The organism is Chromobacterium paludis, from assembly GCF_008275125.1.
GTDB classification, from domain to species: Bacteria; Pseudomonadota; Gammaproteobacteria; order Burkholderiales; family Chromobacteriaceae; genus Chromobacterium; species Chromobacterium paludis.
The window spans coordinates 3,953,295-4,009,797 of sequence record NZ_CP043473.1 but is presented as its reverse complement, the minus strand read 5'-3'; the positions used below and the strand labels follow the sequence as shown (position 1 = coordinate 4,009,797).

50 protein-coding genes (1 of these 50 running past the window's edge) are annotated in these 56,503 nt (G+C 65.2%); 30 read left to right on the top strand and 20 right to left on the bottom strand.

The annotated features are described in order from the left end of the window. Positions 1–107: the end of an acyl-CoA thioesterase gene (locus tag FYK34_RS18975; protein ID WP_149299240.1), read on the top strand. Its footprint begins 307 nt before the window's first position; only the last 107 of its 414 coding nucleotides appear in the window; its start codon lies beyond the left edge, outside the window; its stop codon occupies positions 105–107. 20 nt (positions 108–127) lie between these two features. Beyond that, entirely contained in the window at positions 128–613 is a 486-nt protein-coding gene (locus FYK34_RS18970) for a TlpA family protein disulfide reductase (RefSeq protein ID WP_149299237.1), read from the top strand. A 130-nt stretch (positions 614–743) separates the two neighbouring features. On the opposite strand, the gene FYK34_RS18965 is transcribed toward FYK34_RS18970, so the two are convergent. The 8 genes from FYK34_RS18965 to def all read right to left on the bottom strand — a co-directional run bounded on the left by FYK34_RS18965 (position 744) and on the right by def (position 9,285). Further along, positions 744–1,505, bottom strand: coding sequence for a HesA/MoeB/ThiF family protein (locus FYK34_RS18965; RefSeq protein ID WP_149299235.1), 762 nt, complete (start codon positions 1,503–1,505; stop codon positions 744–746). A 130-nt stretch (positions 1,506–1,635) separates the two neighbouring features. Continuing rightward, on the bottom strand, positions 1,636–2,904 hold the full coding sequence (locus FYK34_RS18960) for a sigma-54-dependent transcriptional regulator (RefSeq protein ID WP_114061344.1): 1,269 nt from the start codon (positions 2,902–2,904) through the stop codon (positions 1,636–1,638). Then, a complete protein-coding gene (locus FYK34_RS18955; protein WP_149299232.1) occupies positions 2,904–5,006 on the bottom strand; it encodes a sensor histidine kinase in 2,103 nt (700 codons plus the stop codon). Before FYK34_RS18955 ends, FYK34_RS18960 begins: the two co-directional genes overlap by 1 nt. Further along, entirely contained in the window at positions 5,006–5,602 is a 597-nt protein-coding gene (locus FYK34_RS18950; protein WP_231137315.1) for a DUF4390 domain-containing protein, read from the bottom strand. Before FYK34_RS18950 ends, FYK34_RS18955 begins: the two co-directional genes overlap by 1 nt. Then, entirely contained in the window at positions 5,565–6,809 is a 1,245-nt protein-coding gene (gene rsmB / locus FYK34_RS18945; protein ID WP_149299230.1) for a 16S rRNA (cytosine(967)-C(5))-methyltransferase RsmB, read from the bottom strand. Before rsmB ends, FYK34_RS18950 begins: the two co-directional genes overlap by 38 nt. Before the next feature lie 71 nt (positions 6,810–6,880). Next, positions 6,881–7,738, bottom strand: a complete 858-nt coding sequence (gene htpX, locus FYK34_RS18940) for a zinc metalloprotease HtpX (RefSeq protein WP_149299227.1) — start codon at positions 7,736–7,738, stop codon at positions 6,881–6,883. A gap of 48 nt (positions 7,739–7,786) precedes the next feature. Further along, positions 7,787–8,710: a methionyl-tRNA formyltransferase gene (gene fmt / locus FYK34_RS18935; RefSeq protein ID WP_149299225.1), complete on the bottom strand. Its 924-nt coding sequence runs from the start codon at positions 8,708–8,710 to the stop codon at positions 7,787–7,789. Positions 8,711–8,781: 71 nt separating this feature from the next. Then, positions 8,782–9,285, bottom strand: coding sequence for a peptide deformylase (def, locus tag FYK34_RS18930; protein ID WP_103321703.1), 504 nt, complete (start codon positions 9,283–9,285; stop codon positions 8,782–8,784). A gap of 125 nt (positions 9,286–9,410) precedes the next feature. Here def and FYK34_RS18925 point away from each other — a divergent pair, with 125 nt between their 5' ends. The 5 genes from FYK34_RS18925 (at position 9,411) to FYK34_RS18905 (ending at position 15,123) form a co-directional block, all read left to right on the top strand. Then, positions 9,411–10,448, top strand: coding sequence for a LysM peptidoglycan-binding domain-containing protein (locus FYK34_RS18925; protein ID WP_149299223.1), 1,038 nt, complete (start codon positions 9,411–9,413; stop codon positions 10,446–10,448). Further along, the gene (dprA, locus tag FYK34_RS18920; protein ID WP_149299220.1) at positions 10,445–11,527 is read left to right on the top strand and encodes a DNA-processing protein DprA; all 1,083 of its coding nucleotides are present in this window, start codon (positions 10,445–10,447) and stop codon (positions 11,525–11,527) included. The genes FYK34_RS18925 and dprA overlap by 4 nt, the downstream gene beginning before the upstream one ends. Positions 11,528–11,558: 31 nt before the next feature. Beyond that, on the top strand, positions 11,559–12,017 hold the full coding sequence (locus FYK34_RS18915) for a DUF494 family protein (RefSeq protein WP_149299218.1): 459 nt from the start codon (positions 11,559–11,561) through the stop codon (positions 12,015–12,017). Between the two features lie 156 nt (positions 12,018–12,173). Continuing rightward, the gene (gene topA, locus FYK34_RS18910) at positions 12,174–14,483 is read left to right on the top strand and encodes a type I DNA topoisomerase (RefSeq protein ID WP_149299216.1); all 2,310 of its coding nucleotides are present in this window, start codon (positions 12,174–12,176) and stop codon (positions 14,481–14,483) included. Positions 14,484–14,745: 262 nt separating this feature from the next. Further along, complete coding sequence (locus FYK34_RS18905) at positions 14,746–15,123, top strand: hypothetical protein (RefSeq protein WP_149299213.1); 378 nt, start codon at positions 14,746–14,748, stop codon at positions 15,121–15,123. A 1-nt stretch (position 15,124) separates the two neighbouring features. On the opposite strand, the gene FYK34_RS18900 is transcribed toward FYK34_RS18905, so the two are convergent. From FYK34_RS18900 to FYK34_RS18880, 5 genes are all read right to left on the bottom strand, one after another. After that, complete coding sequence (locus FYK34_RS18900) at positions 15,125–15,493, bottom strand: DUF1622 domain-containing protein (RefSeq protein ID WP_149299211.1); 369 nt, start codon at positions 15,491–15,493, stop codon at positions 15,125–15,127. Between the two features lie 86 nt (positions 15,494–15,579). Further along, a complete protein-coding gene (locus tag FYK34_RS18895; RefSeq protein WP_149299209.1) occupies positions 15,580–15,960 on the bottom strand; it encodes a diacylglycerol kinase in 381 nt (126 codons plus the stop codon). 79 nt (positions 15,961–16,039) lie between these two features. After that, entirely contained in the window at positions 16,040–16,984 is a 945-nt protein-coding gene (gene gshB / locus FYK34_RS18890) for a glutathione synthase (RefSeq protein WP_149299207.1), read from the bottom strand. 18 nt (positions 16,985–17,002) lie between these two features. Further along, entirely contained in the window at positions 17,003–18,289 is a 1,287-nt protein-coding gene (gshA, locus tag FYK34_RS18885; RefSeq protein WP_149299205.1) for a glutamate--cysteine ligase, read from the bottom strand. 126 nt (positions 18,290–18,415) lie between these two features. Continuing rightward, complete coding sequence (locus tag FYK34_RS18880; RefSeq protein ID WP_149299203.1) at positions 18,416–19,360, bottom strand: carbohydrate kinase family protein; 945 nt, start codon at positions 19,358–19,360, stop codon at positions 18,416–18,418. A gap of 120 nt (positions 19,361–19,480) precedes the next feature. Between FYK34_RS18880 and FYK34_RS18875 the strand changes: the two genes are divergently transcribed. After that, entirely contained in the window at positions 19,481–19,960 is a 480-nt protein-coding gene (locus tag FYK34_RS18875; protein WP_149299201.1) for a TlpA family protein disulfide reductase, read from the top strand. Between the two features lie 218 nt (positions 19,961–20,178). On the opposite strand, the gene FYK34_RS18870 is transcribed toward FYK34_RS18875, so the two are convergent. Beyond that, positions 20,179–20,751, bottom strand: coding sequence for a DUF2087 domain-containing protein (locus FYK34_RS18870; RefSeq protein ID WP_149299199.1), 573 nt, complete (start codon positions 20,749–20,751; stop codon positions 20,179–20,181). Positions 20,752–21,013: 262 nt separating this feature from the next. Further along, positions 21,014–23,725 (bottom strand): preprotein translocase subunit SecA, encoded by a 2,712-nt coding sequence (gene secA / locus FYK34_RS18865; protein ID WP_149299197.1) that lies wholly within the window; start codon positions 23,723–23,725, stop codon positions 21,014–21,016. A gap of 257 nt (positions 23,726–23,982) precedes the next feature. Here secA and FYK34_RS18860 point away from each other — a divergent pair, with 257 nt between their 5' ends. The 11 genes from FYK34_RS18860 to FYK34_RS18810 all read left to right on the top strand — a co-directional run bounded on the left by FYK34_RS18860 (position 23,983) and on the right by FYK34_RS18810 (position 37,215). Next, the gene (locus FYK34_RS18860) at positions 23,983–26,022 is read left to right on the top strand and encodes an alkaline phosphatase D family protein (protein ID WP_149299194.1); all 2,040 of its coding nucleotides are present in this window, start codon (positions 23,983–23,985) and stop codon (positions 26,020–26,022) included. 335 nt (positions 26,023–26,357) lie between these two features. Further along, a complete protein-coding gene (locus FYK34_RS18855; protein WP_149299192.1) occupies positions 26,358–28,097 on the top strand; it encodes an ABC transporter permease in 1,740 nt (579 codons plus the stop codon). Positions 28,098–28,110: 13 nt separating this feature from the next. Then, positions 28,111–29,424, top strand: a complete 1,314-nt coding sequence (locus FYK34_RS18850) for an ABC transporter ATP-binding protein (RefSeq protein WP_149299190.1) — start codon at positions 28,111–28,113, stop codon at positions 29,422–29,424. Between the two features lie 102 nt (positions 29,425–29,526). Beyond that, positions 29,527–29,955, top strand: coding sequence for a DUF721 domain-containing protein (locus FYK34_RS18845; protein ID WP_149299188.1), 429 nt, complete (start codon positions 29,527–29,529; stop codon positions 29,953–29,955). A gap of 99 nt (positions 29,956–30,054) precedes the next feature. Next, on the top strand, positions 30,055–31,701 hold the full coding sequence (locus FYK34_RS18840) for an acid phosphatase (protein ID WP_149299186.1): 1,647 nt from the start codon (positions 30,055–30,057) through the stop codon (positions 31,699–31,701). A gap of 73 nt (positions 31,702–31,774) precedes the next feature. Next, the gene (locus tag FYK34_RS18835) at positions 31,775–32,179 is read left to right on the top strand and encodes a lysozyme inhibitor LprI family protein (RefSeq protein ID WP_149299184.1); all 405 of its coding nucleotides are present in this window, start codon (positions 31,775–31,777) and stop codon (positions 32,177–32,179) included. A gap of 58 nt (positions 32,180–32,237) precedes the next feature. Next, positions 32,238–32,735 carry a MarR family winged helix-turn-helix transcriptional regulator gene (locus FYK34_RS18830; protein WP_149299182.1) on the top strand — a complete coding sequence of 166 codons (498 nt, stop codon included), beginning with the start codon at positions 32,238–32,240 and terminating at the stop codon, positions 32,733–32,735. A gap of 88 nt (positions 32,736–32,823) precedes the next feature. Beyond that, a complete protein-coding gene (locus tag FYK34_RS18825; protein ID WP_149299180.1) occupies positions 32,824–33,624 on the top strand; it encodes an alpha/beta fold hydrolase in 801 nt (266 codons plus the stop codon). A gap of 13 nt (positions 33,625–33,637) precedes the next feature. After that, positions 33,638–34,822, top strand: coding sequence for a cyanate transporter (locus tag FYK34_RS18820; RefSeq protein ID WP_149299177.1), 1,185 nt, complete (start codon positions 33,638–33,640; stop codon positions 34,820–34,822). A 121-nt stretch (positions 34,823–34,943) separates the two neighbouring features. Continuing rightward, positions 34,944–36,203 (top strand): glutamate-5-semialdehyde dehydrogenase, encoded by a 1,260-nt coding sequence (locus FYK34_RS18815; protein WP_149299175.1) that lies wholly within the window; start codon positions 34,944–34,946, stop codon positions 36,201–36,203. Positions 36,204–36,294: 91 nt separating this feature from the next. Continuing rightward, positions 36,295–37,215 carry a LysR family transcriptional regulator gene (locus FYK34_RS18810; RefSeq protein ID WP_149299173.1) on the top strand — a complete coding sequence of 307 codons (921 nt, stop codon included), beginning with the start codon at positions 36,295–36,297 and terminating at the stop codon, positions 37,213–37,215. On the opposite strand, the gene pcaF is transcribed toward FYK34_RS18810, so the two are convergent. From pcaF to FYK34_RS18795, 3 genes are all read right to left on the bottom strand, one after another. Beyond that, positions 37,212–38,414 (bottom strand): 3-oxoadipyl-CoA thiolase, encoded by a 1,203-nt coding sequence (pcaF, locus tag FYK34_RS18805; RefSeq protein ID WP_149299171.1) that lies wholly within the window; start codon positions 38,412–38,414, stop codon positions 37,212–37,214. The two genes, FYK34_RS18810 and pcaF, sit on opposite strands and share 4 nt — an antisense overlap. A gap of 13 nt (positions 38,415–38,427) precedes the next feature. After that, entirely contained in the window at positions 38,428–39,594 is a 1,167-nt protein-coding gene (locus FYK34_RS18800; protein ID WP_149299169.1) for an MFS transporter, read from the bottom strand. A 69-nt stretch (positions 39,595–39,663) separates the two neighbouring features. Further along, positions 39,664–40,842, bottom strand: a complete 1,179-nt coding sequence (locus tag FYK34_RS18795) for a thioester reductase domain-containing protein (RefSeq protein ID WP_231137314.1) — start codon at positions 40,840–40,842, stop codon at positions 39,664–39,666. A gap of 196 nt (positions 40,843–41,038) precedes the next feature. Here FYK34_RS18795 and FYK34_RS18790 point away from each other — a divergent pair, with 196 nt between their 5' ends. From FYK34_RS18790 to FYK34_RS18765, 6 genes are all read left to right on the top strand, one after another. After that, positions 41,039–41,515: a WbuC family cupin fold metalloprotein gene (locus tag FYK34_RS18790; protein ID WP_149299165.1), complete on the top strand. Its 477-nt coding sequence runs from the start codon at positions 41,039–41,041 to the stop codon at positions 41,513–41,515. A 64-nt stretch (positions 41,516–41,579) separates the two neighbouring features. After that, the gene (locus FYK34_RS18785; RefSeq protein ID WP_149299163.1) at positions 41,580–41,966 is read left to right on the top strand and encodes a hypothetical protein; all 387 of its coding nucleotides are present in this window, start codon (positions 41,580–41,582) and stop codon (positions 41,964–41,966) included. Positions 41,967–42,191: 225 nt separating this feature from the next. After that, positions 42,192–43,592 (top strand): DUF2252 domain-containing protein, encoded by a 1,401-nt coding sequence (locus tag FYK34_RS18780; RefSeq protein ID WP_149299161.1) that lies wholly within the window; start codon positions 42,192–42,194, stop codon positions 43,590–43,592. 149 nt (positions 43,593–43,741) lie between these two features. Further along, a complete protein-coding gene (locus FYK34_RS18775) occupies positions 43,742–45,349 on the top strand; it encodes a methyl-accepting chemotaxis protein (RefSeq protein ID WP_149299159.1) in 1,608 nt (535 codons plus the stop codon). A 124-nt stretch (positions 45,350–45,473) separates the two neighbouring features. Then, positions 45,474–46,823, top strand: coding sequence for a glutamine synthetase family protein (locus tag FYK34_RS18770; RefSeq protein WP_149299157.1), 1,350 nt, complete (start codon positions 45,474–45,476; stop codon positions 46,821–46,823). A 318-nt stretch (positions 46,824–47,141) separates the two neighbouring features. Continuing rightward, entirely contained in the window at positions 47,142–47,618 is a 477-nt protein-coding gene (locus FYK34_RS18765) for a universal stress protein (protein ID WP_149299155.1), read from the top strand. 53 nt (positions 47,619–47,671) lie between these two features. Here the strand turns inward: FYK34_RS18765 and FYK34_RS18760 are convergent, their stop codons facing one another. Beyond that, positions 47,672–48,418 (bottom strand): TlyA family RNA methyltransferase, encoded by a 747-nt coding sequence (locus tag FYK34_RS18760; protein ID WP_149299152.1) that lies wholly within the window; start codon positions 48,416–48,418, stop codon positions 47,672–47,674. Positions 48,419–48,826: 408 nt separating this feature from the next. On the opposite strand from FYK34_RS18760, the gene FYK34_RS18755 reads away from it, so the two are divergent. The 3 genes from FYK34_RS18755 (at position 48,827) to FYK34_RS18745 (ending at position 51,728) form a co-directional block, all read left to right on the top strand. Beyond that, positions 48,827–50,359 carry a glycine betaine uptake BCCT transporter gene (locus FYK34_RS18755; protein WP_149299150.1) on the top strand — a complete coding sequence of 511 codons (1,533 nt, stop codon included), beginning with the start codon at positions 48,827–48,829 and terminating at the stop codon, positions 50,357–50,359. Between the two features lie 66 nt (positions 50,360–50,425). Next, a complete protein-coding gene (locus FYK34_RS18750; RefSeq protein WP_168209807.1) occupies positions 50,426–51,061 on the top strand; it encodes a YceH family protein in 636 nt (211 codons plus the stop codon). Positions 51,062–51,197: 136 nt separating this feature from the next. Further along, a complete protein-coding gene (locus FYK34_RS18745) occupies positions 51,198–51,728 on the top strand; it encodes a YfaZ family outer membrane protein (protein WP_168209806.1) in 531 nt (176 codons plus the stop codon). Between the two features lie 58 nt (positions 51,729–51,786). On the opposite strand, the gene FYK34_RS18740 is transcribed toward FYK34_RS18745, so the two are convergent. Further along, positions 51,787–53,814 (bottom strand): M13 family metallopeptidase, encoded by a 2,028-nt coding sequence (locus FYK34_RS18740; RefSeq protein WP_149299143.1) that lies wholly within the window; start codon positions 53,812–53,814, stop codon positions 51,787–51,789. 162 nt (positions 53,815–53,976) lie between these two features. On the opposite strand from FYK34_RS18740, the gene FYK34_RS18735 reads away from it, so the two are divergent. Both FYK34_RS18735 and FYK34_RS18730 read left to right on the top strand, forming a co-directional pair. Beyond that, a complete protein-coding gene (locus FYK34_RS18735) occupies positions 53,977–56,025 on the top strand; it encodes a S46 family peptidase (protein ID WP_149299141.1) in 2,049 nt (682 codons plus the stop codon). A gap of 251 nt (positions 56,026–56,276) precedes the next feature. Further along, entirely contained in the window at positions 56,277–56,474 is a 198-nt protein-coding gene (locus FYK34_RS18730) for a hypothetical protein (protein WP_149299139.1), read from the top strand. The last annotated feature ends 29 nt before the right edge of the window (positions 56,475–56,503 follow it).

Sequence of the window (56,503 nt, the reverse complement as noted above, 5' to 3'; positions counted from 1 at the left end):
AGGCCGACGTCACCTTCGTGGTGTTCGACCCGCGCGCCAACAAGGCCGTGGTGCTGGAAGGCCCGCTGCGCGACGCGCTGGAACTGATACAGGCCAAGTCGGCCTGAGCCGCAATTAGGAAGACGAGATGAAGAAAGGTTTGCTGATTCTGGTGGCCCTGCTGGTGGTGGCCGGCATCGCTTATTCGCTGCTGTTCGCGCGCCAGCCGGCGCCTGAGGTCAAGCTGACGTCGATAAGCGGCGTCAGCACCAGCACTTCGGCGCTGAAGGGCAAGGTGGTGCTGGTCAACTTTTGGGCCACCAGCTGCCCCGGCTGCGTGGAGGAAATGCCGGAGATCAAGAAACTGCACCAGGACTACGCCGGCCGCGGCCTCAACGTAGTGGCGGTGGCGATGAGCTACGACCCGCCCAACTACGTGCAGAGCTTCGTCGCCAAGTATCAGCTGCCCTTCTTCGTCGCGCTGGACACCCAGGGCGACGTGGCCAAGGCCTTCGGCGACATCCAGCTCGCGCCCACCACCTTCCTGATCGACAAGCAGGGCAACATCATCAAGCGCTACGTCGGCGTGATGAACTTCCCCGAAGTGCGCAAGCTGATCGAGCAGCAGCTGTAATCCCCCCGTAGGGCGGAAGCCCCTGACCGAGCGCGGCAAGCGTAGCGGCGCGAGGGAATCAGGGGCGTTCCGCCACTACCCGCCGTCCACGCTCCACAGGCGGAACGCCCGGCAAGGCCGGGCTTCCGCCCTACGCTCCGCACACGGCGCAAGCCGGATCGCGCGGCACGCGTATCTGCTTGAAGCCGCCATTCAACGCGTCATACAGGGTCAGCCGCCCCAAGACCGGCGGCACGCCGGCCAGCAGCTTGACCGCCTCCACCGCCTGCAGGCTGCCGATCACCCCCACCAGCGGCGACAGCACGCCAAACGTCGCGCACGGGCCGTCATTCGCCTCGCCCTCATCCGGAAACAGGCAGTGATAGCACGGCGAGGCGGCGTCGCGGCTGTCGAATACCGCCAGTTGGCCGGAGAAGCGCACCGCCGCGCCGGATACCAGCGGCACGCGCGCCGCCACGCAGGCGCGATTGACCGCGTGGCGGGTGGCGAAGTTGTCCGAGCAGTCCAGCACCAGATCGTGCGCCGCCACTTCCTCGACCAAACGCGCCCCCGACAAACGCTCTGCCAGCGGACGGACTTCGATGGACGGATTCAGGGCCAGCATACGCCGCGCGGCGGATTCGGCCTTACCCTGCTTCAGGCTGGCCGTATCGTGGGCGATCTGGCGCTGCAAATTGGACAATTCCACCATGTCGTCATCGACGATGGTCAGATGGCCGACGCCGGCGCTGGCCAGGTACAGGGCTGCCGGCGAACCCAGACCGCCGGCGCCGACGATCAGCGCGCGCGCCGCCAGCAGCCGGCGCTGGCCATCAATGTCTATCTCCGGCAGCAGAATGTGCCGGCTGTAACGCAGCAGCGCCGCGTCGTCGAGATCACGCTCGAATGCCATGTGGTGCTCCAAATGCGAAACGCCAGCCCTGGGGCTGGCGTCGATAAGCGATTGCGGCCAAACAAAACGCCTGAGACAAGGCGCGCCACTCTGACAGCTCACAGCCGCAACGCAGTCCCAGATGGTGGCTTTACTCCTCCGCCACCTTGCGCGCGAACTTGATGCCCAGCTGCTTCAGCTTGCGGTACAAGTGGGTGCGCTCCAGGCCCACCTTCTGCGCCACCCGGCTCATATTGCCGTTCTCCAGCGAGATGTGGTACTCGAAGTAGCGCCGTTCCAGCTGTTCGCGCAGCTCGCGCAGCGGAATGTTGAAGTCGAAGCCCGACTCCTCCACCGGCTTTTCATGGCGGAACTGCGCCAGCACCTTGTTGACCTCGGCGGCGTCGATCTCGTCGGATTCGGCCGTCAGCGCCAGGCTCTTGATGATGCTGCGCAGCTGCTCCAGATTGCCCGGCCAGTCGTACTGGCGCATGGCGTTCAGCGCGGCGGTAGTCAACTTGCGCGCCGGCACCTGCTTGGACTCCACCAGCTCCACCAGGATTTGCTCGGCGATGAAGGTGATGTCCTCGGAATGCTCGCGCAGCGGCGGGATCGGCACGATCACGCTGGACAGCGCGGTCAGCAGGCGGTTGTCGCACTCCGGGTCCACCAACAGCTCCTGCAGCGGACGGCTGCAGGAACAGATCAGGCGCACATTGAAGCGGTCCAGCTTGGACAGCAGGAACAGCAGGCCCTGCTGCACGCGGCGGCTGTATTGGCCGATCTCCGGCAGGTAGAGCACGCCGTTATTGGCCTTTTGCAGCAGCTCCAGCGGCGCGTCGGCCAGCTGCTCCAGCTTGGCCGGCGTCACCCACGGCGTGTTGCCTTGGTGAAAGAAGCGCGCCACCAGTTCGAAGCCGGAGCCGGATTCGCCGGTCAACAGCACCGGCGACTTGACCTTGGCCACGCGTTCCAGCTGGCGCTTCAACTCCTGTATCGGCTCGCTGCGGCCCAGCTTGTCCAGGTTCAGCGAGGTATTGGCCTGCATGTCGCCATACTTCAGCGCGCGCTGCACCGTCGTCAGCAGCTTTTGCAGCGCGATGGGCTTTTCCAGGAAATCGAAAGCGCCGATGCGGGTAGCCTCCACCGCGGTGTCTATGCTGGCGTGACCGGACATCATCACCACCGGCATATTGAGCAAGCCGGACTTGGCCCACTCCTTCAGCAGGGTCACGCCGTCGCAATCGGGCATCCAGATGTCCAGCAGCACCAGCGCGGGACGCGTCTGGTTGCGCAACTGCCGCGCCACCTCGGCATTTTCCGCCAGGGCCACGGTATAACCTTCGTCCTGCAGGATCTCGGAGAGCAGTTCTCGGATACCGATCTCGTCGTCCACAATCAAAATATCGCTGCTACGCATTAGGCCTCCAGCAATGGCAGGGAGAGAAGGACGCGCGCGCCTTGCCGTTCGGCGTTCCCCAAGATGACCTGACCATGGTGCTCTTCCATAATCTTCTTGACCACGGCCAGTCCCAGACCGGTGCCCTTGGCTTTGCTGGTCACATAAGGCTCGAACGCGCGCCGGAGGATGTCCGGGCCGAAGCCCGCCCCATTGTCCTCGACGCAGACGAGCGCGTTTCCTTCTTCTTGTCGGCTGCTAATTTGAATCATCGGGATGCCAACGTCAAGGACTGCGTCCTGCGCGTTCTGCAGCAGGTTGTGCAGCACCTGGCGCAGCAGGGCGGCATCGCCCATGATCATCAGCGGCATGTCGTCCAGCGCAATCTTAACAGCAGGATTGGATTCGTAAAGAGTCATGACTTCTCGAATCACCTGATTGAGATCAAGTTTGACCAGTTTGATCTTGGGCGCGCGGGCGTAATCGCGGAACGCCTCCACCATGCTCTTCAGCGCGCCGACCTGCTTGATGATGGTGTCGGTGGAGCGTTTCAGCATGTCGGCGTCAGGACCTTCCAGCTTGTCGGCCAGCTTCATCGCCAAGCGTTCGGCCGATAGCTGGATGGGGGTCAGCGGGTTGCGGATTTCGTGCGCCAGCCGCTTGGCCACCTCGCCCCAGGCCGCGTCGCGCTGGGCGCGGGCCAGCTCGGTGATGTCGTTGAACACCAGCACGTAGCCATCGTCGGAGTGCTCCGGCAGGCGCGCGCCGCGCACCAGCAGCGCGCGCTCGCCGTGGCTAGTCTCATAGTTCAGCTGGGTCTGCCAATCGGTTTCCACATCGCTGTCGGCGTGCTGCATGACCGTTTCCACCAGCGGCGTCACCGCGGGGATTTCCCGCCCCCACTCAGGGAAACGGAGTTCGGCCAAACGGCCGAATTCCACGCCCAGGATGCGCGAGGCGCTGCTGTTGGCGGCGCGGATCTGCCAATCGCCGCCGAAGGCGATGACGCCGGCCGACAGGTTGGCCAATATGCTTTCCAGATAAAGCTTGCCGCCTTCCAGCTCGCCGCGGCTCTTTTCCGCCTGTTGCCGCGCCTCGTCCAATTGCTGCGTCATACGATTGAACAAGGTAGTCAACATGCCCAATTCATCGCGCCGGTACACCGGATGGCGCTTGGAGAAGTCGCCCTGCGCCACCGCGCGCGTGCCGGCGGCCAGCTCGGACAAGGGCGCGGACAGGCGCTCGGACAGGAACAGGGCGAAGGCCAGCGCGGCAGTCAGCGCCAGCAGCACCGCCAGCGCCAGCGTCAGCATGTAGAAGGTGCGCAGGCCATGGCGCGCCAGCAGCAGCTGGCGGTATTCAGAGCGAGCGCTCTCGATCTGCTCGGCGTCGCGGCTGATGTCGGCCGGCGCGGCCTGGCTCAGCTGCAGCACGCGCGTTTCCTCGCCCGCCGTGCGGTAGGCCATCAGCACGCGCAGCGTCAGACCGCTGTTGCCGTCGTTTTCTATGCTTTGCTGCGGGTGCTGCAGGCGCACGCCGCGCAGCGCCTCGCGCGAGAGCGGCATGACGCGGCCATCGCCGACGTGCGCCAGCATCTGGCCGCCGCTCCGGTTATAAATGGCGATTTCCTTCAGCCCGAGCTGGTCGCGCAGCCTATCCAGGCGGCCCGGCAATCTGGCGTCGTCCAGGGGCTGCACCTCGTCCAGCACCAGCCTGCCCTTGCGGCCGACATCATCCAGCACGTAGTTCAGCGCGCTGCGCCCCAGCACCAGGCCGCGGTCCAGCGCCGCCTCCACCTTGACGTCGAACCAGCTCTCGATGCTGCGCGTCAGGAATTGCGCCGACACGGTGAATACCAAGAGGCCCGGCACCAGCGCGACGCCGGCGAACATCAGCGCCAGCTTCTGCGTCAGCTTGGCGCCGAACACCCGGTTGCGCACGCGCTGGCGCAGGCGCAGCAGCTGCCGCGCCACCACGCTGAGCAGGGCCAACAACAGCAGGCTGTTCAGGCCGAACACCCACCAGTAGTAATCGTTGAGCTTGGACGCGTTGCCCGTGGCCACCGCCAGCAGATAGAGCAGGATCGCTCCTATCGTCGCCATCGCAATGGAGGCGTAGCGCATCAGCCGGCGTCCTTCATGTCGAGCTTGACCCAGTCGGACTCCAAGGTCCAGTCGTCGGAACCCAGCGCGTTCATCTGAAAGGGCTTGGGCAGTTCGCCGATATCGAGCAGCAGCCGCACCTGGCCGGCCACGTCGCCCGCCTTCCTTGGGTCCAGCGTGCCGGGGTTGAGCACGCGCCAGCCCTGGATGGCGCCTATGGTGGCCAGCGCCTCGCGCAGGGTCGGGTAATAGTTGGACAGGCTGCCGATGCTGACGCGGTAACGGCCGGTCAGCGGCTGGTAGGATAGTTTGAAGCCGATCTGCGCGTGCGGGTCAAACCACTCGCGCAGGCTCAGGTAATAGGCCGTGGTGCGCGGCCGGGTGAGCTGGAACTCCAACCGGAAACCGAGCACCACGCCCTGTTGCAGGGCCTCGTTCAGGCTGGGCGTCAGCCGCGTCAGGAAACGCGTGCTGACCGCCAGCGTGCCATCAGACATCACCTCCGCCTCTGCCCGGCGCACGGCTATGGTGTCGGCCCAGGCCGCGGTGGCCAGACAGCACAGCAGCAGCCCGATCAGGCTAATGTTTTTGAAGCAGCGCGTAATAAAAGCCGTCATGACGCTCACAGGGCAACAGTTGCTCCTCTCTCAGGCTCACCGCGTCCGGGTGGCGCCGCAGGAAGCTCTCCAATTGCTGGCAGTTCTCTTCCGGAAAAATCGAGCAGGTAGCGTATAGCATTTTGCCGCCGCTGGCGAGCAAGGGCCACAAGGCGTCGGCCATGGCCGCCTGCTGCCGTCCCAGGGCCGCGAAATCGCCGGGGCGGCGCAGCCATTTGATGTCGGGATGACGGCGCGCCACGCCGGAGGCGGAGCACGGCACGTCGGCCAGAATGCGGTCGAACGGCCGGCCATCCCACCAGCTGTCCGGCTTGGCCGCGTCGGCCTCGCGCAGCTCGGCGGTCAGCCCCAGTCGCTCCAGATTGTCGCCCACCCGGCCAAGCCTGGCCGCGTCGATGTCCAGCGCCATCAGTTCGATGTCGGCCCGCTCCAGCATATGGCCGGTCTTGCCGCCGGGCGCGGCGCAGGCGTCCAGCACGCGCAGGCCCGGCTGCAGGTCCAGCCAGTGCGCGGCGCGCTGCGCGCCCTCGTCCTGCACCGACACCTCGCCTTCGGCGAAGCCCGGCAAGTCGCGCACGCCCACCGGCTTGGCCAGCTGCACGGCGTCGTCGCCCAGAGCGGTCGCCGCCATGCCGGCCGCCTCCAGCCGCGCCAGATAATCCGCCACCGAGCCCTCGCGGCGGTTGACGCGCAGAGTCAGCGGCGGGTGGCTGTTGCTGGCGGCCAGCACGGCCTGCCACTGATCGGGATAGGCCTGGCGCAATTTCGCCACCCACCAGTCCGGATGATTGGCGGCGGCCGCTTCGTCCACGGCGGCGAGGATTTCCTCGCGCCGGCGCAGGAAGTTGCGCAGGGCGCCGTTGACCAGGCCCTTGAACTTGCCGCCGGCAATGCCGGTGGCCGAGGTGACGGCCTCGTTCACCACCGCGTACGGCGCGGCGCGCGTATGCTGCAGCTGGTACAAGGCCACCAGCAACAGACGCTCCAGCAGCGGCTCCGGCAACGGCCGCGGCACCAGCTGGCGCAGGCAGTGGCGCAGGACGCCCAGATGGCGCAGGCCGCCATAGCTCAGGTCTTGCAGCGCGCCGCGCTCCGCCGGGTTCAGCTGCGGATGCTGGCGATGGGCTTCTGCCAGCGCGTCGGTCAGGGTGGTGCCGGCCTCAATGCGGCCCAGAATGTCGGCGGCCAGCCGCTGGATGTGATGCATGGGGAGTCTTTCGATGAAGCAAGGCCAGTCCACGCTGGACTGGCCTGAGTCGGATAGTCAATATTAAACGTTTAGTACACGCCGCGCGCCATGTCGTTGAGCCGCGCGATGCGCTCCTCGGTGTGCGGGTGGGTGCGGAACAGGTCGCCGACGCCGCCCGAGCCGGACAGGGGATTGATGATCATCATCTGCGCGGTTTCCGGATGCGCCTCGGCCGTCGGCATGGCGATGCCCTGGGCGTAGTATTCGATCTTCTGCAAGGCGGAGGCCAGCGCCAGCGGATCGCCGGAAATCTCCGCGCCGCCGCGGTCGGCCTCGAACTCGCGCGCGCGCGAAATCGCCATCTGGATCAGGCTGGCCGCCACCGGCGCCAGAAAAGCGACGGCCAGGCGCGGCAGCAGGCCCACCGGCTGGCCGTTTTCGTCGCGCCCGCCGAAGAACATGGCGAAGTTGGCCAGGGCGGAAATCGCGCCGGCCATGGTTGCGGAGATCGTGGAAATCAGCGTGTCGCGATGCTTGACGTGCGCCAGCTCATGCGCCATCACGCCGCGCAGTTCGCGGTAGTCCAGCATGCGCATGATGCCGGTGGTGGCGGCCACCGCCGCGTGTTCCGGGTCGCGTCCGGTGGCGAAGGCGTTGGGCTGCTCCTCGTGGATCACGTAGACGCGCGGCATGGGCAGGCCGGCGCGCTGCGCCAGCTCCGCCACCATGCCGTAGAATTCCGGCGCGCTGTGGGCGTCCACTTCCTGCGCGTTGTACATGGACAGCACCATGCGGTCTGAATTCCACCAGGCAAACACGTTCAGGCCGCCGCCGAACAGCAGCGCCAGCAACATGCCGCCCTTGCCACCCAGCATGCCGCCGATCAGCGCGAACAGCGCCAGGATCGCGGCCATCAGCACCGTGGTCTTCAACCAGTTGTCGTTCATGCTCTCCCTCTCGAAGCCTGCCGATTGATCAAACAGAGGCTTGGAGCCTTATTCCCCCAGCCGGGTTCCCACCAGGCTGGCGCGGCCGGCGACGAAGTCGCGCGCGGCCAGACGCTTGCCGCCGGCGGCCTGCAGCACGCTCAGCCGCACCAGGCCCGCGCCGGCGCCCACCAGCACGCCGTCGGCGTCGGCCGACACCACAAGGCCGGGTTCGGCCTGGCCGGCTTCGGCGCTGGCCATCCACAGTTTCAGCGGCTCGCCATTAAGCTGGGTGAAGGCGCCGGGCGCCGGGTTGTAGGCGCGGATGGCGCGCGCCACATCCTCCGCGGGCAGCGTCCAGTCCACCTCCGCCTCGGCCTTGCTCAGCTTCTGCGCGTAAGTGACGCCGGCTTCCGGCTGCTTCACCGGCGCGATGGTTTCCAGCCGGCCCAGCGTCTCCACGATGGCTTGCGCGCCGCAGGCCGCCAGCTTGTCGTGCAAGGTGGCGGCGGTTTCGTCGGCGGCAATGGCGACAGGATGGACGCTCAGCATGTCGCCGGTGTCCAGGCCCACGTCCATCTGCATGATGGTGATGCCGGTTTCGGCGTCGCCGGCCAGGATGGCGCGCTGAATGGGCGCCGCGCCGCGCCAGCGCGGCAACAGGGAGGCGTGGATGTTGAGGCAGCCGCGTGCCGGAATCTCCAGCACATCCTGCGGCAGAATCAGGCCGTAGGCGGCCACCACCATCACCTCCGCGCCCATGTCGCGCAGCATCTGCTGCGCCTCCGCGTTGCCGCGCAGTTTTTCCGGCTGTTCCACGCGCAGGCCATGGGCCAACGCCACTTCCTTGACCGGGCTCGGCTTCAGCTTCATGCCGCGGCCGGCGGGGCGGTCCGGCTGGGTCAGCACCAGCGGTATCTCATGGCCCGCGTCTATCAGCGCGCGCAAGGCGGCGGCGGCGAATTCCGGCGTGCCGGCGAATATCAGTTTCATCGTGCTTGTTTCCCGCTAATGACAACGGCGCTGCCCTGCAGCGCCGTTGATCACCGGCTTGTAGGCCGGTCTTACATATTTTGTTTTTCGCGTTTCTTCAGCTTGCTGCGGATGCGGTTCTGCTTCAGCTGTGACAGCCGCTCCACAAACACCACGCCGTTCAGGTGGTCGATCTCATGCTGGATGCAGATCGCCAGCAGGCCATCGGCCTCCAGCTCGAACGGCTTGCCGTCGCGATCCTGCGCCTTCACCTTGACGTGCTCGGCGCGGGTCACCTTGTCGTAGATGCCGGGCACCGACAGGCAGCCCTCTTCGTAGACGGTTTCGCCGTCCTTCTCGACGATTTCCGGGTTGATGAACACCCGGCGCTCATCGCGCTCCTCCGAGATGTCCATCACCACCAGCCGGTAGTGGTAGTCCACCTGGGTGGCGGCCAGGCCGATGCCCTTGGCCTCGTACATGGTCTCGAACATGTCGTCGATCTGCTGCTGCAGAGCGGCGTCAAAGACTTCTACCGGCTTGGCCACGGTGTGCAGCCTGTCGTCCGGGTAATGCAAAATGTTCAACAGCGCCATCGCTATCATTCACTCCAAGTTGTCGTATCGCCGCGCCCGCGTGGATAATAGAGCGGTTCGGCGCAGCTTCGTTCAGCCCCCGGCCGCGGCGTCTGTCGGCCGGCATCAAGAATTGGAATCCATTCATGCTTAAGCGCATTATATCGCTAGCCCTGGCCTTGGCGCTGTCCCTTCCCGCATGGGCCGACGAATTGACCGTCAAATCGGACGCCCCGTCGCGCTATACCGTGAGCAGCGGCGACACGCTGTGGAGCATCGCCGGCCGCTATCTGAACAACCCCTGGCAATGGCCGCAGCTGTGGCGCATGAACCGCGAGCAGGTGCGCAATCCGCACTGGATCTATCCCGGCGACGTGCTGGTGCTGGACTACGTCAACGGCCAGCCCAGGCTGTCGCTGGACACCAGCCAGCCGCGCGAGGTCAAGCTGTCACCCCAAGTGCGGCCCGAGAAGCTGGACCAGGCCATCGCCAGCATTCCGGCGGACGCCATCGAGCCTTTCCTGGCGCGGCCGCTGATCGTCGATCCCGTCCGTTTCGCCTCCGGCCCGCGCCTGATCGCCGGCCCGGACGAACACCTGAGCCTCAGCACCGGTGACCGCGTCTACGCCAGCGGCGTCGATGAAGCCGGCAGCTGGCAGGCTTACCGGCTGGGCAAGACGCTGCTGGATCCGGACACCCAGCAGGTGCTGGGCGTCGAGGCGGTATATGGGGGCGATCTGGTGGTAGACAAGCTGCGCCCTGACATCCAGACCCTGCGCATCCGCAGCGTGGCCGGCGAGGTGCTGGTGGGCGACCGCCTGGTGCGCGCGCCCAAACAGTCCTTCGTCAACTACGTGCCGCGCCCGGCCGAGGAAGACCTGCACGGCAAGATCGTATCCGCCTATCAGGGCGTCGCCGGCGCCGCGCAGTTCTCCACCGTATCCATCAACCTGGGCAGCGCCGCCGGCGTGGAGCCGGGCATGGTATTCGGCATTTTCAAAAAGGGCGGCATGATCGAGGTCGGCAACGCCGACGGCAAGAAACGCCTGGCCCACCTGCCCACCGAACAAGCCGGCGAACTGTTCGTCTACCGCGTGTTCGACAAAGTGGCTTACGGCCTGGTGCTGAACAGCGACGGAGCGGTCTACGTCGGCGATAGCGTCGCCGCGCCGCAGAGCGAATGAGCGACGCCGCGCGCGACTGGCTGCGGCTGGCGCTGACGCCCGGCATCGGCCCGGTGGGTTTCTTGAAGCTGATCGACGCCTTCGGCTCCGCCGGGTCCGCCGTGGCCGCCCGCGCCGCGCAGACCGAAAAGCTGGTGGGCCGCGAAGCCGCCGAAGCGCTGCAGAACGGCGCGGCGGCCGAAGCCGTGGATGCCGCCCTGGCCTGGGCCGAGGGCGACGGCTGCCATCTGCTGACCCTGCTCGACGACGACTACCCTCCGCAGCTGGCCGAAGCGGCCTCGCCGCCGCCGCTGTTGTTCGCGCGCGGCCGGCGCGAGCTGTTGGCGCGCCCCATGCTGGCCGTGGTCGGCAGCCGCGCCGCCACGCCGCAGGGCAAGCGCAATGCCGAGGACTTCGCCGCCGCCCTGGCCGCCCACGGCTACACCATCGTCAGCGGCCTGGCCAGCGGCATCGACGCCGCCGCCCATCAGGGCGCGCTGGCGCACCCGGCCTCCACCGTCGCCGTCATCGGCACCGGCATCGACCGCGTCTACCCGGCGTCCAACCGTCAACTCGCGCACCGCATCGCGGCCGAGGGCCTGATCCTGTCTGAATTTCCATTGGGTTTCGGCCCGCTCTCCGGCAATTTTCCGCGCCGCAACCGCATCATCGCCGGCCTGGCGCGCGGCTGCCTGGTGGTGGAGGCCGGCACCGCCTCCGGCTCGCTGATCAGCGCGCGGCTGGCGATGGAGAGCAACCGCGAAGTGATGGCGATACCGGGCAGCATTCACAACGCCCAGGCCCGCGGCTGCCACCGGCTGATCAAAGACGGCGCGCGCCTGGTGGAAACGCCGGAGGAAGTGCTGGACGAGGTGGGCAGGCTGGGCGCCAGCGCCCCGGCGACGCCCCCGCCGCGCCAAGCCGGGCCAGCCAGCCCATTGCTGGAGGCGATGGGCTGGGAACCGGTGCTGGCGGACGCCCTGGCCGACGCCGTCGGGTTGACTGGGGCAGAGGTTTACGCGATGCTGCTCGAACTGGAGCTGGACGGCCAGGTGGCCAGCGTGGCCGGCGGCCGTTTCCAGCGCCTGGCACAAAACTGAACGCGCGGCGTTCCCTCGCAGAAATCAAGCCATGTTTGACGTACTCACCTATTTATTCGAGCAATACAGCGACCCGAACGCCTTTGGCGACCGCGGCGCTTTGACGCGCCAGCTGAACGCAGCCGGTTTCGAGGAAGACGAAATCGGCGAAGCGCTAGACTGGCTGGACAGCGTCAGCGAAGCCAGCGTCGAACCCTATCTGGGCGCCGACGAGGGCAGCGGCCTGCGCTTCTATGCCGACAGCGAACAGGAACACCTGCCGCCCGACGTGCGCGGCCTGATCCAGTTCCTGGAGGATAACGGTGCCTTGTCGCCGGCCCAGCGCGAAATGGTGATAGACCGGCTGCTGGAGCTGGACAGCGAGGACCTGGACGTGGACAACACCAAGCTGCTGGTGCTGATGGTGCTGTGGGCGCAGCAGGCTGAGCTGCCCATCCTGCTGGGCGAGGCATTGCTGGAGGCTGTGCATGGCGAACCAACCATGCAATAGCTTGTCAGCCCCAGTGCGGCGGGCTTAACATGCCGCCGATTGATCGTGACCCCATTTAGTATTCAAGAGCGCCCTTGCGCTCTTGTTTTGTTTGACGGATATAACAAGAAGTGTCGGCCGGGCGCGTCCGGCCTTGAATATCGCTGAAAAGATAATATGCCCACCAGCCTCCTGATCGTTGAATCGCCGTCCAAGGCGAAAACGCTGAAAAAATACCTGGGCCCGGACTTCGAGGTCCTGGCCTCCTACGGCCACGTGCGCGATCTGGTGCCGAAGAACGGCGCCGTCGATCCGGAAAAAGACTTCGCCATGAAGTACCAGCTGATCGCGCGCAACAGCAAACACGTCGACGCCATTGTCAGCGCGGTGCGCGAAGCCGACCACGTCTACCTGGCGACTGACCCGGACCGCGAAGGCGAGGCCATTTCCTGGCACCTGGTGCAAATCCTCAACAGCAAGAAGCTGCTGAAGGACAAGACCGCCCAGCGCGTGGTGTTCCACGAAATCACCAAGAACGCGGTGCTGGACGCCATCCAGAACCCGCGCGACATCGCCCAGGACCTGGTGGACGCCCAGCAGGCGCGCCGCGCCCTGGACTACCTGGTGGGTTTCAACCTGTCGCCGCTGCTGTGGAAGAAAATCCGCCGCGGCCTGTCCGCCGGCCGCGTGCAAAGCCCGGCGCTGCGCCTGATCTGCGAACGCGAGAACGAGATCAAGGCCTTCGTGCAGCAGGAATACTGGTCGGTGCACCTGGACAGCCACAAGAGCCGCACCAAGTTCAGCGCCAAGCTGACGCAGCTGGCCGGCAAGAAGCTCGATCAGTTCGACATTCCCAACGAGGCCGAGCAGGCTGCCGTGCTGGCGCGCCTGCAAGGCCTGCCGGCCACCGTGGGCAGCATCGAGAAGAAAAAGAAATCGCGCAGCCCCGCCGCGCCGTTCACCACCTCCACCTTGCAGCAGGAAGCCGTGCGCAAGCTGGGCATGACCACCGACCGCGCCATGCGCACCGCGCAGCAGCTGTACGAGGGCATGGACATCGGCCAGGGCACCGTCGGCCTGATCACCTATATGCGTACCGACTCGGTGGCGCTGGCCAATGAGGCGGTGGAGGAAATCCGCGGCTACATCGGCCTGAAATGGGATGCCGACTTCTTGCCCAAGAACCCCGCGGTCTACAAGAGCAAGGCCAAGAACGCCCAGGAAGCGCACGAAGCCATCCGCCCCACCTCCATCCTGCGCACGCCGGAAATGGTCAAGCCCTTCCTGACCACCGACCAGTTCAAGCTGTACGACATGATCTGGAAGCGGACGCTGGCCTGCCAGATGGCGCCGGCCAAGTTCGATACCACCAGCGTGGACATCCTGGTGGGCGAGGGCGTGTTCCGCGCCAGCGGCCAGGTGCAAACCTTCGCCGGCTTCCTCGCCGTGTACGAGGAGGACGTGGATGACGCCGAGGACGAAGACAACGCCAAGCTGCCGCTGCTGACCGAGGGCGAAGACCTGCCGGTGGACAAGCTCTACGGCGACCAGCACTTCACCCAGCCGCCCCCGCGCTTCTCCGAAGCGTCCCTGGTGAAGGCGCTGGAAGAGTTCGGCATCGGCCGGCCGTCCACCTACGCCAGCATCATCTCGACGCTGAAGGACCGCGAATACGTGATCCTGGACAAGAAGCGCTTCCTGCCCACGGACACCGGCGACATCGTCAACAAATTCCTGACCGAGCACTTCGCCCAGTACGTCGACTACAACTTCACCGCCAAGCTGGAAAACCAGCTGGACGAGATCGCCAACGGCGGCCGCCAGTGGGTGCCGGTGATGGACAGCTTCTGGAAGGGCTTCAAGAAGCAGATCGACGAAAAAGAAAGCATTTCCCGCGCCGAAGTCACCACCGAAAGCCTGGACGAAGCCTGCCCGAAGTGCGGCAAGCCGCTGTCGATCAAGTTCGGCAAGCGCGGCCGTTTCATCGCCTGCACCGGCTACCCGGAATGCGATTACACACGCAATATGGGCGAAACGGCCGAACAGGCGGCGGAAGAGGCCGAAGCGCCGACGGTGATCGAAGGCCGCTCCTGCCCCGATTGCGGCGGCGAGCTGCACATCAAGAAGGGCCGCTACGGCAAGTTCATCGGCTGCGCCAACTACCCCAAGTGCAAGCACATCGAGCCCTTGGAAAAGCCGCGCGAGACCGGCGTCACCTGCCCGGAATGCAAGACCGGCCAGCTGATCGAGCGCAAGAGCCGCTACGGCAAGCTGTTCTACAGCTGCAACACCTATCCCAAGTGCAAGTACGCGACCTGGAACCCGCCGATCGCCGAAGCGTGCCCGAAGTGCAACTGGCCTATCCTGACGATCAAGACCACCAAGCGCCGCGGCACCGAGAAAGTCTGCCCGCAGAAGGAATGCGGCTACGCCGAGCAGATCGCTCCGCCGGAAGGCAAGGAAGCCGCTCCCGCCGAAGAAGCGTGAGCGCCATGAAGAAACCGCCCTCCGGGGCGGTTTTTTTGCGCCCGCCGTTGCGTTTTTGGTCCGCGCGGCCAAGCCGCGCCTGCGCAGCGCCCAAGCCAACAGCATCCGCAAGCGCTTGATTCTATTGCGATCCGGCGCCGGCCATGCGCTATCATCCGCTTGTACCTGCCGCCGACCCTTCGGCGGCGCGCGCCGCCCAGGCACGCCGGACACGATGACCTTGTTCCGGCTGGCGGCGTTTTATTTTTGAGACCGCCGCATCATGAAAGTCAGCAGTCGCTTCCTGTTCACCGGAGCCACCATCCTCACCCTGCTCGGCCTGGCCGGACATCAATACCTGATTCTGCCCGTCGCCTTCCTGATCGCCTTCCTCGGCCTGTCCGCGGCCGACCGCGAGCAGATCGCCGAGATGGCGGCGCACACCACCGCGATGCTGATTCCGGCCTCGCAGCGGCCCTTGCTGCCCTTGGACGCCTTCCGCGGCCAGGACCTGATGTTCTACCGCGCCGGCAGCCCGGTCTACCGCACGCTGATCGCGCGCGATTCGCGCTGGCAGCTGTTGGGCGAACAGGGCCAGGTGCCGGAAGAGCCCGGCTGCATCCGCGTCTACCCCGGCTATCTGTATCGTCGCCAGCCGTGAATCAAGCCGCCGCGCGGCTGCCCTCCGCCTCGCGGATCTCGCGCGCCAGGAAGTAGTTCAGCGCCGTGCGCAGCACGGCGATGGCGCCGAGCTTGCCGATCTGGTCCCAGCTGGGCGCCACCGCGGTGGACAGGATATCCGCCGCCAATTGCAGCTCCAGCGCCAAGGCCAGGAAGCGCGCGAAAGTCAGCCGCAACTGGTTGTAGTCGCTCCTCTGGCCGGCCAGGCGCTGCCGCAGGCAGCGGCCGGCCGCCAGCAACACGCCGGCGCCTATGATCAGCGCGCCGCAGGCCTCCACGCCCAGCTTCAGCCACAGCGCCAGATTCTGCACCCATTCCTCCACGCCCGCCTGCTGCGGCGACATCCACATAGCGCTCTCCCGTTCCGACATGAAAAAAGGCCCCGCGGCATGGCGGAGCCTGATAGTCAGAGCCGGATGGCCGCGAGCGGGTTCCCTCAGCCGAACAAAACGATGCCCCACACCGTGGCCAGATTGATCAGGCCCAAGAGCTGGGCCGCGCTGCCCATGTCCTTGGCGCGCTTGGCCAGCGGATGGCGCTCCAGCGAAGTGTGGTCCACGGCCGCCTCGATCGCGGAATTGAGCAATTCGATGATCAGCGTGGCCAGGCTGCTGGCCACCAGCAAGGCGCGCGCCAGCGGCGTGGCGTGGACGACGAAGGCCATGGGAATCAGGATGAGCGCCAGGATGCTCAGCTGGCGGAAGGCGTCCTCATGGCGCAGCGCCGCCTTCAAGCCGTCCAGCGAATAGCCGAAGGCGTTGATCAGCCGGGTGATTCCCGTCTTGCCCTTGAACGGGCTTTCCTGCAATTTTCCCATCTTCGCTCCACGATCTTGCCGGCCGCGCCGACGGCAACAGACCGGCATGGTAGCGGCTCGCGCCGTCTCGGCCAAGCGCTCAGTGCTGGCAGCGCCGCTCCAGCGCGTCGAGGTACAAGCCGGCGACGTTGATGCCGCTCTGGTCCATGATCTCGCGGAAGCAGGTGGGGCTGGTGACGTTGACTTCGGTGAGATAGTTGCCTATCACGTCCAGGCCCGCCAGCAGGATGCCGCGCTTCTTCAGCTCCGGCCCGACTGTCTCGGCGATTTCGCGGTCGCGCGCCGTCAACGGCCGCGCCTCGCCGCGGCCGCCGGCCGCCAGGTTGCCGCGGGTTTCCCCCGCCGCCGGGATGCGCGCCAGGCAATAGTCGACCGGCACGCCGTCTATCACCAGGATGCGCTTGTCGCCGTCGCGGATTTCCGGGATGTAGCGTTGCGCCATGATGGTGCGCTGTCCGCGCTGGGTGATGGTTTCGATGATCACAGACAGGTTGGCGTCATCCGGCCGCACCCGGAAGATGCTGTCGCCGCCCATGCTGTCCAGCGGCTTGAAGATGGCGTCCTGGTGCTGGTTGACGAAGGCGCGCAGGCGGTGCGCCTCGCCCGTGATCAAGGTCGGCGCGGTCAGGTCCGGGAACTGCAGAATAGCCAGCTTCTCGTTGAAGTCCCGCAGCGCCTGGCCGCTGGTGAACACCTTGACGCCCTGTTGTTCGGCCAGGCTGAACAGCTGCGACGCGTACAGGTATTCCATGTCGAACGGCGGGTCCTTGCGCATGACGACCGCGCTGAAGGACTGCAAGGGCTGGCGCAGCTTCTGTCCCAGCTTGTACCACTGCGGGCGCTCGTCGATCACGGTCAGGTCCACCGCGTCCACCAGGATGCGGCCGCCCTCCACCGACAGCTGATGCGCCTCGGCGAAGCTGACGGCGTGGCCGCGGCGATGCGCCTCCTCCATCATGGCGAAGGTGGTGTCCTTGTAGATTTTGAAGTGTTCCAGCGGATCGGCGATGAACAGGATGCGCATGTCGGTGCTCCAGCGGGGTTATTCGGCGTCCGGATCGGTGGCTTCCAGCTCCAGCGAGGCGGCCAGCAGCGCCAGCCGCGAGATCACGCCGTAAGCGTAGAAGCGGTTGGGCGCGCAATCGGGCAGGCCCTTGCGGTCCGGCAGGCAGGCGGTTTCAAACGACAGCGGCACAAAGTGCATGCCCGGCGCGTTGAGGTTTTCGTCGATGCCGCGGCCGGTGTGCACGCGGTAGAAGCCGCCGGTGACGTAGCGGTCCATCATGTAGACCACGGGCTCGGCCACCGCCTCGTTGACGGTCTCGAAAGTGTACACGCCTTCCTGGACGATCACTTCGGACACTTCCAGGCCTTCCTTGACCACCGACATCTTGTTGCGCGCCTTGCGGTTGAGGCCTATCACTTCGTCCGGACTCTTCACGCTCATCACGCCCATGCCGTAGGTGCCGGCGTCAGCCTTGACGATGACGAAGGGGTCATTGTCGATGCCGTATTCGCGGTATTTGACGCGGATCTTGTCCAGCATCTGCGACACGGTCTCCGCCAGCTGCTCCTCGCCGGTGCGGGCGTGGAAGTCCAGGCCGCCGCAGCTGGAGAAATAGGGATTGATGGTCCACGGGTCGATGGAGATCAGCTTGGCGAACTCGTTGCTGACCTTGTCGTAAGCCTCGAAATGGTGGGTCTTGCGACGCACCGCCCAGCCGGCGTGCAGCGGCGGCAGCAGGGTCTGCTCCAGATTCTTCAACAGATCCGGAATGCCGCCGGACAGGTCATTATTCAACAACACCACGCAGGGATTGAAGCCGTCGGCCAGCGCCAGGCGGTTGCCGCGGCGCTCGATAGGCTCCAGCGTCAGCTTGTCGCCATTGGCCGTGGCCAGCTCGGTCGGCTCGGTGATTTCCGGATTCAGCGAACCCAGGCGCACCTTGAGGCCGGCCTGCTCGAAAATGTGCACCAGGGTGGCGACATTCTGCAGATAGAAGGTGTTGCGGGTATGGTTTTCCGGAATCAGCAGGATGCTGCGCGCCTCGGGACAGACCTTGTCCACCGCGCTCTGCGCCGCCTGCACCGCCAGCGGCAGGAATTCCGGATTCAGATTGTTGTGTCCGCCCGGAAACAGATTCATGTCGACCGGCGCCAGCTTGAAACCGCTGTTGCGCAGGTCCACCGAGCCGTAGAACGGCGCGGCGTGGGCATGCCATTGGCTGCGGAACCAGTGCTCGATCTGCGGCTGAGCGGCCAGGATGCGGCTCTCCAGCTCGTACAGCGGGCCGGTGAGGGCGGTGGCCAGGTGCGGAACGGGGGACATGATCTTCCCTTGGGCTTGTTGGAATCTACTTATGGTGGGGGTTGCGGCGCGCTTATTCAAGGGACGGGACGCGTTAAAACAAAAGGCACCGCGCGGGCGGTGCCTTCCTCATGCGAACCGCGCGGCCTACAGCGGCCACTCTTCGCCATAGGCCTGAAAGTAGATGTCCTTCAGCGTGTCCCAGTCGAAGTAATGGTTCTGGCAGCCTGGCGACGTGACCTTGATCGCGCCGATGACATTGGCCAGCCGGCCGGTGACCTTCCAGTCCACGCCGCGGCTGATGCCCCACAGCAGGCCGGCGCGGAACGCGTCGCCGCAGCCCATGGGCTCCACCGGCTTGATCGGCATCTGCACGCGCGGGATCAGGTGCACGGTGTCGTCGACATAGATCTCCGCGCCCTTGGAGCCGCGGGTGACGATCAGCGCCTTCACCTTCTTGCGCAGCTCGTCCACGCTCAGGCCGGCGCGCTCCTGCATCAGCTCGCTCTCGTAGTCGTTGATCGCCACATAGCTGGCCAGCTCGACGATCTCGTGGATCTCGTCGCGCGACAACAGCGGCAGCTCCTGGCCCGGATCGAAGATGAACGGTATGCCGGCCTCGGCCAGTTCGCGCGAGTGCTGGATGAAGGCGGTGTAGCCTCCAGGCGACAGAATGGCCAGCTCGATCGGGTCCGGGATGTCCGACACATGATTTTCGGTGGCGAAATCCATGGCCCCCGGATGGAAGGCCATCAGCTGATTGCCGTCCTTGTCGGCAATGCCGAAGCATTGCGGGGTATACTGCTTGCGGATCAGGCGGATGAAGCGATCATCCACGCCCACCCGTTTCAGGTGCTGGCGATAGGGTTCGAAGTCCTCGCCCACCACGCCCATCACGATGGGCGTCTCGCCCAGCAGGCACAGGCTGTAGGCGATATTGCCGGCCATGCCGCCAAACTCGCGGCGCATTGTCGGCGCGAGGAAGGTGGTCGAAATCTTATGCAGCTGATCCGGCAGGATCTGGCTGTCGAAGCGGCCTTGAAACGAGAACAGGGTATCGTATGCGAGCGCCCCGCAGACGAGGATAGACATGCCCACTCCGCAAAGTAATCAATCGAACATTTTAACATAAAGTTAATTATTCGATCACCCCCGCAAGCACGCAAGTTGCGGAAATCCAAGACAATTCCAATGACATCACAGGAAAAGCCGATGAAATCCAAACGCCTGTTCGCCTCCCTGCTGCTGGCCGCCCTGCCGCTGGCCGTCCAAGCCGCGCCGACGCTGGAGCAAAGCCGCTTCGCCGGACTCGACGCCAAGCCGGTGGCAATGTCCGCCTACAAGGGCAAGGTGACGGTGCTGAACTTCTGGGCCACCTGGTGCGGCCCCTGCCGCGAGGAAATGCCCATGCTGAACGGCCTGCGCAAGAAGCTGGCGCCCAAGGGCGTGGAAGTGGTCGGCGTGGCGCTGGACAACAAGGAGCAGGTGGAACCCTTCGTCAAGCAACTGAAAATCGGCTATCCCATCCTCTTGGGCAACGACGACACGCTGGACCTGATGCGCAGCCTGGGCAACAAAACCGGCGGCCTGCCCTATACCCTGGTGCTGGACCGCAGCGGCAAAGTGGCGGCCACGCTGACCGGCAAGCTGGACGAGAAAAAGCTGGAAGCGGCGGTGAAGCCGTATTTGTAATCCCCCCTCTCCCCCGGCCCCTCTCCCACGAGGGGAGAGGGGAGATGCGCCGCCTATGTTTCAAGCCCCGAATCGCCCGTGACGCATTGCGCAACGTGTCCCGCCTGGCCATGCCCGCGATCTCAACACCCGTCATGGGCTATCCCACTCGCCGACATCGCCTTATTTTTAATCACCGCGTCTACTGCGTTCCCAGACAATGCCTTGGCGATAAGACGTCAGCGGTTCGGCCAGCCCCTCTCCCCTCGCGGGAGAGGGGTTGGGGAGAGGGGGCGGCGCAAGCTCACTTGCTCGATCAGCTCGGCCATTTCCGCCGGCACCGCAGGCTCCAGCAGCCAATAGCGCCGGCAATCGTCGGTGCGGCCTAGCCAGCCTCCCTCCACCAGCTCGCGCCGGATCAAGACATGGTCGCCGAAGGCTTCCAACGCGCGGATGGCCAGGTTGACCGCCGGCTCATCCCATTCCTCGCCGCGCGGCAAACCTGACCATAAGGCCCACAGGCAGGCGCGCTGCTCGCTGAATTTCTTCGGCCAGCGCATCAGCCGGCCTTCGGCGTCGAAGTGGCGCAGCAGCCGTTGAGTAGACGCCGATACGGCTTGAGGCTCGGCGACGATCGGCCTATCGTGCTCGGCGCGCAGATGCTGGAAATTTTGAAAACCGGCGCCGCGCGCCAGCATATTGAGGATTTGCAGATGGCCGGGCGGTTCGGCCTGATCCGCCCATTGCTGCTTCAAGGAACGGGCAAGGGAAGAGATATCGCTGCTGTAAAACGGATAAACGGTGCGAGACATGGTTCGAATCCTGTCTGCGTGCCAAAGTCGGGAAGGACTGCCGCGGTCGCCGTTGCGGCCTGGCACGGGGTTCGAGCCAAGCTTTATGTGGGTGATGCTGCCAAGACAGGTTTAGCGTGGCGAAATCGCCGGCGACGCCTGGGTGAACTGTTGACCCGCCGCCATGCTATCACCCTGGCATGGCCTTGCAAAGACTGGCCATCGCCGGGCGCAAAAAAAGCCGACGCGAGCGTCGGCTTTTTCCGGGGCAACAATCAGCGCGTCAGGCCAGCTTGCCGTGGCACTGCTTGTACTTCATGCCGCTGCCGCAGGGGCAGGGGTCGTTGCGGTTGATGCGCAGGCCTTGAGCGGCCAGCGCCTCCGGCGACAGCGGATTGTCCTCGTCTTCGCCCAGCGCGGAGCCCGGCTCGGCATGCTGCATTTCGAAGGCCGGCAATTCGTGCGGCTCCACGGCATCCAGATCGTCCTGGCCGCGGATCTGCACCGTCATCAACACCTGCACCACGCTGCGCTTGATGCGTTCCAGCATGTCGGCGAACAGTTCGAAGGCTTCGCGCTTGTACTCCTGCTTCGGGTTTTTCTGGGCATAGCCGCGCAGATGGATGCCCTGGCGCAGGTGGTCCATGGCGGCGAGGTGCTCGCGCCAGTGGTTGTCCAGCATTTGCAGCACCAGGCTGCGCTCGAACTGGCGCATCACGCCCTCGCCGGCCTGTTCCACCTTGGCCTGGTAGGCGGCGGCGGCCAGATCGACGATGCGCTGGCGGATCTGTTCGATGTCCAGATTCGGTTCGGCCTTCAACCATTCCGCCACCGGCGCCTGCAGCAGGAAGTCGGCTTCCAGCGTTTTCTCCAGGCCGGCCAGGTCCCACTGCTCTTCCATGGATTCCGGCGGCAGGTGCAGGTCGATCAGGTCGGAGATCACGCCTTCGCGCATGTTCTGCACCACGTCGGACACATCGTCTTCCACCAGGATTTCATGGCGCTGCTGGTAGATCACCTTGCGCTGGTCGTTGGCGACGTCGTCGTATTCCAGCAATTGCTTGCGGATGTCGAAGTTGCGGCCTTCCACCTTGCGCTGGGCGTTTTCGATGGAGCGGCTCACCCACGGGTGCTCGATGGCCTCGCCTTCCGGCATCTTCAGGCGGTCCATGATGGCGGCGACGCGGTCGGAGGCGAAGATGCGCAGCAACGGGTCTTCCAGGCACAGGTAGAAGCGGGAGGAGCCCGGGTCGCCCTGACGGCCGGAGCGGCCGCGCAGCTGGTTGTCGATGCGGCGCGATTCGTGGCGCTCGGTGCCCACGATATGCAGGCCGCCGGCTTCCAGCACCGCGGCGTGGCGCTGCTTCCACTCGGCGCGGATCGCTTCGATCTTGGCCTGTTTTTCGGCATCGGACAGGCTTTCGTCCGCTTCCACCGCCTTGATTTCCGGGGCCGGGTTGCCGCCCAGCACGATGTCGGTGCCGCGGCCGGCCATATTGGTGGCCACCGTGATCATGCCGGGACGGCCGGCCTGCACCACGATGTCGGCTTCGCGGGCGTGTTCCTTGGCGTTCAGCACATTATGCGGCAGCTTGGCCTGCGCCAGCAGATTGGCCACCAGCTCGGAGTTTTCGATGCTGGTGGTGCCCACCAGCACCGGCTGGCCGCGCTCGTGGCAATCCTTGATGTCGGCCAGGATGGCGTCGTACTTTTCCTTGGCGGAGCGATAGACCTTGTCCTGCGAGTCCTTGCGGATCATCGGCTTGTTGGTCGGGATCACCACGGTTTCCAGGTTGTAAATGCTCTGGAATTCGTAGGCTTCGGTGTCGGCGGTGCCGGTCATGCCGGACAGCTTGCCGTACAGGCGGAAGTAGTTCTGGAAGGTGATGGAGGCCAGGGTCTGGTTCTCGCGGTTGATCTCCACGCCTTCCTTGGCTTCCACCGCCTGGTGCAGGCCGTCGGACCAGCGGCGGCCGGCCATCAGGCGGCCGGTGAATTCGTCGACGATCACCACTTCGCCGTCCTGCACCACGTAGTGCTGGTCCAGATGGAACAACGCGTGGGCGCGCAGCGCGGCCATCAGGTGGTGCATCAAGGTGATGTTGGTGGCCGAGTACAGGCTGTCGCCTTCCTTCAGCAGGCCCATCTGGGTCAGGATCTCTTCGCTGTGCTCGTGGCCGGCCTCGGACAAGAGCACGGTATGGGCCTTTTCGTCCACCCAGTAGTCGCCCTCGCCTTCTTCGGTTTCCTGGCGCTTCAGCATCGGCGGCACCGCGTTCATGCGCTGGTACATCTCGATATTGTCTTCGGCCGGGCCGGAGATGATCAGCGGCGTGCGCGCCTCGTCGATCAGGATGGAGTCCACCTCGTCCACCACGGCGTAGGCCAGCTTGCGCTGCACCTTTTCGCCCACGCTGAACACCATGTTGTCGCGCAGGTAGTCGAATCCGAACTCGTTGTTGGTGCCGTAGGTGATGTCGCAGGCGTAGGCGGCCTGCTTGTCGTCATGCGCCATCTGCGACAGGTTCACGCCGACGGACAGGCCCAGGAAGTTGTACAGCGGCGCCATGATGCCGGCGTCGCGGCTGACGAGGTAGTCGTTGACGGTCACTACGTGGACGCCGTCGCCGGTCAGCGCGTTCAGATACACCGCCAGCGTGGCGACCAGGGTCTTGCCCTCGCCGGTCTTCATTTCCGGGATCTTGCCCTGATGCAGCACCATGCCGCCTATCAGCTGCACGTCGAAGTGGCGCATGCCCATCACGCGGCGCGAGGCTTCGCGGCAGACCGCGAAGGCTTCTTCCAGCAGATCGTCGAGCGTGGCGCCCTTGGACAGGCGGTCGCGGAACTCCTGGGTCTTGGCGGCCAGCGCCTCATCGGACAGCGCCTGCATCGCCGGCTCCAGCGCGTTGATGCGCGCCACGGTTTGGCGATATTGCTTCAGCAGACGATCGTTGCGGCTGCCGAACACCTTCTTGAGTAGCGAAGAAATCATGTAGTCGAATCCAGAAACCAGCGGGCCGGAAAACGTGTCCGCAAAAAAATGCTGAAAAGTGTAGCACATTCCCAGCCATGGTTATGGGGGCGAGGGTGCGCCAGATCAAGACTAGGGTAACAGACTACTGTTGGATTTAGACTACGCATGATAGAGCAAACGCTCGATTTAATTGACCGAACCATTCACGATATTTAAATATTCAATTGCAATAATCAGCAGTTTACATACCGACAACATAAGCACTTGGAGAAGCGATGGATAGGCGGCAATTCCTCAAATGGGGCAGTTTTCTGACGGTCTCCGTAGCCAGCAGCGGCCTGACAGCCTGCGGCGGCGGTGGCGACAGCAGCGCGACGCCCAGCCAAAGCCAGCTGGCGGCAGGCAAGGCTTTCAATCTGGGCGTGGCCTCCGGCGATCCTCGCCCGGACAGCGTCATCCTGTGGACCCGCGTCGACGGCGGCGACGGCGTCAATGCCCTCGCCGTCACGGTGCAGGTTTCCGACAAGCCCGATTTCTCCAACCTGCTGGTCAACCTGGCGCTCAGCGCCGACCCGGGCTGGGACTACACCGTGCGCCACAAGGTCACCGGCCTCAGCAGCGCCACGACTTACTACTACCGTTTCCTGACCGGCAGCACCGTCAGCACCACCGGCCGCACCAAGACCGCACCGGCCGCCGGCACCCCTCTGTCGCAGCTGAAGTTCGCCTTCATCACCTGTCAGGACTGGAGCGTCAACCACTGGGGCGCCTTCGATGAAATCGCCAAGCTGGACCTCGATTTCGTGCTGCACCTGGGTGATTACATCTATGAAACCGTCGGCGCCGGCTTCCAGAGCGGCGGCAATGAAACGCGCCACGCCGCATTGAGCCTGCCCAACGGCACCAAGCGCGCCGACGGCGCGACCTACGCCACCACGCTGGCCGACTACCGCTACCTATACAAGAGCTACCGCGCCGACCCGCGCATCCAGGCCATGCACGCCAACTTCCCGATGATCTCGATCTGGGACGACCACGAGTTCTCGGACGACTGCTGGCAAGACCGTCAGGAATACACCGCCAGCGACGACAGCACGCCGCAAACGCCGCGCCGCCGCAGCGCCAATCAAGCCTGGTTCGAATACACGCCGGCCGATGTCAGCATCAATCTGAGCAACCCCTCGTTCCAGAACATCCAGATCTACCGCAGCTTCGCCTTCGGCAACCTGGCCACCCTGGTGATGACCGACGAGCGCCTGTACCGTTCCGACCACATCATTCCGGAGACCGCCGTCGGCAGCGAAATCGGCAGCCGCTACTTCGTTCCCAAGACCATTCTGGCCCAGGCCGAAGCGGCCAAGATGGCCTCCACCGGCGGCAATCTGCTGAACGCCTCCATTCTGGGCGAGACCCAGCGCAACTGGTGGCAACAACAGATGCAAAGCGCCACCACCACCTGGAAGCTGTGGGGCAATGAAGTGTCGCTGCTGCGCATGGGCGTGGACGGCACCATGGCCGTGGCCGGCCTGCTGGAACAGGGTCTGGCCGCCGCGCTGGCGCAGAATTTCGGCCTCAACCTTGCCGCCGCCCAGCAGCAACAGCTGATGGGCGCGCTGTACCAGGACCTGCTGGCGGCCGACACCAGCGGCGCCACGCCGAAGTTGAGCTATGCCCAGACCCAGGCCGCGCTGAGCGGCTTCAGCGGCGGCGCCATCAGCGCGGGCGTGTTCGCGGCGGCGGTGAAGCCGGTGCTGGACAGCAATCTGCCGCCGTCCCTGCTGCTGAACCAGTACATCCTGAACGCGGACCAATGGGACGGCTACAACAGCGAGCGCAAGACGCTGATGGGCTTCCTGAAGAGCAACAATATCGGCAATGTGGTGGGCCTCACCGGCGATATCCACGCCTTCTTCGCCGGCCAGGTCATGGACGATTTCGACGCCGCCAGCCCGTCGCCGGTGATGGTGGACCTGGTCACCGCCGGCGTATCCAGCAACTCCTTCTTCAGCTACTTCAAGAACGTGGTGGACACCGTGCCGGCCTTCTCCAAGGCCAAGCCGCTGATCTACCAGACGGTGAACGGCCAGACGGTCAACACCTTCAACACCACGCTCACGCAGTTCAACGGCAACTGGATCAAATACGTCGACACCGACGCCCAAGGCTACGCCGTGGTGACGCTGACGCCGGCCAAACTCAGCTGCACTTTCCACAAAATGGCCAAGCTGGCGAACGGCGTGGCGCCGTCGCCGGCCACCGCCAGCACGCAAACCGTGGAAGTGCCTGCCGGCTCGCCCGCGCTCAACGTGCTGTAACCCCCGCCGCACCCGCGCCGCCGGCTTATGCCGGCGGCTTTTTTTGCGCTACATTTCGTCACAAAATACCCACGCATCCGCCGGCGTTTTTCACAATCGTTTTATGCCATCTCTGGTAGCATGCATGCCCTGACCGGAACCGTCCCGGCAATATTCTGGCGCGCTCAGCGGCATGACCGCCTAGGCTCGGCATTCGGACAGGCAAGTGCAGTGCTACGGTGAAGTGTCGAGCCATTCAGCCGTCCATCACGACCGGCGCGCCCCACGCAAGCATACGGCCCGCCGCCGCAAGGCCGCGGACCGCCGGAACAAATCCATAAAACCGGAGAGGCCTGATGACCACCGCCGTCCGCCACTTCATGCCCGCCACCGCCCGGCGGCTGATCCCCAATCGCTGGGACTTGATCGCGTTTCCGCTGATACTCGGCTTCCTGCTGCTGGCCACCACCGGCATCCGCGCCACCTGGGCGCCGATCACCGCGCTGCAGACCATACCGATCACGCTGGATCCGGGCAATCTGCCGGGATACGCCTTGCGCACCACGCTGCGCATGCTGGCGGCCATGGTCGCCGCCCTGGTGTTCACGCTGATCTACGGCACGCTGGCGGCCAAGAGCCGCCGCGCCGGCCTCTTGCTGGTGCCGATACTGGACATCCTGCAGTCGGTGCCGGTGCTGGGCTACATCTCGTTCACCGTCACCTTTTTCCTGGCCCTGTTCCCAGGCCGTGTGCTGGGCGCGGAATGCGCTGCCATCTTCGCCATCTTCACCAGCCAGGCCTGGAACATGACCTTCAGCTTCTACCAGAGCCTGCGCACCGTGCCGCGCGATCTGCAGGAGGTATCGGTGAACCTCAGGCTGTCCGCCTGGCAGAAGTTCTGGAAGCTGGAAGTGCCGTACGCGATGCCCGGCATGATCTGGAACATGATGATGAGCATGTCCGGCGGCTGGTTCTTCGTGGTGGCGTCGGAAGCCATCACCGTCGGCGACAAGACCGTGATGCTGCCCGGCGTCGGCTCTTATCTGGCCATGGCGATCCAGCACAAGGATCTGGCCGCCGTCGGCTGGGTGATCCTGACCATGTCCATCGTGATCCTGATCTACGACCAGTTCCTGTTCCGCCCGCTGGTGGCCTGGGCCGACAAGTTCCGGCTGGAAGACACCATGAGCCAGGCCGCGCCGGAGTCGTGGGTGCTGAACCTGATCCAGCGCACCCGCGCCATTCAACAATTGCTGAAGCCCTTCGGCAAGCTGCTGAAGAAGACCGCGCGCCTGAAGCTGAACATCAGCCTGCCCAAGGGCATCCACTCCGAAGACCATACGCCCATGTCGCGCGGCATCGACGTGCTGTGGTGGTCGCTGATCGCCGTGCTGGCCGTCCTGCTGGCCAGCAAGCTGGTGCATTTCATGGCGACCGAGGTCGGCGGCTGGGAGATATTGAAAGTCCTGGGTCTGGGCCTGATCACGCTCTTGCGCGTCAGCCTCTTGATCGCCGTCGCCTCGGTGATCTGGGTGCCGCTGGGCGTGCTGATCGGCCTGCGCCCGGCCCTGGCCGAAAAAGTGCAGCCGCTGGCGCAGTTCCTGGCCGCCTTCCCGGCCAATCTGCTGTTCCCGGTGTTCGTGGTCTTCATCGTCCACTTCAAGCTGAACCCGGACATCTGGCTGTCGCCGCTGATCGTGCTGGGCACGCAGTGGTACATCCTGTTCAACGTGGTGGCCGGCGCCACCGCCTTCCCCAACGACTTCAAGGAAGCCGCGGCCAATTTCCGCATCCGCGGCTGGCAGTGGTGGCGCCAGGTCATGCTGCCGGGCATCTTCCCCTACTACGTCACCGGCGCGATCACGGCATCGGGCGGCGCCTGGAACGCCAGCATCGTGTCCGAGTTCGTGTCCTGGGGCAACGACAAGCTGGCCGCCCACGGCCTGGGCGCCTATATCGCGCAGACCACCGCCGCCGGCGACTATCCCAAGATTCTGCTCGGCATTGCCGTGATGTCGATGTTCGTGGTGTTGTTCAACCGCCTGCTGTGGCGGCCGCTGTACGCCATCGCCGAAAACAAACTCCGTCTCAACTAAGGGGGCCCCAAGCATGACGACTAACCATACCGCCTTGGGTCAAGAAATCTTCAAGCTGAAAAACGTCTGCCGCGGCTTCTCCAAGGGCAGCGACGAAATCCAGGTGCTGGACGACGTCAACCTGACGCTGCGCGAGGGCGAGATCGTCGGCCTCTTGGGCCGCTCCGGCTCCGGCAAATCCACGCTGTTGCGCATCATCGCCGGCCTGATCCAGCAAAGCAGCGGCGAGGTCAATTATCTGGGCAAGCCGCTGAAGGGACCGGCCGAAGGCGTGTCCATGGTGTTCCAGACTTTCGCCCTGTTTCCGTGGCTGACCGTGCTGCAAAACGTGGAGGCCGGCCTGGAAGCATTGGGCGTGGACGCCAAGGAGCGCCGCCGCCGCGCGCTGGCCGCCATCGACCTCATCGGCCTGGACGGCTTTGAAAACGCCTACCCGCGCGAACTGTCCGGCGGCATGCGCCAGCGCGTGGGCTTCGCCCGCGGCCTGGTGGTCAACCCCACCCTGTTGCTGATGGACGAGCCGTTCTCGGCGCTGGACGTGCTGACCGCCGAGACCTTGCGCACCGACATGCTGGACCTGTGGAGCCAGGGCCAGCTGCCGATCAAGTCCGTGCTGATCGTCACCCACAATATCGAGGAAGCGGTGTTCATGTGCGACCGCATCCTGGTGCTGTCGTCCAATCCCGGCCGCGTGGTGGCCGAGATCAAGGTGCCCTTCCCGCACCGCCGCAACCGGCTGGACCCGGCCTTCCGCAAGATGGTGGACGACATCTACGCGCTGATGACCGCGCGCCGCAGCGCCCACACCCTGCACAAGCTGCCGCTGGAAATCGGCAGCCAGCTGCCCGAGGTGTCCACCAACCTGATGGCCGGCCTGATCGAGGAAGTGGCGCAGGAACCGTACTTCGGCAAGGCCGACATGCCGGAAATCGCCGAGAAGCTGCGGCTGGAGGTGGACGATCTGTTCCCGGTGGCGGAAATCCTGGAACACCTGGGCTTCGTCGAACTGAAGGACGGCGACATCCTGCTGACCAATGCCGGCAAGCTGTTCGCCGACTACGGCACCCAGGAGCGCAAGGTGCTGTTCGCCGAACACCTGCTGCGCCACGTGCCGATGGCCGCCCACATCCGCAAGGTGCTGCAGGAGCGCCCCGGCCAGCGCGCGCCGCGGCTGCGCTTCGCCCAGGAGCTGGAAGACTCCCTGTCCGACCAGGCCGCCGAGGAAACGCTGGACACGGTGATCAGCTGGGGCCGCTACGCGGAGATTTTCTCCTACAACGACCACACCGAGACCTTCAGCCTGGAAGACGTGGAAGGCGGCCAATAAGCCACGCCACACCCGACCGACGGGCGCCCGCAGCGGCGCCCGTTTTCATGGCGCCGCCCGCGCGGTGCTACAATGCCTCATTCACCGCTGACTCTCCCTCCCATGTCCGGACGCCCGCTCAACGACATCGCCCGCCAGGATCAGACCCTGGCCCGCCTCACCGCCGCCGCGCGCGAGCTGATGGCGCTGGACCGCGCCTTCAAGAAGCTGATTCCGCCGGCCATGGCCGAGGCCTGCCGCGCCGTGCGCATCCGCGACGACGAGCTGGTGATCCACGCCGACAACGGCATCGTGGCCGCGCGGCTGCGCATGAGCGCGCCCGGCCTGCTGCCGCAGCTGGCGCAGCAGGGCTACATCGCCACCAAGGTGCGGGTCAAGGTGGCCTTGCAGATCGTCCGCCCCAAGAAGCCGAAGACGCTGGCCATCAGCGAAAACGCGCTCGACGGCATGGAGCAGGCCGCCGACAGCATCAGCCACCCGGAAGTGAGGCGCGCGCTGGCGCGCTTGATCGCCCACCAGCGCCGCGGCTGAATCCCATGCCATAGGCCTCTACGCCTTCATATCTTCATCGAAGCGGAGTAAAGTGGCGGCACTTTCCCATCCCACTCGCAATGGATAGAGGACCGCCCCATGTCGGAACACGACCCGCAGCAACCTGCTCCCGAAACCCAGCCACAAGATCCGTCGCGCCGCCGCCTGTTTGAAGGCCTGGCCGCCATCGGCGCCGCCTCCGTGCTGCCCGCCGTCGCCAGCGAGGCCGCCGAAGCCGCCGCTCACGGCCCGCTGGACGCCAAGCTGCGCCACCACGTGAAAAACGTGGTGGTGATCTACCTGGAAAACCGCAGCTTCAACAACCTCTATGGCAACTTCCCCGGCGTCAAATATCCGCTGTCCCAAGTCCCGGCCGAGGCCTGTGTCCAGCGGGACCGCGACGGCTCCAAGCTGAACAATCTGCCCAAGATCTGGGGCGGCCTGGTGCAGCGCGGCCAAACCGTGGGCGGCAAGTATTACCTGATAGACGAAAACAAGATCCAAAACCTGCCCAACGGCCCCTTCCCGCTGAAGGACGCCGAGGGCCAGCCGCTGCCGGAAGGCGTGATCACGCGCGACCTGTGGCATCTGTTCTACCAAAACCAGATGCAGATCAACGGCGGCAAAAACGACCAGTTCGTCGCCTGGGCCGACTCCGGCGCGCTGGTGATGGGCTATTACAGCGAAACGGCGAAGAACCTGAACCAGTGGCAGATCGCGCGTCACTACACGCTGTGCGACAACTTCTTCATGGCGGCCTTCGGCGGCTCCTACCTGAACCACCAGTTCCTGATCTCCGGCCGCACGCCGGAATACTTCCACGCCAAGGACACCGCGGCGGCCAAGAAAATCGCGGTGCTGGAAGACGGCCCGCAAGGCTACAAGCTGAAGGTGAAAGCGCCGAGCTCCGCGATGGACGGCCCGCCGCAGTTCGTCAACAACGGCGCCATCACGCCGGACGGCTACGCGGTCAACACCATGGCCCCGCCGTTCCAGCCCAGCTACATCAAGCCGGCCGAAGGCGGCGACCCGCGCTACGCCGATCCGGCCGACGCCGGCACCCTGCCGCCGCAAACCTATGACACCATCGGCGACCTGTTGTCGCGCAAGGGCGTCAGCTGGGCCTGGTACGCCGGCGGCTGGCAAGCGGCGCTGGAAGGCCGCGGCGGTCCGGACATCCCCAACTTCCAGTACCACCACCAGCCGTTCAACTACTTCAAGCAGTTCGCGCCCGGCGCCCCCGCCCGCGAGAAGCACCTGCGCGACGGCGGCCTGGGCGACAGCCCGATCAGCAACCGTTTCATCGCCGACGCGGTGGCCGGCAAGCTGCCGGCGGTGACCTTCTACAAGCCGCAGGGCAACCTCAACATGCACGCCGGCTATTCCGACGTGGAGAGCGGCGACCGCCACGTGGCCAATGTGCTGCAACACCTGATGAGCGGCCCGCAGTGGAAGAATATGGTGGTCATCATCACCCACGACGAAAACGGCGGCTGGTGGGACCACGTGGCGCCGCCCAAGGGCGACCGCTGGGGCCCGGGCAGCCGCATCCCGGCCATCGTCGTCTCGCCGTTCGCCAAGAAGGGCCATGTCGACCACACCTTCTACGACACCACCTCCATCATCCGCTTCATCAGCCGTCTGCACGGCCTGCCGGAGCTGGAAGGCGTCAAGCTGCGCAATCAGGCCTTCCGCGAACGCGGCGCCCAGCCGCCGGGCGATTTGACCGGCGCGCTGGCGCTCTGATCGCGGTCCGCGCCATGTTATAGTTCAACGCCCCCGTCCGACGGGGGCGTTTTCGCATTCACGGGTTTTCCTCATGACCACTCGCCTCTCCCTAGCCGCCGCCCTGCTCGGCCTGCTGTCCGCCGCCGCCATTGCCTGCGGCGACGAGGCCGCGCTGTACAGCCGCGACTACGACCAATGCATGGATCAGGCCGCCTCCACCGCCTCCATGCTGGACTGCATCGCCGCGGAGCACGCCAAGCAGGACAAGCTGCTCAACGGCAACTACCAAAAGCTGATGGATCAACTATCCGCCAAGCGCAAACCGCGCCTGCAGGCCGCGCAACGCCTGTGGCTGCAATACCGCGCGGCCAATTGCCAGGCTTACGTCGACCCGGACGGCGGCACTTCCGAGGCCATCGTCGGCGCCGACTGCATGCTGCGCAGCACCGCCGAGCGCGCCGCCGAACTGGCCAAGATGCAGCCGGAGCCACGCTAAAAATTATCTTCCATGGAAATAACTTCCACGGAAGATAATTGTGTGCCATGATGAATTCATGGACAAGCTAGATATCATTCTTGAGCAATGGCGGCAGGCCCGCCCCGATGTCGACTGTTCCGCCATGGCGGTAGTCGGCCGGCTGGGCCGCCTGCTCATCCATCTGCAAAACCGTCTGGCCGAGAATTTCTCCGCCTTCGGCCTGAAGGACGGCGAATTCGACGTGCTGGCCACGCTGCGTCGCGCCGGCGGCGCCGACGGCCTCTGCCCCACCGATCTCTACACCAGCCTGTTGCTCACCTCCGGCGCCGTCAGCAAGCGGCTGGACCGGCTGGAGGCCGCGGGCTGGGTGGCGCGCCAGCCCAATCCCGACGACCGCCGCGCGCTGCGCATCCATCTGACCCCCGCCGGCCGCGAACTGATAGACCGCGCGCTGGAAGGCCATGTCGCGGCCATGGAGGACGCTCTCGCGCCGCTGGCGCCGGAGCAGCGCGCCCAATTGGCCGGCCTGCTCAAACGCTGGCTATCGGGCTTCCCGGGCGAGTCGTCCGGCTAAGCCCCGCCCCTTTCCCGCTTTCCCGCCCCTGACGCCGCCGGCGCCAGCCGCCCCCGGCTTGCCCGACGCCAGACACTTGGAGACCGCGATGGCTTACTACATCCACCAGAATCGACGGCTTTACTACTTGGACCACGGCAGCGGCCCGGCCGTATTGTTGCTGCACGGTGTCTGCAACAGCGGCCGCGCCTGGTTGCCTCAGCTGGAGGCGCTGAGTTCGGCCGGCTACCGCGTGATCGCGCCGGACTTCGCCGGCCACGGCGCGTCGGCCAGGCTCAGCGCCCCGCTTGGCGTCCCCCGCCTCGCCGCCGACTGCGTCGCGCTGCTGGACCACCTGCAGCTGGCTCAAGCGCACATCGTCGGCCTGTCCCTGGGCGGCATGGCGGCGCAACAACTGGCGCTGGACGCGCCGGCTCGCGTCCGCAGCCTGACCGTGGCCTGCAGCTTCCCCTCCACCGCCTCGGACGAAGCCAAACAGATGCTGGCCGCCTGGACGCAAACCTTGCGCGAGCCGGATGGGCCGTTGAAGCGACTGGAGCAAAGCTGGCCGCGCAACCTCAACGCCGCCTTCCGCGCCAGCCCGGCCGGACAAACGCTGTACTGGCAATGGCATGCGCAGGTGGCGCAGGCCCACGGCGAGTCGCAAGCCTGGGTGTGCGAAGGGTTGGCCGACTATCATCTGGCCGGCCGCTTAGCCGCCATCGCCGCGCCCGCGCTGTATTTGGCCGGGGAGTGCGACGAGGTGTCGCCGCCGGCGCTGGGCCAATGGATGGCGGCTCAAGTGCCCGGCGCGCGCTTTGAAACGCTGCCTGGCGCGGCCCATGTGGCCAATGTGGACAGCGCCGACATCTTCAACGCCGCCCTGCTCGCTTTTTTGCGACAACACTGACGCGGAGAACACCATGCCTTCCAAGCCCTCTCGCTCCTCTCTCGGCCTAAGCTGCGCCATCATCCTGGTCGGCCTCAATCTGCGCCCCGGCCTGGCCGCCATCGGCCCGCTGCTGGAGCCGATTCGCCAGGCCACCGGCATCCGCTTCAGCGACGCCGCCCTGCTCACCACGCTGCCTATCGCCGCCATGGGCGCGGGCGCCTTCGCCGGCAGCCGGCTGGAAGCCTGGTTGGGCGCGCGGCGCGGCGTATTGCTGGCGCTGCTGCTGATCCTGCTGTCCTGCGCGCTGCGGCTATCGCCGCCGGGCTATCCGTCGCTGTTGGCCACCGCCGTGCTGGCCGGCTGCGGCATCGCGCTGGCCCAGGCCCTGCTGCCGGGCCTGATCAAACGCCATTTCCCGGAGCGCGTCTCCCTGTTGATGGGCCTCTACGTCACCGCCATCATGGGCGGCGCCTCGCTGGCCGCCGCCGGCGCGCCCTGGCTGGCCCAGGCCAGCGGCCAATGGCATTGGGGGCTGGCGGTCTGGGCCCTGCCCGCCGCCCTGGCCTGCGCGCTGTGGTGGCGGCATGCGCCTGACGCTTCGCATCAAACTGGCGCCGCTGCGCAAAACGATGGCTTCGCCCGCCTGCCGCGCGCCTGGTTGCTCGCCGTCTTCTTCGGCCTGGGCACCGCCGTCTACACCTGCTCGCTGGCCTGGCTGCCGCCTTTCTTCGTGTCGCAGGGCTGGAGCGGCCAGCAGGGCGGGCTGATGCTCAGCTACATGACCGGCATGGAGGTATTGGCCGGCCTGACCCTGCCCGCCTTGTCCGCGCGCAGCGCCGATTTGCGCGGCTGGCTGGCGCTGACGCTGCTGGCCACGCTGGCCGGCCTGCTGGGCATGGTGGCCTTGCCCGGCGGCGCCATGCTGTTGTGGGTGGGGCTGCTGGGGTTGGGCGTGGGCGGGCTGTTCCCGCTGAGCATGATTCTGACGCTGTCCCATCTCGACGACGGCCACGCCGCCGGCCGGCTCACCGCCTTCGTCCAAGGCGTGGGCTATCTGATCGCCGCCTGCGCGCCCTTCTTCGCCGGCTGGCTGCGCGACCTCACGTCCAGCTTCCAGCTGGCCTGGCTGGCGCTGGCGGCGGCGGTGGCGCTGTTGCTGCTGGCAGCCTGGCGCTTTTCGCCGCAGGGCTACCGCCAGGCCATGCGCCTGGCCTGAGTCCTGCGCGCCGCCTGCCTGACAATAGCCAATTGACGGGCAGGCCCCGCTTGGCCCCTGGCCCGGCTTTGGTTTAAGCTGCAAACAATCCATAAATCGACAGAAACCAGGGCCATCCGTCATGAACGTCAAACAATACATGCAGCAACTGGGCAAGGCCGCGCGCAAGGCGTCGCGGCTGCTGGCCCGCGCCGACACTCAGCAGAAGAACGCCGCGCTGATGGCCATTGCCGACGCCATCATCCGCGAGCAGGACAAGCTGCTGGCCGCCAACCAGGCCGACCTGGACGCCGCGCGCGCGGCCGGCCTGGAAGACGCGATGCTGGACCGGCTGACCCTCAGCGCCAAGGGCGTGCTGGCCATGGCCGACGGCCTGCGCCAGATCGCCGCGCTGGCCGACCCGGTGGGCGAGGTCAGCGAGATGAGCTACCGCCCGTCCGGCATTCAGCTGGGCAAGATGCGGGTGCCGCTGGGCGTGGTGGGCATCATCTACGAGGCCCGGCCCAACGTCACCGCCGACGCCGCCGGCCTGTGCCTGAAATCCGGCAACGCCACCATCCTGCGCGGCGGCTCCGAAGCCTTCCACAGCAACCAGGCCATCGCCGCCTGCGTGCACGAGGGCCTGCGCGTGGCCGGCCTGCCGCCGGAAGCGGTGCAGGTGCTGGAAACCACCGACCGCGCCGCGGTGGGCGAGTTGATCGCCATGCCGGAATACGTGGACGTGATCGTGCCGCGCGGCGGCAAGGGCCTGATCGCGCGCATCAGCGCCGAAGCCCGCGTGCCGGTGATCAAGCACCTGGACGGCAACTGCCACGTCTACATCGACGACACCGCCAACCCGGACAAAGCCTTCGACATCGCGCTGAACGCCAAAACCCATCGCTACGGCACCTGCAACACCATGGAAACGCTGCTGGTGCACGCGGCCTTCGCCGAATTCATCCTGCCGCGCCTGGCCGAGGCCTATTGGGAAAAGGGCGTGGAACTGCGCGGCTGCGAGCGCACCCGCATCATCCTGGGCGACAAGGTGGTGGCCGCCGGCGAAGAAGACTGGGCCACCGAATACCTGGCGCCCATTCTGGCGGTCAAGGTGGTCAAGGACATGGACGAGGCCATCGAGCACATCAACCACTGGGGCAGCCACCACACCGACGCCATCGTCACCGAGGACTACGGCCGCGCGCGCCGCTTCCTGCGCGAAGTGGATTCCGCCAGCGTGATGGTCAACGCCTCCACCCGCTTCGCCGACGGCTTCGAATACGGCCTGGGCGCGGAGATCGGCATCTCCACCGACAAAATCCACGCCCGCGGCCCGGTGGGCCTGACTGGCCTGACCAGCCAGAAGTGGATCGTGCTGGGTGATGGCCAAGTGCGCTCATGATCCAATTGGCAAATGGTTTTTATACAAAAATCCCAAAGGCATCAAAATGAATTAAACTCACCAGCTCATTCTCGATGAGTACATTTCCAATATGAATGCCGCTAGGTACGCCGAGCACCTTGCCATCTTTGTCGAAGTCGCGCGCGGGGGATCGTTTTCAGCGGTCGCCCGCCGCCACGGCGCGACGCCATCCACCATCACCCGCAAAATCGACATGCTGGAGGAGTTCGTCGGCACCAATCTGCTGATTCGCTCCACCAGAGCGCTGATGCTGACTGAAGCGGGAGAGGCGCTGTTTGCCCGCGGAGTCAACGTGCTGGACACCTTGACCGACATCCATAACGAGATCATCGCCCTGAGCGACAGCATGTATGGCACGCTGCGCATCAGTTGTCTGCCAACATTCGGCAAGCTGCATGTCCTGCCTTGGCTAGCCGACTTGCAACAACGCCATCCCAGCTTGCGCATAGATCTCGATCTCACCGAACGGCTGACCAATCCATCGGTAGAGCGACTGGATGCCGCCATTCGCATCGGCAAGCTCAAGGACAGCTCGCTATTCGCCAAGCAGATCGGCACTCAACGCTGGGTGATCTGCGCCAGCCCCGACTACCTGCGCCAACGCGGCTATCCCTCCGATCTCGAAGACCTGCGCCGGCTCCGGCTGATAGACAAGTTGCACGATCCTCACTCCATGTGCTGGAGACGACTGGTGGAAAAAGGCCATATAGACCAGATTGAGGCCGCTTTCCGTTGCGACGACTTCGAAGCCATGCGCCAGGCCGCGCTGCGCGGGCTCGGCGCAGCCTTCCTGCCGGACTGGGTGATAGCCCAAGATCTAGCCGCAGGGGCGCTGATTCGATTGTTCGATGATCCGGAAGGGAGGGAAGAGGGTATCCACTTGGTGCGAGCCCTGCCCAAGATGTCGGCCAAGCTGGAGGTTTTCCACCAAGCCCTGAGCAACCATCTCGAGCATGTCCACACCAGTGGACGCCTATCTGTTTCCGGTTAGATCCGCTCAATCACCATCGCGATACCCTGCCCCACACCCACGCACATGGAGCACAACGCGTAGCGCCCGCCCGTCCGCGCCAGATGGTACATGGCGGTGGAGACCAGCCGCGCGCCACTGGCCCCAAGCGGATGACCCAGCGCGATAGCCCCGCCATTGGGGTTGACCCGGCTATCGTCATCGGCCAGACGCAACTCCCGCAGCACCGCCAGCGCCTGGGCAGCGAACGCCTCATTCAATTCTATGTGGTCGATCTGCTCCAGCCCCAATCCCGCCAATGCCAAGGCCTTGTTGATCGCCGGCACCGGCCCCATTCCCATCACTCGGGGGGCCACCCCCGCTGCGGCGGCCGACAAGATGCGGGCCCGCGGCGCCAATCCATGGCGGCGAATCCCCTCCTCGCCCGCCAACAGCAATGCGCAAGCGCCGTCATTGATGCCTGAAGCGTTTCCGGCAGTCACCGTGCCATCCGGACTGACAACGCCTTTGAGCCGTGCCAGCTCCTCCAGCGAGGTTTGCCTCGGATGTTCGTCCTGGGCAAATATCTTGTCCTCGCCTTTTCGCTGCGGAATACGCACTTCCATCAGTTCGTCGGCGAAAAAACCCTGCTCATAAGCCGCCGCCGTCCGTTGCTGGCTCAGCAAGGCGAAAGCATCCTGGTCAGACCTCGACACTCCGAACTCCTTCGCCACGTTTTCCGCGGTTTCCGGCATGGTATCCACACCATGCAGGGCCTTCATCCTCGGATTGACGAAACGCCACCCCATGGTGGTGTCCTCCATCTTCAGAGAGCGCGAGAACGCGCTGTCCGCCTTGCCCACCACATACGGCGCCCTGCTCATGCTTTCCACCCCGCCGGCGACGATCAGCTCCGCTTCGCCACTTTTCAAGGCACGAGCCGACATCGCCAGCGCATCCAGGCTGGAACCGCACAAGCGGTTGACTGTGGTGCCCGGCACGGCCTCCGGCAATCCCGCCAACAGGGCCGCCATGCGCGCCACGTTCCGGTTGTCCTCTCCAGCCTGGTTGGCGCATCCATAGATCACATCATCGATCAAAGCCGCATCCAATTGCGGGCTCCGCGCCAGCAATGCCTGGATGGGCAGCGCCGCCAACTCATCGCCGCGAATGGAAGACAGAGAACCGCCGTAGCGGCCAAAGGGGGTACGCACCGCATCGCAGATATAAGCATTTTTCATGAAGCTCTCCAGATCAGGCGCCGCGTCCGCGCAGCGCCACAATGGCATTCGCATTTAAAACAATCACGACAGTCGACGCAGCCAAACCCAGCGCCGCGATGCCGCTCCACCCATACTCGCCGGCCAACGCGGCCCCGGCTCGCGTGCCAAGCGCGCCGCCCAGGAAATAGCAAGCCATGAACACCGTGTTAAGACGGCTTCGCGCGCTGTCAGACAAGGACAACGCGCGCAGTTGATTGCCCACCAAGCCGGCGCGGCCGCCCAAATCCAGAATGACGATTCCCAGCAACAGCGCCGGCAACAGGAGTGCGCTGCTTCCAATCAGAGCAAAGGCGCAGGCGGCCGCTATCGCACCCAGCAACACTACCGTTCGTGCGCCCAAGCGGTCCGACAACCGGCCGATGAATGGGGACGCAAAAATGCCGACGATGCCGACCAAGCCGAACAAACCGACAACATCGCTATGAAAATGATAGGGCGGACGGGACAGCAGATAGGCCAATGCACCCCACAACGCGCTGAAGGCGCCGAACATCAAAGCGCCGCACAGGCAGGCGAGCCTCAGCTCTCTCTCTGTCGCCAACAGCTGGCCCAAGGAGCGCAGCAATTGGCCATAGGATGAGCGCGTCAATCCGCCTCCCGCCGGCAACGCCGCCGCAACCACCACGATCAAACCCAAATCGATCGCCGCGGCAAGGACATACATCGTCCGCCAGCCGGCATAGTCGCCCACCAAGCCGGATAGCGTTCTGGCTAACAGAATGCCGGCCAGCAAGCCGCTCATCACCGTGCCGACCGCTCGGCCGCGCTGCTCAGGAGACGTCATCAAAGACACCGCCGGTATGATGATTTGCGCGCCGACGGAAGTCATGCCAATGGCGATATGAGCGGCAATCAGCATGGGCAAGCTGGGAGATGTCGCCGCCCAGATGGAACTAGCTGCATTGATGAACAGCAGGGAAATCATCAGTTTGCGACGGCTAACCCAATCCCCCAGAGGCACAAACAACACCAAACCCGCCGCATAAGCCAACTGCACGGTCATCGCAATAGAGCTAGCCTGGCCGACATCGGTCCCGAACGTCTGCGCGAACAGCACTAGCAAGGGTTGGTTGTAATAGATGTTGGCGACAGAGAAAGCACAGATTCCGGCAAATAGAAACAATGTCCGTGAACGCATGAACACTCCGGTTATTTTGACGTGGTGAAACGGAGCATGCGCGCATGCCCGTTCCGATGGGTCCGGCAATCAAGTCATTGCGATTTCGGTCCATACCTGGAGAGGAACCGAATCCGCGGTACCCGATGGCAAGGGCAAGAACTCTTGCAACTGCAGATAGCACAGATACCGATCCAGTAACTCGAATTTCAGTTTCGGAGGATAAACATCATGGGACTGGGCCGCCTCCTCGATCTTCTCCGTGCGGAATTTCTGGATTTCCCGGCCAAAGCGCAGGATCTTTTCATGTGCGCCCTCAGTGCCATACAAGGGGAAGAAACGATACAGCGCATTATTTCCCCCATCTGCCAGCAGCTTCTTCTGCCATTCGTAGAATTCAAGCGTCTTGATCTGGTAACCACGATTATTCAACCACGCAACGATCTCCTCCCAAGAAATCAATTCCGTGTAATTGAACAGGTTGACAACATGGCCACCCTCGGTCATATAACGGGGCAAATTCATAATCTGGGCGGTAAAGTCAACTGGCGTGAAATTGATCAGACGATTCAATTCCGGCGCATAACCCAACTGAACGCAACTCTTAATGAACAGCATGAACTGGTTATCGCTGAACAACGCCGCTCCAGTCTGGCTATGGCCGGAAATATAACCTAGGCGGAATATATTCCCCTTTCCTCCGGATCGGTGAAAATCACCCACGAGCTTCTCAGCTTCCCACTTGGATAACAGATAGCCCATATCCGAGTTGAGGCGCTCATCCTCCGGAAAGTCTTCGACATACTTTCCATCCGCATCCACGCGAACAGCCGAGCCCAGCGTCGAAACAAAATTCACGACTTTGCTTCGACCCGTCCGGGCCATTTCCAGAAGATCGGCAACGCTATCCACGTTGGCGCCCTTCAAAACATCATATGGACGAATGTGATTGACACGAGCGGCGATATGATGGATTACATCCACGTTTTCGCATAATTCCTGATAGTCTTCGACGCACAATCCCAGATTTTTCTGGGTGATGTCCCCGTCGATCATTTTGATTTTGTCAATCTCCGCCAAGTCTGCATTGGCATAGATGGAGAATTTCTTAAAGGCATCCAGTATGCGCTGCCTGGGCATGGACCGATCTATTTTCCGGCAAACCACGTAGATAGTTCCGACATTGCTAGAGCTAACCAGTTCATTCAGCAAATGAGCGCCAATGAATCCGGTCGCCCCAGTCAGCAATACGTTCTTTTCTTCGCTCATGACTACCCCGTCATCCATATGTGTTGGAGACTGGATTGTATTAACTGGTATTTACATTTAGAAGCCAGTCCAAATCCGAAACAGTTTTGCCAATTTTGCAAAAATAGCCCACATCGATTGATACAATTCCGCACAACTCCACACTCATCGTTTTTCGGGTCATAATCATGGTTTGTACTTACTAAAACATCGTCCCATGAAGCTCCTGACCCAATCGGATCTCGCCGACCTGTCCGCCAAAGCCGCCGCCGCGCCGCGCCTGCGCGCCCACCACAATCTGCACGAACAGCTGGAAGACGATATCCAGCGCCTGGCCATCGCCATGGAGCCGGACACCTATGTCCGTCCGCACCGCCATCCGGGCAGCCCGGAACTGCTGATCGTGCTGAGCGGCGCGCTGGACTGGATAGCGTTCGAAGACGACGGCCTCACCGTCGCCGCGCGCCATCGCCTGGGCGAAGGCGGCGCCCGCGTGTTCGAAATGCCGGCCCATACCTGGCATTCGGTAGTGTCGCTGCAGCCGGGCACCGTGGTGTTCGAAGTCAAGCGCGGCCCTTACCAGCCCATCCCGCAGGCCGACCTGGCCGCCTGGGCCCCGGCCGAGGGCGACACCCGCGTCGCCGACATGCTGGCCTTCCTGCGCCGCTGCCAGGCCGGCGAGCGCTTCGCGTAACATCGCTTAACACTTGCCGCCGCCGCGGCCGGAACCGCGGGCGGCGGCCAGCGCACCAAACGGCATGGTCCACTACGAAACCCTGCCGCGCCCGATGTCCAAGCTCCGCCCCCTCTCCCTGTCCGGCCTATTGATCCTGGCCGCCTTGCTGCCGCGGCTGGCAGCCGCCGATCCCGGCTTCACCGCCAAGCATGCGCCAGATGCCGTCGCCGACTGCCTGCAGCAAGGCTTGGCCAAGCTGCACATTCCCGCCGACTTCATCGAACGCCACGACGCCAGCGACGGCAGCCGCAGCCTGCGCATGCGCAATCCGGTCAGCGACGCCTCCGGCACGGCGGTGGATATCTTGCCGCAAGGCGAGGGCAGCAAGCTGCAGCTGGAACTGAACGGCCTGCCCTTGAGCCCGGCCTGGAAACGCCTGCTGCGCCAGTGCGGCGCCAAACCGCTGTGAATAACTTTCCCAATTCGCCACAGTCTGTGCGCAAACTGAACAAGTTGGGATAAACCTGTGCATAAAGCCGCGTCACGCTGTGCGCAAGCCATGCCATCCACAGCGTCCTGTGCATAATGTGGATAAACTTTGAACAAGCTGTGGGTAAGGCTAATGGATGTCGGCGCGTCAGCCCGCCGCGTCTGCGGTTACACTAACCGTCTTCGCCCCGCCCCGAGTCCACCCATGGCCACCGTTCATCACCTCAAGTACGAGCAGCACTACGCCGCAGGCAAGGCGCGCCGCCAGTCATGTCCCCGCGCCCGCCAAGCCGAGTGCGCCCTGGCGCCGCAACGCGACGTGATCGCCATGGTCGAGTCCACCTCAGAGGGCCGCGTGCCGGCGCTGGCGCCCTTGCGCTACGCCCGCATGCGCGTCTCCCCTTTCACGTTTTTTCGCGGCACCGCCATGCTGCAGGCCGCCGACCTGGCCGCCGCCCCAAACAGCGGCATCCGCCTGCAGATCTGCGGCGACGCCCACTTGATGAACTACGGCTTCTTCGCCTCGCCCGAGCGGCAGCTGGTCTTCGACATCAACGATTTCGACGAAACCCATCCCGGCCCCTGGGAGTGGGATCTCAAGCGGCTGGCGGTCAGCCTGGCGCTGGCCTGCCGCGGCCGCGGCTTCGGCGAGGCCGCGGCGCGCGACACCGTCTTGCGCCTGGCAGGCACTTATCGTCGCCGCCTGCGTGATTTCTCGCAGATGAGCCAGTTGGCGCTGTGGTATTGCCGTGTCGATTTCGATCAGCTGCTGTCCCAGGCTGCGGGCGAGGCCATGCGCCAGCAGTTGCAAAAAGTAGCGGACAAGGCGCGCGGCCAAACCCAGGAGCGGCTGCTGCCCAAGATGACGGAGAGCGAAGACGGCGCGCTGCGCCTGCGCGACAATCCGCCGGTGATCTTCCACCTGGACAGCCGCGACAGCCCGCTGGCGGCCTGCGACGACTGGCTGGGCGACGACAGCCTGGCCAAGGCGCAGGACATGCTGGACCACTACATCGCCACGCTGAAGGAAGACCGCCGCGAACTGCTGCAACGCTTCCGCCTGGTGGACGCGGCGTTCAAGGTGGTGGGCGTCGGCAGCGTCGGCACCCGTTGCCTGGTCTTGCTGCTGCAGGACGACTACGACCAGCCGCTGTTCCTGCAGCTGAAGGAGGCGCGCCCTTCCGTGCTGGAGCCGTACACCCAGCGCTGCGTCCACGGCAACCAGGGCAAGCGCGTGGTGTTCGGCCAGCGGCTGATGCAGGCCGCCAGCGACCTGTTCCTGGGCTGGACCCATAGCGCGGACGGCCGCCACTTCTACGTACGCCAGCTGCGCGACATGAAGGCCGCGCCGGCGCTGGAAACCTTCTCCAATGCCGAGGAGCTGGCCAGCTACGGCCAGGCCTGCGCCTGGACGCTGGCGCGCGCCCACGCCAAGTCCGGGGGCTGCGCGGCCGAGATCGCCGGCTATCTGGGCCAGTCCGACCGCCTCGACCAAGCGCTGGCAGACTACGCCATGGCTTACGCCGACCAGGTGGAGCGCGACTACGCGCAATTCGACGCCGCCATCCGCAGCGGCCGTCTGCCCTGCGCGCCCGCGCCGCGTTAGGACGCGCGGGAAAGTTCCAATGTTGATGTTTGCACTCTGAACTAGACTGTAACAACAGGAAAGCATAATCAGTCGGCGTCCGCCGCCCCCTCCCGCGGCGCGCGCCGCCGCCCGTCGGCGGCCGGTTTCCACCCATCAGAGCGTCAAACATGCAGCTGAATACCCGCCTCATCATCATCATCGTGGCCAGCCTGCTGGCCTTGCTTGGCCTTTCCACCGTCGCGCTGTTGTCCACCCGCGCCACCCTGCATCAGGAGAAACGCGGCCAGATCGTGCATCTGCTGAAAATGGCGGAAAACTCCCTCAGCCATTTCCATGATCTGGAAACCCAGGGCATGCCGCGCGCCGAGGCGCAGAAGCAAGCCATCGCCGCCCTGTCCGCGCTGCGCGTGGACGACATCTATTTCTTCGGCCGCAACCGCGACAATCTGGTGCTGTTCCACCCCAGCAAGGCGCGCGTCGGCAAGGTGGACATGGGCAGCAAGCTGCCGGACGGCCGCACCACGGTGCAGGCCTACGAAGACGCGATGCAGCAGGACCACTACGGCGTGCTGGTGATCCAGACCAGCCGCGGCGGCAGCAAGGAGGAATTTCCCAAGCTGAACGGCGTGTTCCGCTTCGAGCCCTGGGGATGGACCGTGGGCACCGGCATCTTCATCGACGACATCGACCAGCTGTTCTGGCAGCAGGCCCGCACGCTGCTGGCGGTGGCGGTGGGCTGCGTGCTGGTGCTGGGCGCGCTGGTGGGCTGGATGTCGCGTTCGATACTGAACTCATTGGGCGGCGAGCCCGCCTACGCCGCCCAGGTGGTGAAAGCCATCGCCGACGGCGACCTCAGCGTGGACATCCGCGTCAACGGCGGCGGCGACAGCCTGCTGGGCGCCATGCGCGACATGCGCGGCAAGCTGCGCGGCATGATAGACGAGATCGGCCGCGCCACCGCCAGCATCAACCACTCCTGCCGCGAGCTGACCCAGGACATGGACAAGGTGCATGAGGTGTCCGGCGTGGCCAGCGCCTCCACCACCGCCGCCGCCGCCGCCATCGAGCAGCTGTCGGTCAGCATAGACCACGTCAGCGCCACCACCCGCGACACCGAAACCGGCGCGCGCGACGCCGCCGACTTGGCGCGCCACGGCAAGACCTTGACCGACGACGCCGCCGAAGGCATCCGCCGCATCGCCGACCAGGTGCACGGCGCCAGCGACATGGTGGCGCAGCTGGCCGAGCGCAGCCGCAGCATCAGCAGCATCGCCGAGACCATACGCGACATCGCCAACCAGACCAATCTATTGGCGCTGAACGCGGCGATCGAAGCGGCCCGCGCCGGCGAGATGGGCCGCGGCTTCGCCGTGGTGGCCGACGAGGTGCGCAAGCTGGCCGAACGCACCGCCAGCGCCACCGACGAAATCAGCAATATCGTGCAGGCCGTGATAGACGAAACCGGCAACGTGGCCGGCCGCATGGACGAAATCCGCCCGGCGGTGCAGGCCGGCGTCGATCAGGTGCGGCAGGCGGCCAACACGCTGGAGGCCATCAGCCAACAGGCCAGCGTGGCCTTGGAGCATGTGCACAATGTGGCGGTGGCCATGGGCGAGCAGAGCCAGGCCGGCACCAATATCGCCGGCAATGTCGAGCAGGTGGCCGGCGTGGTGGAAGAGACGCAGAACTCGGTCAGCAACGCGGTGCAGGCGGTACGCGCCATCGACCAGCAGGCCGCCGGCCTGCATCAGACGGTGGGACGCTTCAGACTGTAAAACAATCGACAGGCTTGCCGCCGCCGCTGCGGCTGGCATAATGGTCGCGGGCGCACGCTCCATGAAAGCAAGAAAAAAAACTGAGGACAGACAGGAACCCCAGCACGCTTCAGTGGAGAATTGTATGTCTGATGCCCGCATGCCGGCAGGCCTCATCGAATGGCTGCAACAAAGCAAGGCGAGGGATGTGGAACTCGCCTTCGCCGACGTCCACGGCTTTCCCCGTGGCAAAACGCTGCCCGCCCCCGCCTTCATCCAGGGGCAGCAGCTGCGCATCGCGCGCGCGGTGCCGCTGCAAAGCTGCGTCGGCGAGTTTCCCGACTACAGCTACTACGGCGAGCACGACCCCGACGTCGCGCTGGTCCCCGATTACGCCACCCTGAAAGCGGTGCCGTGGGCCAAGACCCCGCGCGCCATGGTGATTTGCGACAACGTGGACCATGACGGTAGCCTGTCGCCGCTGGCGCCGCGCTCGGTATTGAAGCAGCTGCTGGCGCGCTACGCCGCCCGCGGCTGGACGCCCATCGTCGCGCCGGAGCTGGAGTTCTATCTGTTCGCCGCTCATGGCGACCCGGCGCAACCCTTCCAAGCCCCCAAGCTGCCCAGCGGCCGCCGCGAGACCGGCTTCGACGCCTTCGGCTTCTCCGCGCTGGGCGAGCTGGAAGCCTTCTTCGACGAGCTGTACCAGGCCTGCGAGACGCTGGGCATCGCCACCGACACCTGCGTGCACGAGATGGGTCCCAGCCAGTTCGAGATCAATCTCAAGCACGGCGACGCGCTGAAGCTGGCCGACGACACCTTTATGTTCAAGACCGCGCTCAAGGAAATCGCCCTGCGCCACGGCCTCAGCGCCGTGTGCATGGCCAAGCCCTTGCCCGGCCAGCCCGGCAGCTCCATGCACATCCATCAAAGCATCGTGGACCGCGGCGGCGCCAATGTGTTCAGCCGCGCCGACGGCGCGGAAAGCCCGGAATTCTTTGGCTTCATCGCCGGCCTGCAGCGCTACCTGCCGGAGCTGATGCCGCTGTTCTGTCCCAATCCCAACTCCTACCGCCGCTTCGTCAAGGGCATGGCCGCGCCGGTCAATCTGAGCTGGGGCCTGGACAACCGCTCGGTGGGTCTCCGGGTGCCGGTGTCCGGCCCGGAAGCGCGCCGCGTGGAAAACCGCCTGCCCGGCTGCGACGCCAACCCCTATCTGGCGCTGGCCGCCAGCCTGGGCGCCGGCCTCGCCGGCATCGAGCAAGGCTTGACGCCGGACGAGGCGGTGCACGGCAATGTGTTCAAGCAGCAGGCCGCCAGCCTGCCGTCCACCCTGGACGCGGCCTGCGCCGCGATGGCCGCCGGCGGCGCGGCGGAAGCGCTGTTCGGCGCCGAGTTCAGCCGCGCCTACCTGGCGGTCAAGGAGGTGGAATTGAACGATTACCACCGCCAGGTTTCCACCTGGGAGCGGCAGTACCTGGGGTTCTTGGTCTAGCGCTCCCCAACCTTGGCTGCAGGCCGGCCGCCCCCCATCCCCTTCGGCCCCGGCTTCTTCGGCCGCAGGGGTCGCCAAGGGGTGTCGGGGAGCTGCAAGACAGCTCCCCGGCCTGCCCAGCGGGCCGCCCCGCCGTTCAAACATTCGTCCACGCAGCCGACGCGGTAGACTCAGGCCCATGGTTTGAATCGCGCCGGAGATAGCGCCGAGCAAATTTGCCCTGGATCAATACCCGCGCGAGCCCGGCAAGACAAGGCCGCCCAGGGCGCGGTATGCTGAAGTCATCCCACCAAGCAGAAGTATGCCAAGGAGCAGCCGATGTACAGCCACATCATCGCCGCGATAGACGGCAGCAACAATTCCGACAAAGCCTTGCACGAGGCCATCCGCCTGGCCAAGTTCGCCGATTCCCGCCTGACCCTGGTGCACATCGCCAGCGTGCGCGACTTGGCCGTAGACAGCCTGGGCGTCTACGCCGGCGACCCCGGTTACGACCTGGTGCTGAAGCAGGGCGAGGAGGCGCTGGCGCGCGCGCAGCAGATCGCCCGCAATGCCGGCCTCAGCAATGTGCTCAGCCATCTGGAAAAAAGCTGGGAAGGCGGCCATGACCTGGCCGATCTGCTGCTGGGCTACGCCCGCTCGCAACAAGCCAATCTGATCGTGCTGGGCACCCATGGCCGCGGCGGCCTGGCCCACCTCTTCCTTGGCAGTTTCGCCGAGGACGTGCTGCGCCGCAGCCATCTGCCGCTCTTGGTGGTGCGCAGCCAGGACGACGACGACATCAGCGTGGAATAAGCCCATCCCGCAGGCCATCCCTCCGGCCCGCCTCGCGCGAGCCGGTTTGCGCTTCAGCGCCGCACAGCGTGCACGAAGAACTCGTGATTGCCGTCGCCGCCCTTGATCGGGCTATCGAACCAGGCCAGCACCCGCATGGCCTGCTCGTCCAACACGCGGTTGATCTTGTCCTTCACCACGGGATACAGGCTTTCGTCGCGCACAATGCCGCCCTTGGACAAGCCCTCGCGCCCCACTTCGAACTGCGGCTTGACCAGGCTGAGCAGGCGGCCGCCCGGCTTCAGCAGGGGCAGGGCCGACGGCAGCACCAGGCTTAGCGAAATAAACGACACGTCGCACACCATCAAGTCGAAGCCGTCACCGTCATTGGCCGCCAGCAGCGCGGCGCGGTCCAGCGCGCGCGCGTTGACGCCCTCGAAATAGCGCACCCGCGCGTCCTCGCGCAGCCGGGCATGCAACTGGTCGTGGCCCACGTCCACGCCCACCACCCGGCGCGCGCCGGCCTGCAGCAGGCAGTCGGTAAAGCCGCCGGTGGACTGGCCCACGTCCAGCGCGGTCCAGCCGGCTGGATCCAGCCCGGCTGCGGCCAGCGCGCCCTGCATCTTCAGGCCGCCGCGCGAGACGTAGCGGTCGGCCTCGTCGGCGACGATGGCAAATTCGGCATGCGGCGGAAACTTCTGGCTGGCCTTGCTCACCGGCGCGCCCTCGCAGCTGACGCGGCCGGCGGCGATCAGGTTCTGCGCCGCGGTGCGCGAAGCCGCAAGCCCTTGTTCCACCAGCAAAACATCCACTCGAATCATCTGCGTCTCCCGCTTTCGGCCTATCATCAGCGCGACAGGTTGGCCAAGCCCGCTCGCGCTGTCAAGACTGGCCGCCGGCGCGCCCATTTTCCAGAAAAGTACGCCCCTGATGTTTACAAGAAAACGCTAATGGTGATAGTCTAAAAAGCAATTGATTGATTTTGTTCAATTATCCAGGCAGCTCCCGCATGCATTAAACGGGGAAAATCCGCCCGCACAGCGCGGATTTATTCATTTCAGCTGCCCGCTCCGCCGCATCCGGCCAGACGCGCCGGCCTTGCCCATACGGAGTGCTCTCGCCGGCCCGCGCCGGTTTCGCCCGCGGTTTCGCCGCGCCGTTCCGCTCACCCTTACATCGCGACCATGCGCCCCGCGCGGGGCTTGTCGTCGCCATGCACAGGAGTCCCGATGGTTTTACGTCTCTCTCTCTTGCTCACCGTATTGTTCGCGCTATGGGGGGTCATCGCCCCCGAGCACATGACCCACGCCGCCGGCCAGTGGCTGAGCTTCACCATTTCCCGCTTCGGCTGGTTCTATTTATTGTCGGTGTTCGGCTTCCTGATGTTCGCGCTTTACCTGGCCTTCGGCCGCTTTGGCCACATCCGGCTGGGCAAGGAGGACGAGGAGCCGGAGTTCTCGCGCCTGAGCTGGTTCGCCATGCTGTTTTCCGCCGGCATGGGCATAGGCCTGGTGTTTTGGGGGGTGGCCGAGCCGATCTCCCACTTCGCCAAGCCCGCCAGCGCGTCCACCACGCCGGAATCGGCGGAGGCCGCGCGGCTGGCCATGCGCCACGTGTTCTTCCACTGGGGCCTGCACCCGTGGGCGGTGTACAGCCTGACCGCGCTGGCCCTGGCCTATTTCAAGTTCAACCGCGGCCAGAAAGGCCTGATCAGCGCCGCCTTCCGCCCGCTGCTGGGCGATAAGGTGGACGGTCCGATAGGCGTGGCCATCGACGTGCTGGCCGTGCTGGCCACCGTGTTCGGCGTGGCCACCACCCTGGGCTTCGGCGCGCTGCAGATCGAGAGCGGCCTGCAGATGCTGTTCGGCATCCAGCCATCCACCTGGCTGACCGTGGCCATCGTGGTGGTCGCCACCGCGCTGTTCCTGCTGTCGTCCTTGACCGGCCTGTCGCGCGGCATCAAGTGGCTGTCCAACTTCAACATCGCGCTGGCCATCCTGCTGTTCCTGGCCGTGGTGCTGCTGGGCCCCACCGGCTTCATCTTCGACACCTTCACCACCACCCTGGGCGACTACCTGGGCAATCTGACCAGCGCCAGCCTGCGCATGAGCCCGTTCAGCCAGGGCGACTGGATGGCCAACTGGACCCTGTTCTACTGGGCCTGGTGGGTCACCTGGGCGCCGTTCGTCGGCATGTTCATCGCCCGCGTCTCGCGCGGCCGCACCATACGCGAGTTCCTGGTGGGCGTGCTGCTGGTGCCGGCCCTGGCCAGCTTTGTCTGGTTCTCCGCCTTCGGCGGCACCGCGCTGGACCTGCAATTGTTCGGCGGCGTGGACCTGGTATCCGCGGTCAAGGCCGACGTTTCCACCGCGCTCTACGTGATGTTCGAACAGCTGCCGGGCGGACACTTCCTGTCCCTGCTGGCCATGCTGCTGGTCATCATCTTCTTCGTCACCTCGGCCGACTCCGCCACCTTCGTGCTGGGCATGTTCAGCAGCGGCGGCAGCCTCAATCCCAGCCACCGCGTCAAACTGATCTGGGGCGTGCTGCTGGCGGCCATCTCGCTGGTGCTGCTGCAGAGCGGCGGCCTGAAGGCGCTGCAGTCGGTGCTGATCGTCAGCGCCCTGCCCTTCATGCTGATCATGATAGGCATGGCGGTATCCTTGTACCGCGCGCTGGACGAGGAGGAGCGCGACGGCCGCCGCCGCGAGATCCGCCGCCTGCGCCGGCTGGAAGCGCTGGAGCAAAGCGAACAAAGTTGAGCCCGCGGCGGGACGAAAGGCCGATTTGCTGCCATCATCACGGTATCGTCTTGCCTAGGAGGAAATATGGACACCCATCAACTCGACCCGGCGGAAGTGCGCGTGCTGGGCGCGCTGGCGGAAAAGCAGGCGCTGACGCCGGATGCCTACCCGATGACCTTGAACGGCCTGGCCAGCGCCTGCAACCAGCTGACCAGCCGCGAGCCGGTGATGCAGCTGTCCGAATCCGAGATCGCCGCCGCCCTGGACGCGCTGATCGCCAAGAAGCTGGTGGCCGAGCGCATGCCGGCCGGCAGCCGCGTGGCCAAGTACGAGCATAGGCTCAATTACGAGTGGAATATCGACGGCGCGCGGCTGGCCGCGCTGGCGCTGCTGATGCTGCGCGGCGCGCAGACCAGCGCCGAGATCCGCGCCCGCTCCGGCCGCCTGTACGGATTCTCCGGCGTGGACGAGGTGGAAACCGCGCTGCACGCGCTGGCCGACAAATACCCGCCGCTGGCGATGAAGCTGGAGCGCCAGCCCGGCGAGCGCGAGGCGCGCTGGTGCCACTTGCTTTGCGGCGAGCCGCAGCTAGCGGCCGCGCCGGTCCAGGCGTGCGAAATCATAGACGTGGGCCTGACCGGCCGCGTGGCGGCGCTGGAGGCCGAGGTGGCGGCGCTGAAGGCCATGCTGCTGGCGATGGAGCAGCGCCTGAACGGCTGAGCGCTCGCGCCGACGCCCCTCCCCAACCCGGCTTCGCCGGGTTTTGTCATTCATGGCCCGGCCCCGCGCCGTGAACTTGTTTTTTAGAAATCAGTCACTACCCGTTGTGATTCGGACTCAAATCAGGAATAAACGCATGAAACACCTTACCCTCGCGCTGGCCCTGGCCACCCTGGCCGGCGGCGCGCACGCGGCCGACTACATCGCCGGCTTCGGCAACGGCACCCAGCAGTTCCAGCGCACGCCGGACGGCTTCGGCATAGGCCTCAACCTGGACTACCTGCGCGACGACCACAAGGGCAGCGCCGGCGGCGCCGGCCTGGAGTTCGCCCTGCCGCTGGGTCCGCTGACCGTGGCCGGCGGCGGCAAGCTGATGGCGCTGTCGCCGGACAGCGGCTCCGCCAGCGCCGCGCTGATCGGCGGCCGCGCCAGCTTCGACGTCGCGCCCAAGGTCAAGCTGTTCGGCCAGGCCTATTACGCGCCCTCCAGCTTCGCCAGCGGCAGCGTCAACCGCGTGTCCGACTACGCCGCCGGCGTGCGTTGGAACGCGTTTGGCCCGCTCAGCCTGGAGGCGGGCTACCGCTATTTCGACATCCGCCGCGACGACAGCCACCGCAGCCGCACCCTGGCCGACGGCGCCTACCTGGGCGCCGGCCTGAGCTTTTGAGTCCGGCGGGCAGGCATGAAAAACGGCAGCCTAGGCTGCCGTTTTTCATGCATCGCGCTTACCACCACAGGTGGAAGCGCTGTGCCGGCGGCAAATACATCTTGTCGCCCGGCTTGACGCCGAAGGCCTGGTAGAACGGATCCAGATTGCTGACGGTGCCGATGGGGCGGTACATATCCGGCGTGTGCGGGTCCGACACCATCTGCTGCAGCGTGGCGCCGTCGCGCGTCTTGCTGCGCCAGGATTGGGCGAAGGCGATGAAGAAGCGTTGATCGCCGGTCATGCCGTCTATCACCGGCGCTTCCTTGCCGCCCAGCGCGATGTGATAGGCCTTGTAGGCGATTTCCAAGCCGGCGTTGTCGGCGATGTTCTCGCCCAGCGTCAGCTCGCCGTTGACGTAATGGCCCTTCACCGGCTCGAAGCGGCTGTACTGCTTGACCAGCTTGGCCGTGACTTCCTTGAAGTGCTTTTCGTCGGCCGGCGTCCACCAGTTGCGCATATTGCCGTCGCCGTCGAACTGGTGGCCCTGGTCGTCGAAGCCATGGCTGATCTCGTGGCCTATGGTGGCGCCGATGCTGCCGTAGTTGACCGCCAGGTCGAACTTGGGATCGAAATACGGCGACTGCAGAATGGCGGCCGGGAACACGATCTCGTTATTGGCGGGATTGTAATAGGCATTGACCGTCTGCGGCGTCATGCCCCATTCGGCGCGGTCCACCGGCTGGCCCAGCCGCTTCACGTCGCGCTGGTAGTTGAACTGGCTGATGCGCGCCACATTGCCCGCCAGGTCATCCGGCTGGATCGCCAGCGCGGAATAATCGCGCCACTTGTCCGGGTAGCCTATCTTGGGCGTGTACTTGGCCAGCTTGGCATGGGCTTCCTTCTTGGTGGCCGGCTCCATCCAGCTCAGCGTGTCTATGCTCTGGTCGTAGGCCTTGAGCAAGTTGTGCACCAGCTCGTCGGCCTGGCGCTTGGCTTCCGGGGTGAAATACTTGGCCACATACAGCTTGCCCACCGCCTCGCCCAGTCCGCCGTTGACCAGCGACACCGCCTTCTTCCAGCGCGGACGGTCCGCGCCGCGGCCGTCCAGCGCCTTGCCGTAGAAGTCGAAGTGGGCGGCCACCCAGGCCGGCGCCAGGTCCGGCGCGTAGGCGTCCAGCGTGCGCAGGCTCAGGTAGTCGCGCAGCACCGGCAGCGGCGTGGCGGCCAGCAGGCGCGACAGCTTGGCGAAATATGTCGGCTGGTCCAGATTGATCGCGTCCACCTTGGCCAGTTGGGCATTGGCCAACAGAACGGTCCAGTCATAGCCCGGCAAGCGCTTGGACAGATCGCCCACCGCCACCTTGTTGTAGGTCTTCTGGATGTCGCGGTTTTCGACATTGCTCCACTGGATGCTCGCCAGTCGGGTCTCGAACGCGAGCACCGCCTTGGCGCGCGCGGCGGCGCGCTTCTCGCCGGCCAGCGTCAGCAGCTGGCCCAGATAAGCCTGGTAAGCCTTGCGCGCCTTGGCGAAATCCGCCGACTTGCCCAAGTAATAATCGCGGTCCATGCTGAGGCCGGACTGACTGACCCCGGCCAGATAGGCTGAGGAGTTCTTAGGGTCCTGCGACACGTAGAAATGGAAAGGCGCGTCCACCGGCTGCCCCTGCAGCTTGGCCATATAGGCCACCGCCTGCTTGTTGGACGACAGGCCGGCGATTTCATGCAACTGGCCGTGCAGCGGTTTCAGACCCAGCTTCTCGATGGCGGCCTCGTCCATGAAGCTGTGATACAGATCGGCGATCTTGCGCGCCTCCGCGGTGTCCGGCTTGGCCGCCGCCTGCTCGATGATTTCGCGCACGCGCTGCTGATTCAGGTCGTACAGGTATTCGCCCACGCCGGTGGACGAGCGCTCGGCCGGGATCTGGGCCTGCTTCATCCAGGCGCCATTGGCGTACAGCGAAACGTTGTCCTGGATGCGCACCGAGTGGTCTATGCCCTTCAGGTCTATGCCGTATGGGCCGTAGTCCAGTTCATTGGCCGGCGCGGCCCAGGCGGCTTGCAGGCTCAGCGACAGGACCAGCGGCAGCAGGGTCTTCAATTTCATGGGTTTCCTCTATTTTCCTTGGCGGCACCGGGCCGCCTGCGTCAAACATGACATTTTGCTTACGCGATGGTACCCCTCCGTTTCGATGGCAACAATCCCATCTATTCAAATGACATTTAAATCGCGTAGGATGATTGCCCGTTTTCGATTGATGCCAATGTTATGCCACGCTCCCCGCTATTTCACGCCCTCGCCATCGCAGCGTCATTGCAGGCCGCCCACGCCTTGGCCGACGAAGGCATGTGGACCTTCGACCATCCGCCGCTGCAACAGGTCAAACAACGCTACGGACTGGCGCTGACGCCGGCCTGGCTGGACCGGCTGCGGCTGTCCACCGTCGACTTCGGCGCCACCGCATCCTTCGTCTCGCCTAACGGCCTGATGCTGACCAATAACCACGTGGCCCACCACTGCCTGAGCCAGCTCTCCAGCGCCGGGCGGGACCTGAACCGCAGCGGCTTCTTGGCCCGCCAGCGCAGCCAGGAGCTGAAGTGCCCCAACGCCACCGCCAAGGTGCTGGAGTCCTGGCAGGACGTCACCCGGCAAGTGCAGGACGCCGCCCCGGCCAGCCTGCCGCCGGAACAGCAGGCCAGTCGGCACAAGGCCGTGGTGGCGGAGCTGGAACAGCGCTGCAGCCGGGACACCGGCCTGAAGTGCGAGATGGTCAGCCTGTACAACGGCGCCGTCTATCAGCTCTACCGCTATCGGGAATGGAAAGACGTGCGTCTGGTGTTCGCGCCGGAAGAGCAGGCCTCGTATTTCGGCGGCGACGCCGACAACTTCGTCTACCCGCGCTACGCCCTGGACATGGCCCTGCTGCGCGTCTACCAGAACGGCAAGCCGTATCGCCCGGCGCATTACCTCACTCTGTCGCGCCAGGGCGTGCGCGAGGGCGAGCCGGTCTTCGTCGCCGGCCACCCCGGCCGCACCAGCCGGCTGGAAACGCTGGCGCAGCTGCAACTCCGCCGCGATCTGACCCTGCCGCTGCAATTGCAGGATGCCCGCATGCAGCAGGCGCTGCTGCAGCGTTACGCCGAGCGCTCGCCGGAAGCGGCGCGCCAGGCCAACGCCGTGCTGTTCGGCATCGAGAACTGGCTCAAGAACATGAGCGGGGAAGCCCTGGCGCTGCAACAGCCGGAACTGGAGGCCGCCAAGCGCAAAGAGGAGGCCGAGCTGAAAACCGCCTACGCCCAGGCCGGCCTGGCCGGCGATCCATGGCGGGAAGTGGACCAGGCCGCGAACTACCAGCGCCAGCATTACGCGGAATACTATCTGGTCGATTACGGCGACACCTTGCTCGTCCTCGCCGGGCAACTGGTGGAACAAGCCGCGGAACGCAAGCTGCCGGAGTCCGAGCGGCTGTACGGCTACAGCGACGGCGACCTGCCCGGGCTGGAACGCAAATTGCAGGCCGATACGCCGGTTTACCCACAGCTGGACATCGCCCGCCTGACCGGGCAATTGCAGCAGATGCGCGACAAGCTGGGCGCCGACCACCCGGCCGTGCGCATCCTGCTGGGCCATGACGAGCCGGCGCAGGCCGCGCGCCGGTTGATCGCGGGCAGCCGCCTGGGGCAGGCCGCCGAGCGTCGTAAACTGCTGGCGGGCGCCGCCGCCGCCATCGCCGCCAGCGACGATCCTCTGATCGCCGCGGCGCGCCAGCTCTACCCGCTGCGCCGCCAGCTGGAGCGGAACTACGACGCCCACGTCCGCGCGCCCCTGCGCCAGGCCGCCAGCCAACTGGGACAGGCCCGCTTCAAGCTATACGGCGACGCCTTGCCGCCGGATGCCACCGGCACGCTGCGGCTGAGCTACGGCAAGGTAGCCGGCTACCGCGCCGACGGCGTCGCCATGCCGTGGAAAACCGTGATAGGCGGCCTGTACGCGCGCGCCGCCGCCTTCGACCACCGTTCGCCGTTTCAGCTGGCCACCGCGCTGGAAACACACCGCGGCGCCATCAATCCGGACCTGCCCCTAGACTTCGTCAGCACCGTGGACATCGTGGGCGGCAACAGCGGCTCGCCGGTGGTCAACGCCCAGGGCGAGCTGGTGGGCCTGATCTTCGACGGCAACCAGCAGATGCTGGCCGGCGGCCATGTCTACAGCGACGCCCGCGCCCGCGCCATCGCCGTGGACAGTCGCGGCATGCTGCACCTGCTGGACAAGGCCTACCATGCCGGAGCGCTGCTCCAGGAGTTGAGCGGCGGCTAAGTCCCGGCTGCGCCGCGACCTGGCAGGCCGCGGCGCAGCCTATTCCTCCACGCACAGAATCATGCCATGCAGCTTAAGTTATCCGGATACGCGTTCGGCCTCTTGCTGCGCGCGTGCAGTCTTGCCCGCGCGGCCCCTGCGACAGACGCGGATGCCGACGCTCGTCTCGCCAAGACCGATTTGCCCAGCCGTCTCCATCAGCAGCGCTCTGCAGTCTCCCGACGGCCAGCCCCTGGCCATCACCATGCGCAATGCCCGCGGACGACAGCGACGTCGGCTATGCCGCCCAGATGGGACCTAGCCGCTATCCAGATAGCGACCGCTGCGCCATGAGTGGGGTAGGCATGACCGATATCGCGCGCCTAGCCAGTCGCGCCGTCTCAGACGCCAGCGAACAATTCCTGCAATACGGTTTCAAGAAGCCGGTGGCCTGCTCATCCTACCGATGACGGTTCCTCCCCCTGGGCCTGCCGGGGCG

Bases quoted from the DNA above. Each gene is read 5' to 3' on its own strand.
- FYK34_RS18755 (WP_149299150.1), top strand. From the start codon at position 48,827: ATGGTTTTACGTCTCTCTCTCTTGCTCACCGTATTGTTCGCGCTATGG.
- FYK34_RS18970 (WP_149299237.1), top strand. From the start codon at position 128: ATGAAGAAAGGTTTGCTGATTCTGGTGGCCCTGCTGGTGGTGGCCGGC.
- gshB (WP_149299207.1), bottom strand. From the start codon at position 16,984: ATGCGCATCCTGTTCATCGCCGATCCGCTGGAACACTTCAAAATCTAC.
- FYK34_RS18825 (WP_149299180.1), top strand. From the start codon at position 32,824: ATGGCTTACTACATCCACCAGAATCGACGGCTTTACTACTTGGACCAC.
- def (WP_103321703.1), bottom strand. From the start codon at position 9,285: ATGGCGCTGTTGAACATTTTGCATTACCCGGACGACAGGCTGCACACC.
- FYK34_RS18735 (WP_149299141.1), top strand. From the start codon at position 53,977: ATGCCACGCTCCCCGCTATTTCACGCCCTCGCCATCGCAGCGTCATTG.
- FYK34_RS18730 (WP_149299139.1), top strand. From the start codon at position 56,277: ATGCCCGCGGACGACAGCGACGTCGGCTATGCCGCCCAGATGGGACCT.
- FYK34_RS18905 (WP_149299213.1), top strand. From the start codon at position 14,746: ATGAAAGTCAGCAGTCGCTTCCTGTTCACCGGAGCCACCATCCTCACC.
- topA (WP_149299216.1), top strand. From the start codon at position 12,174: ATGCCCACCAGCCTCCTGATCGTTGAATCGCCGTCCAAGGCGAAAACG.
- FYK34_RS18955 (WP_149299232.1), bottom strand. From the start codon at position 5,006: ATGCGCTACGCCTCCATTGCGATGGCGACGATAGGAGCGATCCTGCTC.
- FYK34_RS18795 (WP_231137314.1), bottom strand. From the start codon at position 40,842: ATGAGCGAAGAAAAGAACGTATTGCTGACTGGGGCGACCGGATTCATT.
- FYK34_RS18775 (WP_149299159.1), top strand. From the start codon at position 43,742: ATGCAGCTGAATACCCGCCTCATCATCATCATCGTGGCCAGCCTGCTG.
- dprA (WP_149299220.1), top strand. From the start codon at position 10,445: ATGAGCGACGCCGCGCGCGACTGGCTGCGGCTGGCGCTGACGCCCGGC.
- FYK34_RS18845 (WP_149299188.1), top strand. From the start codon at position 29,527: ATGTCCGGACGCCCGCTCAACGACATCGCCCGCCAGGATCAGACCCTG.
- gshA (WP_149299205.1), bottom strand. From the start codon at position 18,289: ATGTCCCCCGTTCCGCACCTGGCCACCGCCCTCACCGGCCCGCTGTAC.
- FYK34_RS18740 (WP_149299143.1), bottom strand. From the start codon at position 53,814: ATGAAATTGAAGACCCTGCTGCCGCTGGTCCTGTCGCTGAGCCTGCAA.
- FYK34_RS18790 (WP_149299165.1), top strand. From the start codon at position 41,039: ATGAAGCTCCTGACCCAATCGGATCTCGCCGACCTGTCCGCCAAAGCC.
- FYK34_RS18900 (WP_149299211.1), bottom strand. From the start codon at position 15,493: ATGTGGATGTCGCCGCAGCAGGCGGGCGTGGAGGAATGGGTGCAGAAT.
- FYK34_RS18765 (WP_149299155.1), top strand. From the start codon at position 47,142: ATGTACAGCCACATCATCGCCGCGATAGACGGCAGCAACAATTCCGAC.
- FYK34_RS18965 (WP_149299235.1), bottom strand. From the start codon at position 1,505: ATGGCATTCGAGCGTGATCTCGACGACGCGGCGCTGCTGCGTTACAGC.
- secA (WP_149299197.1), bottom strand. From the start codon at position 23,725: ATGATTTCTTCGCTACTCAAGAAGGTGTTCGGCAGCCGCAACGATCGT.
- FYK34_RS18925 (WP_149299223.1), top strand. From the start codon at position 9,411: ATGCTTAAGCGCATTATATCGCTAGCCCTGGCCTTGGCGCTGTCCCTT.
- FYK34_RS18835 (WP_149299184.1), top strand. From the start codon at position 31,775: ATGACCACTCGCCTCTCCCTAGCCGCCGCCCTGCTCGGCCTGCTGTCC.
- FYK34_RS18915 (WP_149299218.1), top strand. From the start codon at position 11,559: ATGTTTGACGTACTCACCTATTTATTCGAGCAATACAGCGACCCGAAC.
- FYK34_RS18785 (WP_149299163.1), top strand. From the start codon at position 41,580: ATGGTCCACTACGAAACCCTGCCGCGCCCGATGTCCAAGCTCCGCCCC.
- rsmB (WP_149299230.1), bottom strand. From the start codon at position 6,809: ATGCATCACATCCAGCGGCTGGCCGCCGACATTCTGGGCCGCATTGAG.
- FYK34_RS18950 (WP_231137315.1), bottom strand. From the start codon at position 5,602: ATGACGGCTTTTATTACGCGCTGCTTCAAAAACATTAGCCTGATCGGG.
- FYK34_RS18960 (WP_114061344.1), bottom strand. From the start codon at position 2,904: ATGCGTAGCAGCGATATTTTGATTGTGGACGACGAGATCGGTATCCGA.
- FYK34_RS18760 (WP_149299152.1), bottom strand. From the start codon at position 48,418: ATGATTCGAGTGGATGTTTTGCTGGTGGAACAAGGGCTTGCGGCTTCG.
- FYK34_RS18780 (WP_149299161.1), top strand. From the start codon at position 42,192: ATGGCCACCGTTCATCACCTCAAGTACGAGCAGCACTACGCCGCAGGC.
- FYK34_RS18870 (WP_149299199.1), bottom strand. From the start codon at position 20,751: ATGTCTCGCACCGTTTATCCGTTTTACAGCAGCGATATCTCTTCCCTT.
- htpX (WP_149299227.1), bottom strand. From the start codon at position 7,738: ATGAACGACAACTGGTTGAAGACCACGGTGCTGATGGCCGCGATCCTG.
- FYK34_RS18850 (WP_149299190.1), top strand. From the start codon at position 28,111: ATGACGACTAACCATACCGCCTTGGGTCAAGAAATCTTCAAGCTGAAA.
- FYK34_RS18855 (WP_149299192.1), top strand. From the start codon at position 26,358: ATGACCACCGCCGTCCGCCACTTCATGCCCGCCACCGCCCGGCGGCTG.
- pcaF (WP_149299171.1), bottom strand. From the start codon at position 38,414: ATGAAAAATGCTTATATCTGCGATGCGGTGCGTACCCCCTTTGGCCGC.
- FYK34_RS18820 (WP_149299177.1), top strand. From the start codon at position 33,638: ATGCCTTCCAAGCCCTCTCGCTCCTCTCTCGGCCTAAGCTGCGCCATC.
- FYK34_RS18830 (WP_149299182.1), top strand. From the start codon at position 32,238: ATGGACAAGCTAGATATCATTCTTGAGCAATGGCGGCAGGCCCGCCCC.
- FYK34_RS18875 (WP_149299201.1), top strand. From the start codon at position 19,481: ATGAAATCCAAACGCCTGTTCGCCTCCCTGCTGCTGGCCGCCCTGCCG.
- FYK34_RS18770 (WP_149299157.1), top strand. From the start codon at position 45,474: ATGTCTGATGCCCGCATGCCGGCAGGCCTCATCGAATGGCTGCAACAA.
- FYK34_RS18810 (WP_149299173.1), top strand. From the start codon at position 36,295: ATGAATGCCGCTAGGTACGCCGAGCACCTTGCCATCTTTGTCGAAGTC.
- FYK34_RS18840 (WP_149299186.1), top strand. From the start codon at position 30,055: ATGTCGGAACACGACCCGCAGCAACCTGCTCCCGAAACCCAGCCACAA.
- FYK34_RS18880 (WP_149299203.1), bottom strand. From the start codon at position 19,360: ATGTCTATCCTCGTCTGCGGGGCGCTCGCATACGATACCCTGTTCTCG.
- FYK34_RS18860 (WP_149299194.1), top strand. From the start codon at position 23,983: ATGGATAGGCGGCAATTCCTCAAATGGGGCAGTTTTCTGACGGTCTCC.
- FYK34_RS18815 (WP_149299175.1), top strand. From the start codon at position 34,944: ATGAACGTCAAACAATACATGCAGCAACTGGGCAAGGCCGCGCGCAAG.
- FYK34_RS18750 (WP_168209807.1), top strand. From the start codon at position 50,426: ATGGACACCCATCAACTCGACCCGGCGGAAGTGCGCGTGCTGGGCGCG.
- FYK34_RS18745 (WP_168209806.1), top strand. From the start codon at position 51,198: ATGAAACACCTTACCCTCGCGCTGGCCCTGGCCACCCTGGCCGGCGGC.
- FYK34_RS18800 (WP_149299169.1), bottom strand. From the start codon at position 39,594: ATGCGTTCACGGACATTGTTTCTATTTGCCGGAATCTGTGCTTTCTCT.
- fmt (WP_149299225.1), bottom strand. From the start codon at position 8,710: ATGAAACTGATATTCGCCGGCACGCCGGAATTCGCCGCCGCCGCCTTG.
- FYK34_RS18895 (WP_149299209.1), bottom strand. From the start codon at position 15,960: ATGGGAAAATTGCAGGAAAGCCCGTTCAAGGGCAAGACGGGAATCACC.